Annotated in this window: 54 protein-coding genes (1 of these 54 cut by a window edge); 15 read left to right on the top strand and 39 right to left on the bottom strand. The window is 70.8% G+C overall.

The window, feature by feature from the left end; all coding sequences use genetic code 11:
• The 4 genes from E8A49_RS22490 to E8A49_RS22505 all read right to left on the bottom strand — a co-directional run.
• Positions 1–1156 (bottom strand): DPP IV N-terminal domain-containing protein (locus E8A49_RS22490; protein WP_293386543.1); only part of this gene is annotated, 1156 nt, incomplete at its 3' end.
• Between the two features lie 27 nt (positions 1157–1183).
• Positions 1184–2353 (bottom strand): acyl-CoA dehydrogenase family protein, encoded by a 1170-nt coding sequence (locus E8A49_RS22495; protein ID WP_293386544.1) that lies wholly within the window; start codon positions 2351–2353, stop codon positions 1184–1186.
• Positions 2350–3375, bottom strand: coding sequence for an FAD-dependent oxidoreductase (locus tag E8A49_RS22500; RefSeq protein ID WP_293386545.1), 1026 nt, complete (start codon positions 3373–3375; stop codon positions 2350–2352). Before E8A49_RS22500 ends, E8A49_RS22495 begins: the two co-directional genes overlap by 4 nt.
• 70 nt (positions 3376–3445) lie before the next feature.
• Complete coding sequence (locus E8A49_RS22505; protein ID WP_293386546.1) at positions 3446–4573, bottom strand: ferritin-like domain-containing protein; 1128 nt, start codon at positions 4571–4573, stop codon at positions 3446–3448.
• A gap of 58 nt (positions 4574–4631) precedes the next feature.
• Here E8A49_RS22505 and E8A49_RS22510 point away from each other — a divergent pair, with 58 nt between their 5' ends.
• Entirely contained in the window at positions 4632–5420 is a 789-nt protein-coding gene (locus E8A49_RS22510) for an enoyl-CoA hydratase-related protein (RefSeq protein WP_293386547.1), read from the top strand.
• On the opposite strand, the gene E8A49_RS22515 is transcribed toward E8A49_RS22510, so the two are convergent.
• Complete coding sequence (locus E8A49_RS22515) at positions 5417–6349, bottom strand: LysR family transcriptional regulator (RefSeq protein ID WP_293386548.1); 933 nt, start codon at positions 6347–6349, stop codon at positions 5417–5419. The genes E8A49_RS22510 and E8A49_RS22515 overlap by 4 nt on opposite strands.
• Before the next feature lie 112 nt (positions 6350–6461).
• Between E8A49_RS22515 and E8A49_RS22520 the strand changes: the two genes are divergently transcribed.
• Both E8A49_RS22520 and E8A49_RS22525 read left to right on the top strand, forming a co-directional pair.
• The gene (locus E8A49_RS22520) at positions 6462–7019 is read left to right on the top strand and encodes an NADPH-dependent FMN reductase (protein ID WP_293386549.1); all 558 of its coding nucleotides are present in this window, start codon (positions 6462–6464) and stop codon (positions 7017–7019) included.
• Positions 7020–7024: 5 nt separating this feature from the next.
• Positions 7025–7849, top strand: coding sequence for a class III extradiol ring-cleavage dioxygenase (locus tag E8A49_RS22525; RefSeq protein WP_293386550.1), 825 nt, complete (start codon positions 7025–7027; stop codon positions 7847–7849).
• On the opposite strand, the gene E8A49_RS22530 is transcribed toward E8A49_RS22525, so the two are convergent.
• The 3 genes from E8A49_RS22530 to E8A49_RS22540 form a co-directional block, all read right to left on the bottom strand.
• Positions 7837–8727: an SDR family oxidoreductase gene (locus E8A49_RS22530; RefSeq protein WP_293386551.1), complete on the bottom strand. Its 891-nt coding sequence runs from the start codon at positions 8725–8727 to the stop codon at positions 7837–7839. The genes E8A49_RS22525 and E8A49_RS22530 overlap by 13 nt on opposite strands.
• A gap of 103 nt (positions 8728–8830) precedes the next feature.
• A complete protein-coding gene (locus E8A49_RS22535) occupies positions 8831–11242 on the bottom strand; it encodes a PAS domain-containing hybrid sensor histidine kinase/response regulator (protein WP_293386552.1) in 2412 nt (803 codons plus the stop codon).
• Between the two features lie 71 nt (positions 11243–11313).
• Positions 11314–12132: an RNA methyltransferase gene (locus E8A49_RS22540; RefSeq protein ID WP_293386553.1), complete on the bottom strand. Its 819-nt coding sequence runs from the start codon at positions 12130–12132 to the stop codon at positions 11314–11316.
• 107 nt (positions 12133–12239) lie between these two features.
• On the opposite strand from E8A49_RS22540, the gene E8A49_RS22545 reads away from it, so the two are divergent.
• A complete protein-coding gene (locus E8A49_RS22545) occupies positions 12240–13508 on the top strand; it encodes a cytochrome P450 (RefSeq protein ID WP_293386554.1) in 1269 nt (422 codons plus the stop codon).
• Here the strand turns inward: E8A49_RS22545 and E8A49_RS22550 are convergent.
• Positions 13505–14509: a response regulator gene (locus tag E8A49_RS22550; RefSeq protein WP_293386555.1), complete on the bottom strand. Its 1005-nt coding sequence runs from the start codon at positions 14507–14509 to the stop codon at positions 13505–13507. The genes E8A49_RS22545 and E8A49_RS22550 overlap by 4 nt on opposite strands.
• Positions 14510–14633: 124 nt before the next feature.
• Complete coding sequence (locus E8A49_RS22555; RefSeq protein WP_293386556.1) at positions 14634–15452, bottom strand: acyl-CoA thioesterase II; 819 nt, start codon at positions 15450–15452, stop codon at positions 14634–14636.
• Positions 15453–15514: 62 nt separating this feature from the next.
• Here E8A49_RS22555 and E8A49_RS22560 point away from each other — a divergent pair, with 62 nt between their 5' ends.
• A complete protein-coding gene (locus E8A49_RS22560; protein ID WP_293386557.1) occupies positions 15515–16375 on the top strand; it encodes a pirin family protein in 861 nt (286 codons plus the stop codon).
• A 157-nt stretch (positions 16376–16532) separates the two neighbouring features.
• Here the strand turns inward: E8A49_RS22560 and E8A49_RS22565 are convergent, their stop codons facing one another.
• From E8A49_RS22565 to ppc, 8 genes are all read right to left on the bottom strand, one after another.
• On the bottom strand, positions 16533–18191 hold the full coding sequence (locus tag E8A49_RS22565; RefSeq protein ID WP_293386558.1) for an FAD-dependent oxidoreductase: 1659 nt from the start codon (positions 18189–18191) through the stop codon (positions 16533–16535).
• Between the two features lie 12 nt (positions 18192–18203).
• On the bottom strand, positions 18204–19304 hold the full coding sequence (locus tag E8A49_RS22570) for a pyridoxal phosphate-dependent aminotransferase (RefSeq protein WP_293386559.1): 1101 nt from the start codon (positions 19302–19304) through the stop codon (positions 18204–18206).
• Between the two features lie 11 nt (positions 19305–19315).
• Positions 19316–19891, bottom strand: a complete 576-nt coding sequence (locus E8A49_RS22575) for a hypothetical protein (protein ID WP_293386560.1) — start codon at positions 19889–19891, stop codon at positions 19316–19318.
• 10 nt (positions 19892–19901) lie between these two features.
• Positions 19902–20672 carry an SDR family oxidoreductase gene (locus E8A49_RS22580; RefSeq protein WP_293386561.1) on the bottom strand — a complete coding sequence of 257 codons (771 nt, stop codon included), beginning with the start codon at positions 20670–20672 and terminating at the stop codon, positions 19902–19904.
• 10 nt (positions 20673–20682) lie between these two features.
• On the bottom strand, positions 20683–22095 hold the full coding sequence (locus E8A49_RS22585; protein ID WP_293386562.1) for an AMP-binding protein: 1413 nt from the start codon (positions 22093–22095) through the stop codon (positions 20683–20685).
• Between the two features lie 56 nt (positions 22096–22151).
• Positions 22152–22358, bottom strand: a complete 207-nt coding sequence (locus E8A49_RS22590) for a hypothetical protein (RefSeq protein ID WP_293386563.1) — start codon at positions 22356–22358, stop codon at positions 22152–22154.
• Positions 22359–22507: 149 nt separating this feature from the next.
• On the bottom strand, positions 22508–23647 hold the full coding sequence (locus tag E8A49_RS22595) for an NAD-dependent epimerase/dehydratase family protein (protein WP_293386564.1): 1140 nt from the start codon (positions 23645–23647) through the stop codon (positions 22508–22510).
• Between the two features lie 39 nt (positions 23648–23686).
• Positions 23687–26395: a phosphoenolpyruvate carboxylase gene (ppc, locus tag E8A49_RS22600; protein WP_293386606.1), complete on the bottom strand. Its 2709-nt coding sequence runs from the start codon at positions 26393–26395 to the stop codon at positions 23687–23689.
• A 145-nt stretch (positions 26396–26540) separates the two neighbouring features.
• Here ppc and E8A49_RS22605 point away from each other — a divergent pair, with 145 nt between their 5' ends.
• A complete protein-coding gene (locus tag E8A49_RS22605) occupies positions 26541–27812 on the top strand; it encodes an amidase (RefSeq protein WP_293386565.1) in 1272 nt (423 codons plus the stop codon).
• Positions 27813–27832: 20 nt separating this feature from the next.
• Here E8A49_RS22605 and E8A49_RS22610 read toward each other — a convergent pair whose 3' ends face one another.
• The 4 genes from E8A49_RS22610 to E8A49_RS22625 all read right to left on the bottom strand — a co-directional run bounded on the left by E8A49_RS22610 (position 27833) and on the right by E8A49_RS22625 (position 32221).
• A complete protein-coding gene (locus tag E8A49_RS22610) occupies positions 27833–28486 on the bottom strand; it encodes an SCE4755 family polysaccharide monooxygenase-like protein (protein WP_293386566.1) in 654 nt (217 codons plus the stop codon).
• 100 nt (positions 28487–28586) lie between these two features.
• Positions 28587–28961, bottom strand: coding sequence for an MmcQ/YjbR family DNA-binding protein (locus E8A49_RS22615; RefSeq protein ID WP_293386567.1), 375 nt, complete (start codon positions 28959–28961; stop codon positions 28587–28589).
• Positions 28962–28964: 3 nt separating this feature from the next.
• Positions 28965–31481 (bottom strand): FtsX-like permease family protein, encoded by a 2517-nt coding sequence (locus E8A49_RS22620; protein WP_293386568.1) that lies wholly within the window; start codon positions 31479–31481, stop codon positions 28965–28967.
• On the bottom strand, positions 31478–32221 hold the full coding sequence (locus tag E8A49_RS22625; protein ID WP_293386569.1) for an ABC transporter ATP-binding protein: 744 nt from the start codon (positions 32219–32221) through the stop codon (positions 31478–31480). Before E8A49_RS22625 ends, E8A49_RS22620 begins: the two co-directional genes overlap by 4 nt.
• A gap of 54 nt (positions 32222–32275) precedes the next feature.
• Between E8A49_RS22625 and E8A49_RS22630 the strand changes: the two genes are divergently transcribed.
• Complete coding sequence (locus tag E8A49_RS22630) at positions 32276–32920, top strand: GDSL-type esterase/lipase family protein (RefSeq protein WP_293386570.1); 645 nt, start codon at positions 32276–32278, stop codon at positions 32918–32920.
• Here E8A49_RS22630 and E8A49_RS22635 read toward each other — a convergent pair.
• From E8A49_RS22635 to E8A49_RS22645, 3 genes are all read right to left on the bottom strand, one after another.
• Entirely contained in the window at positions 32917–33150 is a 234-nt protein-coding gene (locus E8A49_RS22635; RefSeq protein ID WP_293386571.1) for a hypothetical protein, read from the bottom strand. The genes E8A49_RS22630 and E8A49_RS22635 overlap by 4 nt on opposite strands.
• A 112-nt stretch (positions 33151–33262) precedes the next feature.
• A complete protein-coding gene (locus E8A49_RS22640) occupies positions 33263–34414 on the bottom strand; it encodes an L-lactate dehydrogenase (protein WP_293386572.1) in 1152 nt (383 codons plus the stop codon).
• Between the two features lie 66 nt (positions 34415–34480).
• On the bottom strand, positions 34481–35230 hold the full coding sequence (locus E8A49_RS22645) for a hypothetical protein (RefSeq protein ID WP_293386573.1): 750 nt from the start codon (positions 35228–35230) through the stop codon (positions 34481–34483).
• A 177-nt stretch (positions 35231–35407) separates the two neighbouring features.
• Here E8A49_RS22645 and E8A49_RS22650 point away from each other — a divergent pair, with 177 nt between their 5' ends.
• Positions 35408–35737: a hypothetical protein gene (locus E8A49_RS22650; RefSeq protein WP_293386574.1), complete on the top strand. Its 330-nt coding sequence runs from the start codon at positions 35408–35410 to the stop codon at positions 35735–35737.
• Positions 35738–35750: 13 nt separating this feature from the next.
• Here E8A49_RS22650 and E8A49_RS22655 read toward each other — a convergent pair whose 3' ends face one another.
• From E8A49_RS22655 to rlmJ, 6 genes are all read right to left on the bottom strand, one after another.
• The gene (locus tag E8A49_RS22655; RefSeq protein ID WP_293386575.1) at positions 35751–37712 is read right to left on the bottom strand and encodes a S9 family peptidase; all 1962 of its coding nucleotides are present in this window, start codon (positions 37710–37712) and stop codon (positions 35751–35753) included.
• Between the two features lie 10 nt (positions 37713–37722).
• Positions 37723–38232 (bottom strand): cytochrome c, encoded by a 510-nt coding sequence (locus E8A49_RS22660; protein WP_293386576.1) that lies wholly within the window; start codon positions 38230–38232, stop codon positions 37723–37725.
• A gap of 57 nt (positions 38233–38289) precedes the next feature.
• Positions 38290–40371, bottom strand: coding sequence for an AsmA family protein (locus E8A49_RS22665; protein WP_293386577.1), 2082 nt, complete (start codon positions 40369–40371; stop codon positions 38290–38292).
• A 76-nt stretch (positions 40372–40447) separates the two neighbouring features.
• Positions 40448–41008, bottom strand: coding sequence for a sugar transferase (locus tag E8A49_RS22670; RefSeq protein WP_293386578.1), 561 nt, complete (start codon positions 41006–41008; stop codon positions 40448–40450).
• A 90-nt stretch (positions 41009–41098) separates the two neighbouring features.
• A complete protein-coding gene (locus E8A49_RS22675; RefSeq protein WP_293386579.1) occupies positions 41099–41650 on the bottom strand; it encodes a hypothetical protein in 552 nt (183 codons plus the stop codon).
• A gap of 105 nt (positions 41651–41755) precedes the next feature.
• A complete protein-coding gene (rlmJ, locus tag E8A49_RS22680; protein WP_293386580.1) occupies positions 41756–42583 on the bottom strand; it encodes a 23S rRNA (adenine(2030)-N(6))-methyltransferase RlmJ in 828 nt (275 codons plus the stop codon).
• Positions 42584–42660: 77 nt separating this feature from the next.
• Between rlmJ and E8A49_RS22685 the strand changes: the two genes are divergently transcribed.
• Both E8A49_RS22685 and E8A49_RS22690 read left to right on the top strand, forming a co-directional pair.
• Positions 42661–43716: a DNA topoisomerase IB gene (locus tag E8A49_RS22685; protein ID WP_293386581.1), complete on the top strand. Its 1056-nt coding sequence runs from the start codon at positions 42661–42663 to the stop codon at positions 43714–43716.
• 57 nt (positions 43717–43773) lie between these two features.
• A complete protein-coding gene (locus E8A49_RS22690) occupies positions 43774–44997 on the top strand; it encodes an LLM class flavin-dependent oxidoreductase (RefSeq protein ID WP_293386582.1) in 1224 nt (407 codons plus the stop codon).
• Here E8A49_RS22690 and E8A49_RS22695 read toward each other — a convergent pair.
• Together E8A49_RS22695 and E8A49_RS22700 are read right to left on the bottom strand one after the other, a co-directional pair.
• Positions 44994–45404 (bottom strand): hypothetical protein, encoded by a 411-nt coding sequence (locus E8A49_RS22695; RefSeq protein WP_293386583.1) that lies wholly within the window; start codon positions 45402–45404, stop codon positions 44994–44996. The genes E8A49_RS22690 and E8A49_RS22695 overlap by 4 nt on opposite strands.
• 19 nt (positions 45405–45423) lie before the next feature.
• Positions 45424–47439: a TonB-dependent receptor gene (locus E8A49_RS22700; protein WP_293386584.1), complete on the bottom strand. Its 2016-nt coding sequence runs from the start codon at positions 47437–47439 to the stop codon at positions 45424–45426.
• Positions 47440–47505: 66 nt separating this feature from the next.
• Between E8A49_RS22700 and E8A49_RS22705 the strand changes: the two genes are divergently transcribed.
• Complete coding sequence (locus tag E8A49_RS22705; protein ID WP_293386585.1) at positions 47506–48267, top strand: SDR family oxidoreductase; 762 nt, start codon at positions 47506–47508, stop codon at positions 48265–48267.
• Between the two features lie 209 nt (positions 48268–48476).
• Positions 48477–48749: a hypothetical protein gene (locus tag E8A49_RS22710; RefSeq protein ID WP_293386586.1), complete on the top strand. Its 273-nt coding sequence runs from the start codon at positions 48477–48479 to the stop codon at positions 48747–48749.
• Positions 48750–48762: 13 nt separating this feature from the next.
• On the opposite strand, the gene E8A49_RS22715 is transcribed toward E8A49_RS22710, so the two are convergent.
• The 5 genes from E8A49_RS22715 to E8A49_RS22735 are packed head-to-tail and all read right to left on the bottom strand — an operon-like array spanning position 48763 to position 52930.
• Positions 48763–49590 (bottom strand): crotonase/enoyl-CoA hydratase family protein, encoded by an 828-nt coding sequence (locus tag E8A49_RS22715; protein ID WP_293386587.1) that lies wholly within the window; start codon positions 49588–49590, stop codon positions 48763–48765.
• 22 nt (positions 49591–49612) lie between these two features.
• The gene (locus tag E8A49_RS22720) at positions 49613–50521 is read right to left on the bottom strand and encodes a glutathione S-transferase family protein (protein ID WP_293386588.1); all 909 of its coding nucleotides are present in this window, start codon (positions 50519–50521) and stop codon (positions 49613–49615) included.
• A complete protein-coding gene (locus E8A49_RS22725) occupies positions 50518–51165 on the bottom strand; it encodes a glutathione S-transferase family protein (protein ID WP_293386589.1) in 648 nt (215 codons plus the stop codon). The genes E8A49_RS22720 and E8A49_RS22725 overlap by 4 nt, the downstream gene beginning before the upstream one ends.
• The gene (locus E8A49_RS22730) at positions 51165–51962 is read right to left on the bottom strand and encodes an enoyl-CoA hydratase/isomerase family protein (protein WP_293386590.1); all 798 of its coding nucleotides are present in this window, start codon (positions 51960–51962) and stop codon (positions 51165–51167) included. The genes E8A49_RS22725 and E8A49_RS22730 overlap by 1 nt, the downstream gene beginning before the upstream one ends.
• Positions 51962–52930 (bottom strand): alpha/beta hydrolase, encoded by a 969-nt coding sequence (locus tag E8A49_RS22735; RefSeq protein WP_293386591.1) that lies wholly within the window; start codon positions 52928–52930, stop codon positions 51962–51964. Before E8A49_RS22735 ends, E8A49_RS22730 begins: the two co-directional genes overlap by 1 nt.
• 108 nt (positions 52931–53038) lie before the next feature.
• Between E8A49_RS22735 and E8A49_RS22740 the strand changes: the two genes are divergently transcribed.
• Together E8A49_RS22740 and E8A49_RS22745 are read left to right on the top strand one after the other, a co-directional pair.
• Positions 53039–53770, top strand: coding sequence for an SDR family NAD(P)-dependent oxidoreductase (locus E8A49_RS22740; RefSeq protein WP_293386592.1), 732 nt, complete (start codon positions 53039–53041; stop codon positions 53768–53770).
• Positions 53767–54552, top strand: coding sequence for an SDR family NAD(P)-dependent oxidoreductase (locus tag E8A49_RS22745; protein ID WP_293386593.1), 786 nt, complete (start codon positions 53767–53769; stop codon positions 54550–54552). The genes E8A49_RS22740 and E8A49_RS22745 overlap by 4 nt, the downstream gene beginning before the upstream one ends.
• Positions 54553–54568: 16 nt before the next feature.
• Here E8A49_RS22745 and E8A49_RS22750 read toward each other — a convergent pair whose 3' ends face one another.
• Positions 54569–54775, bottom strand: coding sequence for a hypothetical protein (locus tag E8A49_RS22750; protein ID WP_293386594.1), 207 nt, complete (start codon positions 54773–54775; stop codon positions 54569–54571).
• Between the two features lie 148 nt (positions 54776–54923).
• Here E8A49_RS22750 and E8A49_RS22755 point away from each other — a divergent pair, with 148 nt between their 5' ends.
• Positions 54924–55516, top strand: the 5' portion of a protein-coding gene (locus E8A49_RS22755; protein ID WP_293386595.1) for a hypothetical protein. Its footprint extends 439 nt past the window's final position; the window shows 593 of its 1032 coding nt (coding positions 1–593); it begins with the start codon at positions 54924–54926; its stop codon lies off the right edge, out of view.

A 55516-nucleotide genomic window follows, 5' to 3' on the forward strand; every position in this document is an offset into this window, starting at 1 on the left:
CCGGCGCGCCACCGTCAACCGAGACCCGGAACAGGTGGCGGCGCTGGTTGTCGTCGGGGTCCTTGCCGGTGTTGGCGGAGTAGACGATGGCCTTGCCGTCTCGGCTTGCGGCGATGTGCTCGACCATGAAGGCGCCGGGTGTCAGCAGCCTGGCCTCGCCGCCCGCCGCCGGGACAGCATAGAGGTGCGGCCAGTTGTCGGCCTCTGAAAGGAAGGTCAGCGCGCCGTTTCCAGCCCAGGCCAGGTTCGCCTGCCCCGCCACGTCCGGATAGGAACCATGCAGGGTGTCCGGGCTCTTCCAGACCCGATGGCCCGCCGCGGTCGCCACCTCCGCCGTCCAGATCGCCCAGGGGCGCGGCTCGCGGGCGAGGATCGGCTGCGGCGCGCCGCCACGGCCGGGCTGGCGGGTGTAGGCGATGCGCGTCCCGTCCGGCGACCAGACCGGCTCGCGGTCGATCCCCGTGGAGGGCGCAAGCCATTCGATCGGCTGGGTCTCGCCGGAGAAGATGCCGACGAAGCCATGGTCGCCGTCGCGCAGGGAAGAGAAGGCGAGCTTCGAGCCGTCCGGCGACCAAGCGAGCTCGCTATCCTTGCCGCGGTCGAAGAACAGCTTCTTGGCGCCCGTTCCGTCCAGCTTGGCGGTCCAGACCGCGCCGTCCTTCACATAGGCCAGCTCGCCGCGCGCGGAGACCGCCGGCTCGTCGCCCTCGACGATCTTCGCCGCGGGCCGGGCTCCGGTCGGGTCGGCCAGCCAAAGCGTCACCTTGGGCTCGGCCGGCCCGCCCGCGGGATCGGGCGCCAAGTTGCCGGCCGCCGGCCAGTTGGCGTCATGGTCGCCGCCGCGCACGAAGACCAGGGTCTTGCCGTCCGGCGAGAAGGTGAGCCCCGTCAACTCCTGGCCGTCGTCCTCGGTGAACTGCGTCACCGGCTTCGGCGTGAAGTCCGGCCCCTCGGCGGCCCAGACGTTGCGAACGCCCTTGACGTCGCGCACCCAGGCGATGCGGTCGGCGTTTTGCGCGCTGACCAGGCCGAGGGTGAAGGGATAGGCGATGGCGTCCCGAACGCTGAAGCCATCCATCGCCGGCGCGGGTGCGGCGTGCGCGGCGGCCGCGCGCAGGACGCTCGCGGCGGCGGCCGCCATCAGAAACGCTTTCATCCAGAAATCCCCCTTACGTCTTGAACCTCAATAGCTCTTCGGCTGGCCCAGCACGCGCTCGGCGATGAAGTTGAACACCATCTCGCGGCTGATCGGCGCCAGGCGGGCGATCATCGACTCGCGGAAGTAGCGCTCCACGTCGAACTCCTTGGCGTAGCCCATGCCGCCCAGGGTGAAGATGGCGGTTTCGCAGGCATGGAAACCCGCCTCGCCGCCCAGGTATTTGGCGGCGTTGGCCTCGGCTCCGCAGTCCTGGCCGGCGTCGAACAGGGCCGCAGCCCTAAACGCCATCAGATTGGCCGCCTCCAGCTCGATCCAGGCGCGAGCCAGCGGGTGCGCCACGCCCTGGTTCTGGCCGATCGGCCGGTCGAAGACGATCCGCTCCTTGGCGTAGGCGCTGGCCCGCTTCAGCGCCGCGCGGCCCAGGCCCACGGCCTCGGCGCCGAACAGCACCCGCTCGGGGTTCAGCCCCTCCAGCAGGTAGTAGAAGCCGCGCCCTTCCTCGCCGACCAGGTCCTCGGCCGGGACCGGCAGGTTGTCGATGAACACCGAGTTGGACTCCACCGCCTTGCGGCCCATCTTGGGGATCGGCGTGGCCGTGATCCGGCTGCGGTCGAAGTCGGTGTAGAAGAGGCTGAGGCCCTCGGTGGCCTTCTTCACCTGATCTCGCGGCGTGGTGCGGGCGATGATCAGGATCTTGTTCGCCCGCTGGGCGCTGGTCGTCCACACCTTGCGGCCCGAGAGCACATAGCCGTCGTTGGTGCGGACGGCCTTGGTGGTCAGGCTGGTGGTGTTGAGGCCCGCGTCCGGCTCGGTGATGCCGATGCAGAGCTTGTCCTCGCCGGAGATCAGCCGCGGGATCGCCCGGCGCTTCATCGCCTCGGACCCGAACTTCGCCACCGGCATGGGGCCGAAGATGTTGAGGTGCAGGGCGCTGGCGCCGGAGAAACCCGCGCCGCTCTCGGTCACTGCCTGCATGGCGATGGCCGCCTCGGTCAGCCCCAGGCCCGAGCCGCCCAGGTCCACGGGCATGGCCGCGCCCAGCCAGCCCGCCTCGGCCATCGCCGCCACGAAGTCCTCCGGGAAGACGCCGGTCTCGTCGGTGCGCCGCCAGTAGTCGGCATCGAAGCGGGCGCAGAGGCGCAAGACGCCCTCGCGGATCGCCTGCTGTTCGTCGGTGAATCCATAGGCCGTCATGCCGTCTCCCCGGCGGCGAACCTCGCAGGATCGAGCCGCGCCGCATAGGGGCCGGGATCGCGTCCCGTGACGTGGGCCGTCACCACCTGGGCGACGAGCGGCGCGAGCAGCCAGCCGTTGCGCCGCGCCCCCGCCGCCACGATCACGCCCGGCTCCCGCGAAGGGCCGACCAGGGGCAAGCCGTCCGGGGTCGCGGCGCGTACGCCTGCGGATATCTCGAAAGCGGCCCCGGCGAGCCCGGGCAACAGGGCCTCGCCCGCGCGGACCAGGGGCGCGGCGCTCGTCCGGTCGACCGCAGTGTCGGCGCGGCCGGCCTCCATGGTGGCGCCGAGGGCCAAGCCGCCCTCACCCGGAACCGCGTACGCGCCCTCGCTGCGTAGGCTGACCGCCCCGCCGCGCACACCGGGGTAGCGCAGGATCTGGCCCTTGATCGGGGCCAGGCGGGAGAGCTCCGGCGCCAGGTCCCGTGCCGCGCCGGTCGCCGCCACCAGCCAGTCCGCCGCGCCGCGCTCGCGCACCGTCTCGGCCCGGAACTGGACGCCCGCCGCCTGCGCCGCAGCGCGCAGGGCCGCCAGCGCGGCGCGCGGCTCCAGCCGCCAGTCCTCGCGCACCAGTAGAGCCCGCAGGCCCGGCGCGACGCCTGGGGTCATCTCGTCCAGCATCGTCCGGGGCAGCTCCACGCCGCGCAGGCCGAAGCCGAGAAGCCGCGCCCGCACCTCGGCGAGCCAGGCCTCCGGCCCCACGGCGGCGGTCCCTGCCCTATCGAGGATCACGCCCGAGGACGCCGCCAACGCCGGCCAGAGATTGCGCGCCGACAGCAGCAGGGCGAGGTCGGCCTCGCCGCCACCGTCAAGCACCACCTCGAACACCGGCGCCAGCATGCCGGCCGCCACCGCCGAGGCCTGCGGCGCGTCCAGGGGATCGCACAGGGTCACCGAACAACCGGCGTCGGCCAGGGCCAGGGCGCAGCTCAGGCCCAGCGCGCCCGCCCCCGCCACGATCACGCTCGCGCCCCGGCTCATGCCCCTAACGAGCCGTCCGCCGTCGGAAAATCAAGCGGAACCCGCGCCGCGAAGATTGGGCCGTCCGCGCCTATTCGGCGGCGAGGCTGACCGTCCGGGCGCGGTCCTTGAAGTTGATCTCCTGGAGGTACTTGATGCCCGCCTCGGCGATGTCGTCGCCGACCATCTTGTCGCCCTCGGCCTTCAGCTCGTCCATGTCGACGTAGGTGGCGTAGAAGGCCCGCGTGCGGTCGGTGATCAGGCCGGCGTTGAACAGGGTCTTGATCAGCACACGGAAGATGTTGGTCTGACTCTTCAGCCGCTCGCGCCGCGCGTCGTCGTTCTGGATGATCTCGCGCACCCCGGCCAGCACCAGGTCCGGGTCCATGCCGAAGTCGCGGTAGACGCCCGCCTGCTGCACCGGATTGCCCATGTTGAACAGCAGGGACTGGAAGCAGTGGGCGGCCCAGTCCTCGACCGTCTCGCGCTCCTCCTGGGTCATCCTGGGGATGGTGCGGTCGGCCCAGATCTTCCCGAACTTGTGGTGGAAGGCCTCGTCGGTCATCACCAGCTGGAACAGCTGCCGGGCCAGCGGGTCGCGGTTGTACTGGAAGCCGGTGGCGAAGGCCCCCATGGCCAGGCCCTCCACCAGCATCTGCATGCCGATGATCTTTTTGTAGACCTCGGGCGCGGCAATGATGTCGACTAGCAGTTGCTGCAGCACCGCCCCGCACGGCCGCGGCCGGCCCCAGCGGGCCTTGATGTAGCGGGCGAAAGCGGTGACGTGGCGGGCTTCCTCGCGGGTCTGGTTGGCGGCGTATTCCTGCGCGCCCTGGTCCTTCAGCACATGGCAGAGGCTGGCCGAGAGGTTCAGCGCGCCCTGCTCGCCGTGCAGGATCGAGGAGAAGTTCCAAAGCGACATCTCGTTGATGAACCGGGCCTTCTGGCCGGTCTTCTCCAGATGGTTCAGCACATAGGGCACGCCAAGGCTCAGCACCTGGTCGTCGGGCAGCAGGGGATCGTTCTCCATGTCCCAGGGGGCGGAGAAGTCGATGTACTTGGCGTCCAGCGGATCCCAGAAATGGTCGTGGGTCGCCGAGATGATCTTGTCGAAGGCGGTGGAACGGGCGTTGTAGCGGTCAAGCTCCAGCATGGATTCGAAGTCGTTGGGCGCGACGGCGTCGTACAGGATATCCTTGGTGATATTGCCGTCGGCCATGGTGTTTCCTCCGTCCTTCTGGTTGGTGGCAGGAGAGCACCAAACGGCTAACTGAACAATGATCCCTCACGTCACGGTTCGTTACGAGCAGCACGCGCGCGGGCGCATCGCCTTCGTCTGCGTCGACAACCCGGCCAAGCTGAACAGCCTCACCTCAGCGGTGATGGGCCAGTTCACCGACCTGTTCCACGGCCTGGCCGCGGACCTGGCCCTGCGCGCAGTCGTGCTCACCGGCGCGGGCGACAAGGCCTTCATCGGCGGGGCCAATATCGACGAGATGGCGGGGCTCTCCGGGCCCAAGGCCGCGCGCGCCTTCATCGAAAAGGTGCACGGCTGCTGCCGGGCGATCCGCGACACGCCGGCGCCGGTGATCGCGGCGATCAACGGCTGGTGCCTGGGCGCGGGCCTGGAGGTCGCCGCGGCCTGCGACATGCGCCTGGCGGCGGAGGGCGCGCAGTTTGGCATGCCGGAGGTGAAGCTGGGCCTGCCCTCGGTGGTGGAGGCCGCGCTGCTGCCCTCGCTGATCGGCTGGGGCCGCACCCGGCGCATCCTGATGACCGGCGAGACCTTCGGCGCGGCCGAGGCCCTGGCCTGGGGCCTGGTGGAGGAGACCCATCCGCCGGCCCTGCTGTTCGCCGCCGTGGAAGACCTGCTGGACAAGCTGCTGGAGGCCGAGCCGCGCGCGGTGCAGATCCAGAAGGCGCTGATCCGCGCCTGGGAGGACCTGTCGCCGACCGAGGCCATCGCCGCCGGCGTCGACGCCTTCGAGGACGCCTGGACCGGCGATGAGCCCAAGACCGCCCTGACCCGCTTCCTGGCCGCACGGGCGGCGGCGAAGAAGGGCTAGGCGCCGGCGCCCGTCTTCGCCTCGCCCCAGCCCAGGTGCCAGTCGGGCTCACCGGCGTAGCGCTGCGCCAGGAAGTCCACGAAGGCCCGCACCTTGGCCGCCAGGTGGCGGGCGTGCGGATAGACCGCGTGCACATGGATCACCTGCGGCTCGTAGGCGCAGAGCAGCGGGATCAGCCGCCCGGCGCGCAGGTCGTCGGCCGCCGCGAAGGCCGGGGTCCGCGTGATCCCAAGCCCGCGCCGCGCCGCCGCCACGCAGGCGTCGGCGCCGCCGAACTTCAGCCGGCCCTGCACCCGCACCTCATAGTGATCGCCCTGGCCGTCGTAGCTCCAGATCGTGGGGTCGCGCATGTTGTTGTCGAGGATCGCCTCGTGCCTGGCCAAGTCGCCCGGCGTCGCCGGCGCGCCGGCCCCCTGCAGATAGTCGGGCGAGGCGCAGGTGATCATCCTGACCGCCGCCAGCTTGCGCGCGATCACCGAGGAATCGGCCAGCAGGCCGATCCGCACGCCGACGTCGAAGCCTTCCTCCACCAGATTGACCATCCGGTCGGTCGCGGAGACGTCCAGCGAGACCTCCGGATAGGCTGCCGCAAAGTCGAGCAGGGCCGGCGTCAGCTGGTTGACGCCGAAGGAGACCGGCGCGGAGACCTTCAGGAGGCCGCGCGGCCCGCTCTGGTCGCGCACCGAGCTCTCCAGGGTCTCGAAGTCGTCCAGCAGGGCCCGCGCGCGCTCCAGATAGGCGCGGCCGGTGTCGGTGAGCGAAACGTCGCGGGTGGTGCGGTTCAGTAACCGCGCGCCCAGCCGGTTCTCCAGCCGCGCCACCAGCTTGGAGACCTGGGCGCTGGAGACCCCCAGCCGCCGCGCGCCTTGCGTGAAGCTGCGCGCGTCGGCCACCGCGGCGAAGGCGCTGATCTCGTCAAACCGATCCAAGACAGCCTCAAATTCGTTCCTTATCGGAAACATACTTATGCGAACGGCCCGGATTATCAACGCTTCAGGGTTGGCGCATCTGTCCGTTCGCCAACCCCAAGGAGCGTGTCCCATGGCCCAAAACCGCACCGTCGCCGTCATCGTCGGCAGCCTCCGCAAAGAGTCCTTCAGCCGTAAGCTCGCCAAGGCGATCGCCGCCGTCGCGCCCGCCAACCTGACCTTCGACTTCGTCGAGATCGGCCAGCTGCCGTTCTTCAACCAGGATCTGGAACAGACCCCGCCGCAGGAGTGGGTCGACTTCCGCGACAAGGTGCGCGCCGCCGACGCGGTGCTGTTCGTTACGCCGGAGTACAACCGCTCGATCCCCGGCGTGCTGAAGAACGCGATCGATGTGGGCTCGCGCCCCTACGGCCACAGCGTCTGGAACGGCAAGCCGTCGGCGGTGGTCAGCAATTCGCCCGGCGCCATCGGCGGCTTCGGCGCCTATCACCATCTGCGCCAGTCGATGGTGTTCCTGAACATGCCGACGGTGAACCAGCCGGAGACCTATGTCGGCGGCGTCGCCTCCCTGTTCGATGAGAACGGCGAACTCGCCAATGAGGCCTCGCGCGAGTTCCTGACCGGCTTCGCCCAGACCTTCGCCGACGGCATCGACAGGCACCTGACCTAACGGCCATGACCCTGCCCACCGTCTTCATCCCGCATGGCGCGGGGCCCTGCTTCTTCATGGACTGGACCCGCGGACCGGCGGACACCTGGGACAAGACCGCCGCCTGGCTCAAAGGCCTGGTGGCGGACCTGCCCGAGCGGCCCAAGGCGATCCTGGTGGTCTCCGGACACTGGGAGGAGCCGGTTTTCACCGTCGGCGCTTCGCCGAAACCGCCGATGCTGTTCGACTACTACGGCTTTCCGGAGGAGACCTACCGCCTCCGCTTCGACGCGCCGGGGTCGCCGGCGCTGGCGGCGCGGGTGCGCGAGCTCCTCGGCGCGGCCGGCTTCCCGACGGCGCAGGACGACCGGCGCGGCTACGACCACGGGGTCTTCGTGCCGCTGCTGCTCTCGATTCCGGACGCCGATATCCCGGTGGTGCAGCTCTCCCTGCGCCACGATCTCGACCCACGGGCGCACCTGGCCGCCGGCCGGGCGCTCGCGCCCCTGCGCGACGAGGGCGTGCTGATCCTGGGTTCGGGGATGAGCTGGCACAACATGCGCGGCTTCTCCCCGGCCTTCACCGCCAAGTCGCAGGCCTTCGACGCTTGGCTGGAGCGCGCCGTGACAGATCCCGCCACCCGCGACGAGGCCTTGAGCCATTGGACCGACGGCCCCCACGCCCGCGAGGCCCATCCGCGCGAAGAACACCTGGTGCCCCTGTTCGTGGCCGCCGGCGCGGCCGAGGGCGAGCCCGGCCGCCTGGCCTTCCGCGACATCGCCATGGACGTGACGATCAGCGGCTACGCCTTCGGGGAACGCGGCCTGGCGCCCGACGCTCAGGGCAGGTAGTCGCCCGCCAGGCCCGCCAGCAGGCCGTGCTGCGTCGGCGCCCAGCCCAGGCTCTCCCGGGTCAGCGCGCTGGACGCCGGAAGGTCGTTGCCCGCGAAGAAAGCCTGGAACCCGAAGTGGGCGGCCGCTTCCTCGGTATCGAGGCCGCGGACCGGCAGGCCGAGCTTCCGGCCGATGCCCTCGGCGATGGACCGGACGGTGACGCCCTCCTCCGCGACCGCGTGCAGCCGCTGACCCGGCTCGCCGCGTTCGAGCCCGAGCCGGAACAGCCGCGCCGCATCGCGGCGATGCACCGCCGGCCAGCGGTTGGCGCCCTCGCCCACATAGGCCGACAGGCCGGTCTGCCGCGCCTGCTGGATCAGCAGCGACACCAGCCCTTGGCCGGGCGCGTCGTGCACCGATGGCGGCAGGCGCACGACAACCGAGCGCACGCCCTTCTTGCTGAAGGATAGCGCGAGCGCCTCCGGACGGCCGCGGACGGCGGTCATGCCTTCGACGTCGGCGGGGTCCGTCTCGGTGGACGGCCGCCCCGGCGTATGCGCCGTCAGGCCTGAGGTCACCACGAACGGCTTGCCGGAGCCCGCCAGGGCCTCGGCCATCGCGCCCACGGCGCGCAGATCGGCCTCGCCCGCCTCGAAGTATTTCGTGAAGTCGTGGCCGAAGGCGCAGTGGATGACGCCGTCGCTGGCGCGGGCGGCCTCCGCCAGGCCCTCCGGATCGGCGACGTCGCCGCGCCGCGCCTCGACGCCCCAGCCCGCCAGGGTCGCGGCGGCTGCGTCGCTGCGCGCCAGACCCACGACCTCGTGCCCGCCTGCCCTGAGCTCCTCGATGATCACCGAGCCCATGAACCCCGTGGCACCGGTCAGGAATACGCGCATGGCAAAGTCTCCGAGCCCTATCGGAGCCCAGACTCCACGCGCCGCCTATCCCCGTAAAGCCGTGAGGTCATCCTATTAAGACTGCTAACAGGATGGCCGAGGCCTAAGCGGCGGCCGTCTCGGCGCCCTGGCCGCGCTCAAGGGCGCTCTGGATGACCGCGTAGAGGCGCGCGGCTTCAATGGGCTTGGCGACGAAGGCGTCCATACCCGTGCGCAGGTATTCCGCAACCTGGTGGCTCATGGCGTTGGCGGTGAGCGCCACGATCGGCGTCCGCGGCCGGCCCTCGGCGCGTTCGCGGGCGCGGATCACGCCGGTGGCGGTGGGCCCGTCCATCTCCGGCATCTGCACGTCCATCAGGATCAGGTCCCAGGGCTCGCGCGACCAGGCCTCGACGGCCTCGCGGCCGTTGCCGACGATCACCGGCTCGACGCCCACCTGCTGCAGCAGGGTGCGCAGCACCAGCTGGTTCATGCCGTTGTCCTCGGCGGCCAGTAGTCGGATCGCGACGCCGGCCACAGGCTCGCGGACCTCGGCGGCCTGCGGGACCGGACGCGACGGCGCGGCGGCCACCCGCTTCAGCGGCAGCTCGACGGTGAAGGTCGCGCCCTCGCCCAGCGTGCTTTCGGCGCTGACCCCGCCGCCCATCAGCTCGGCCAGATCGCGGCAGATGGCCAAGCCGAGGCCCGTGCCGCCATAGCGCCGGGTCGTCGAGGCGTCGGCCTGCTCGAACTTCTGGAACAGGCTGGCGAGCTTGCTCGGCGCGACGCCGATACCCGTGTCGGCGACGGCGATGGACAGCGTCCCGCCCTTGCGGCCCACGGCCACCTTCACCCCGCCGGTCTCGGTGAACTTCAGCCCGTTGGAGACCAGATTATAGAGGATCTGGCGCACCCGGACGCTGTCGCCCACGTAGACGCCGCGCGCCGCGCGGTCGACCTTCAGCTCGAAGGACAAGCCCTTGGCCTGGGCGGTGGCGGCGAAGGTCGCGTGCGCGCCGCGCGCCAGCTCGCTGATGTCGAATTCGGCCTGTTCCAGCTCCAGCTTGCCGGCCTCGATCTTGGAAAGGTCGAGCACGTCGTTGAGGATGGCCAGCAGGCTCTCGCCCGACTGGCGGATGACGTCCAGCCGCTCGCGCTGCTGATCCGTGACTTCGCCCATGGCCATGGCCTGGGCCATGCCCAACACTCCGTTGAGCGGCGTGCGGATCTCGTGGCTCATGGTGGCCAGGAAGGCGCTCTTGGCGCGGGTGGCGGACTCCGCCTCCTCCTTGGCCTGCACCAGCGCCCGCTCGGAGGCCTTGCGGTCAGTGATGTTCTGGAGCGCGCCCACCATGCGCAGCGGCCGGCCGTCCTCGTCGGTCAAGTAGCGCACCGCGCCCTGCACCCAGACTTCCCTGTCGTCCGAACGGCGGATCCGATACTCGGGCCGGTAGGGTGCGCCGTCCTTGCAATGGCGGTCCCAGGCAGCCTTGACGTCGGGCAGGTCTCGCGGATCGGTTGTGGACCAGATGTCGCGGGTCAGCTCTTCGTAGGTCGAGGGCTCGGTGAAGAAATTGGCTTCCGCGCCCACCTTGATCAGTTCGCGGCGGCGGTAGTCGAGCTCCCACACATGGATGTCGGCGATCTCCATGGCCAGCCGCAGCCGTTCCTCGGAGCGCTCGGTGCGCTCCAGGGCCTCGACCATGTTGGTGACGTCGTGCGAGCTGATGATCAAGCCGCCAATCTCGCCCGCGCCATCGCGCCAGGGCGTCAGCTCCACCTGCAGCCAGATCACCGTCCCGTCGGGCAGGGTCAGCTCGACGCGGTCGGCATGCACCGACTCGCCGGCCAGGCAGCGGTCGTAGACCGGGCGCCACTTGGCGTGCGAGTTCGGGAAGAGATCGTAGAGCGAGCGGCCGACCACCGCCTGGCCGATCAGCTGGCGGCTTTCGATCCAGCGTGGACTGGCCGAGACCACCTGCATGGCCGTGTCGGTCATCAGGAGCGACAGCGGCGCGGTGTCGATGATCTGGGCCACCATGCGCTGGGCCACGTCGCTCTCGCGCACCGCGGTCTCGCGGGCGGCCTTCGACTGCACCCGACTCCACTCGTCGGCCACGAAGTCGGCCAGGTCCTGCAGGCGCGCGGCAAGGTCGGCGTCGTAGGCCAGCGCCCGGCTGCCGGCCACGGCGAAGACGCCCGGGACGGAGCCGTCCTCCAGCCGGATCGGCGCGGCCACGTAGAGGCGCAGATAGGGCGGGCCCTTGACGTTGGACCGTTCGGCGAAGCGCGGATCCTGGCTGGCGTCGCCGATCCAGATGAGTTCGTTGCGCTCGACGGCGATGGAGGCCACCGGCGCGTCCTTGGGCGCGACGCCGCCGCCATCGTTGCTGCGCCAGGCGTCGCCGCCGTCCACCAGCACCACGGCGGCGTCCACGCCGCTGAACAGGCTGCGCGCCAGGCGCTGCGCGCGCTCGAACACCGGCCTCGACTGGTCGAGGCTGCTCGGCGTGCTCATGCGACCGGCGCCGGCCATGTTCCCTCCCGCCCGTGGGGTTCGCCCCATCGTGGGAAAGACCCTGCCCTCCGGAAGTTAAGAAAAGGGCTCTAAATGCAGGCTAGCCGACGCTTATTTGCAACCATTCGGTGTAAGACGATGCCGCTGGTCGTGGCGACGTTGAGGGAGTCGAAGCCGCCCGCCATGGCGATGCGGACGGTCCGCGCCCGGGCCATCACCGAGGCCGGCAGGCCGGGTCCTTCGGCGCCGAACAGGACGGCCGTCCGCGGCGCGGCGTCGATCTCGTCCAGTTCCATCGCCCCGCGTGGCGACAAGGCCACGAGGTCGAAGCCCTCGGCCGCCAGCCGCGCCGCCATCGCCTCCGCCGAGCCGGCCCGGGCGAACGGCAGGGTGAGCGCCGCGCCCACCGAGACCCGGATCGCCTTGCGGTAGAGCGGGTCGCAGCAGGTCTCGTCGAGCAGCACCGCCTCGGCGCCGAAGGCCGCGGCGTTGCGGAACAGGCCACCCATGTTGTCGTGGTTGGCGATCCCGACCAGGCCCACCACCACGGCCTCAGCCGGCAGGCCGGCCAGCAGGGCGTCGAGGTCGGGCGCGCCGCGCACGCCCGCCGCCAGCACGCCGCGATGGATGTGGAAGCCCGCCACCGCGTCCATCACCGCCTGCCCCGCCGCATAGACGGCGACCTCGGGCGCGAGTTCGGCCAGCAGGGGCGCGAGCGCCTCGATCCGCTTGTCCGCCATCAGCACGGAGTCCAACCGGTGGCGGCCGCTACGCGCCAGCTTCTCCAGCACCACCACGCCCTCGGCGATGAAGCCGCCGGCGCGCCCGACCAGGTCGCGCTCGCGCACCTGGCGATAGGCGGCCAGGCGCGGATCGTTGGGGTCGTCGATCTGGATCGGCGGGCGCATGCCGTCGGTTCTGTCACGGCGCGCGCGGACGATCCAACCGGATCGCAAAGTTGACAGTGGCGTCACTCCGCAATCTATACGATGCTTAAATTGCGGAGGACACTCAGATGGCGGACGGCAATCAGGCGAATCTGGCTGAGGCCCGCGCGAAGGCCCGCGCGGAAATCTATGCGACCCCGCTGGCGGACTTGAACCCCGCCCAGCCGGAGCTGTTCCAGGCCGACGCCATGTGGCCGATCTTCGAGCGCCTGCGCGCCGAGGCCCCGGTCCACTACACCCGCGAACACGAGTTCGGCCCCTATTGGTCGATCAGCAAGTACAACGACATCATGGCGGTGGACACCAATCACCAGGTGTTCTCGTCCGAGGGCGGCATCACCATCGCCGAGCCGCCTGGCGGCGAAGGGCCGCTGCCGATGTTCATCGCCATGGACCCGCCGAGGCACGATGTTCAACGGAAAACCGTGAGCCCCGCGGTATCGCCCACCAGCCTGCAGGTCATGGAGCCGCTGATCCGCGAACGCGCGGCGATGATCCTCGACAGCCTGCCGATCGGCGAGGAGTTCGACTGGGTCGACAAGGTCTCCAAGGAACTGACCGGGATGACCCTGGCCACCCTATTCGGCATGCCGCAGGAGGACCGCCGCAAACTGATCTACTGGTCCGACGTGGTCACCGCCGCCCCCGGCCAGGGGCTGATCGACAGCTTCGAACAGAAGATGCAGATTTTCATCGAGTACCACGCCTACTTCACGGCGCTGTGGAACGAGCGGGTGAACGCCGACCCCACCGGCGATCTGGTCTCCATGCTGGCGCACGGCGAGGCGACACGGAACATGGAGCCGCGCGAGTTCTTCGGGAACATCGTGCTGCTCACGGTGGGCGGCAACGACACCACCCGCAACACCATATCCGGCTCGATCCTGGCGCTGAACCAGAACCCCGATCAGTATGCGAAGCTGCGCGAGAACCCGGGCCTGATCCCGTCCATGGTCTCCGAGACCATCCGCTGGCAGACCCCGCTGGCCCACATGCGCCGCCGCGCCCTGCAGGACATCGAGTTCGGCGGCAAGACCATCAAGAAGGGCGACAAGGTCATCATGTGGTACGTCTCGGGCAACCGCGACGACGAGGTCATCGAGCGGCCCAACGACTACATCATCGACCGCGAGCGGCCACGGAACCACATCTCCTTCGGCTTCGGCATCCACCGTTGCGTGGGCAACCGCCTGGCCGAGCTGCAGCTCAAGGTGATCTGGGAAGAGATCCTCAAGCGCTTCCCGGTGATCGAGGTCACCGGCGAGCCCAAGCGGGTCTATTCCGCCTTCGTGAAGGGCTACGAGACCCTGCCGGTGGTGATCCCCAAGCGGGCCTAGGCCACGTTGGCGAAGGCCGGGACGAAGGCCGGCGCGAACGGTGCGGGCGTCTCCGTCATGGCGGGCGGCGCGGCCACGATCGCCTCGATGGCCTCGATGAGCTCGGCGCCCATCAGGGGCTTGCTCACCCAGCGGCCGACGCCCGCGGCCTCATAGTCGGCGATATCCTTGGCCGTGGGCTTGGAGGCCAGGCCCATGATCGGCGTGTCCGTCCAGCCGGCCTGCATCTCCGCCAGGCGGATGGCGCGCGCCACGGCGAGGCCGCCCACCTGGGGCGCCTGCAGGTCCATCAGGATCAAGTCCCAAGGCTCGCGCCGCCAGGCCTCGATCACCTCGGCGCCCTCGGCCACGATCTCCGGCTCGACGCCGATCTGGGCGAGCAGGGTCCGCAGCACCAGCTGGTGCACGCCATTGGCCTCGGCGGCCAGCACGCGCAGCGGCCGCACCGGCTGGAAGGCCGGCGCCTCGTTCGCGGCTTCGGGTTCAGCCGGCACGGGGGCCGGCGCCGGAGCCGGGATGGCTTGCGGTGCGCTGGCCGCCACTTCGGACGCCGGTTCCTCGGCGAGCGGCGCCCCGGCGAGGTCCTGCAGCACCGCCTGCACGCCTTCGCCCGACCTGCGCAGGGTCTTGAGACGGCCGCGCACCGACGGCGACAGCCGGCGGTCGGAGGCCATGGCGTCGATCTTCGACAGCGTCGTCTCCAAGGCGGGCAGCGCCTCCTGCGTCACGCAGCCCAGGACGGCGCGGATGGTGCGGCCGGCGCCATCGATGGCGTCGCGGGCCTGGGCGGCGGCGATCTCGACCTGACGCTGGCGCCGCGCGGCCCGCCGGGCTCCGATCAGGCTGACCGCCGTGTTCGCGGCCACGATGAGAATGGCGGCCGCGGCCAGCCAGCGCCCGGCCCCGTGGGCGTTCGGCGCGACCCCGAGCGCCAGAGTCCCCACCGCGGCCGCCGGCAAGACCAGCGCCACCGCCAGCCGCTGTGAAACCGCGGCGCGCACGCCACCGGCCCCGGCGGCCCGCGACCGCGCGTAAATTCCATCCGCCAACATCACCCACCTCGATTTTTCGCGAGAGGATGACCGAGGTTCGCCAAAGTCCGGTTAATGCCGTGGGCTGGCCGGCTCAGCGGTCTTCAAGGCTCTCCCGCACGCGGACGATCAGCGACTGGCTGGCGGTGGCCATCAGCTCGCCGTCCTGGGCGAACAGGTACATGGCGCCGTGGCCGAAGCCGCCGTGGACGCCCAGGATGCGGATGTCGCACAGCACCCATTCGGTGGGCACGATCCGGCGGATGCGAAGCGTGTTGTCCAGGCTGTTGCCGCCGGCGTTCTGGCCCAGGGCGTTGCCGATGCCCGAGGGCACGTGGTCGGCGATGATCGCCAGCATGGGCGCGTCGATCTCGAACCGTTCGCGCGGACGCACCCAGATCAGGAGCCGACCGTCCGCCTCAGGCGCGCCGGCCCGGTCAAAGCCGTAGCGGCCCTTGGCCACCCGGATGTCCATGCGGCTGTGCAGGCCGTAGCCGGCCTGGCGCCAGTGCTCCGCGGGCTCGCAGTCCTCCGGCGGCGGAACGTCCGGCATGGCCAACCACTGCTGCGACAGCTCCGACGGCCGCGCGCCCAGGGCGGCGTTGACCGTCAGGATCTCCTTGTCGCCCACATGGCTGACCACCCGCGCCTGGCTGTTGTACTTGCCGCTCACCGGAACCCAGACGTCGAGGTCCACCACGCTGGGCGGCTTGGCGTAGGACAGGTACTGCGCCGTGGCCCAGATCAGCGGCCGGCCGGTGGTGCGCTCCATGGCCGCGATGGCCGAGGCCAGGCCCACGCCGCCGAACATGAACATCTCGTCCGGCCGTCCGACACAGACGTCCGGCGTCAGCGGCATGAACCAGCGGTGCGTGTTGTGTGTGGCGCGCAGGTCGAAGAAGGAGCGGTCCATGAGGTTTCATGACCCCGGAAGACGCCGCTTCGCAAGTCCGGCGAAGGCCCTATATGGAGCCCATGACCGGCAAGACCCTCATCGCCCTGCACGGGGCGCAACGCGACGACATCGCCGACCTGGTGACGCGCCGGCCGGTGCCGGGGCCGGGCCTCGAGCAGGTCGATCCCTTCCTGTTCCTGAACCATCACGGGCCGCAGACCTATCCGCCCGGTAACCGCGGCCTGCCGTTCGGGCCGCACCCGCACCGCGGCTTCGAGACCGTCACCTTCATCGTGGAGGGCGAGCTGGCGCACCGCGACTCGGCCGGCCACGAGAGCATCATCCGCGCCGGCGGCGTGCAGTGGATGACCGCCGGCTCCGGCCTGATCCACGCAGAGGTCTCGCCGGAGGACTTCCAGCGCACCGGCGGGCCGATGGAGATCCTGCAGCTCTGGGTGAACCTGCCCGGCCGCCTGAAGATGACTCCGCCGCGCTATGTGGGCGTGCAGGCGAACGAGATCCCGGCCATCCCCATGGATCACGGCCGGGCCGTCGTGCACCTGATCTCCGGCGCCTGGGGCGGTCATCACGGGCCGATCCCGTCGCTGACCGGGGTCTTCATGACCACGCTGGACCTCAAGGCCGGCGGTAAGGCGGGCTTCGGCTCCCTCGCCGGTCGCAACATCTTCCTCTACGTCGTGCGCGGCGCGGTGAAGGCGGGCGGCGGAAACATCCCAGCCTGGAACCTCGCCGAGTTCGACCTGGACGGCGAGGTGCTGGAGATCGAGGCGACGCAGGACGCCGTCGTCCTGTTCGGCCACGCCGAGCCGATCGGCGAGCCGGTCTTCACCCACGGCCCCTTCGTGATGAACACCCGTGAAGAGATCGTCGACGCCATCCGCGACTACAACGCCGGCCTGTTCGACAACGTCAGCGCCTAGCCTCGCTCCGCCGCCCATCCCGGCGAAGGCCGGGACCCAGATCCCAAGGCTGAATGGCGGGGTGGATGGGCTCCGCGGGCATGGAGTTCGCGTGTGCGTCATCCCATCTGGATCCCGGCCTTCGCCGGGATGAGCGGGATAGGGTGAACCCCCAGCTCTAGGCCGTGGTGGTCAGCCCGCCCAGGAAGGCGTGAATCTGGGCCACCACCGCGGCGCCCTCGCCTACTGCGGCGGCCACCCGCTTGGTGGACCCCGCGCGCACGTCGCCAATGGCGAACACGCCGGGCAAGGCGGTCTCCAGAGGAAGGCCAGCCTGGGCGCCGGTGACCACGAAGCCCTTGTCGTCGGTCTCCACGCAGCCCTGCAACCAGCCGGCGTTGGGATCGGCGCCGATGAACAGGAAGAGGTGGCGCAGCGTCCGCCTCACCTCCTCGCCGGTCTGGCGGTGGCGGCAGATGGCGGCGCTCAGGCCCGTGCTGCGGGCGCCCTCCAGCCCCACGATCTCAGTGTGCGGATGCAGCTCCACATTGGGCAGGGCCGCGATCCGGTCGATCAGATAGCGCGACATGCTGGCGCGCAGGTCCGGCCCGCGGACGATGAGGTGGAGGCGCTCGACCTTGGGCGCCAGGAACACCACCGCCTGGCCCGCGGAGTTGCCGCCGCCCACCAGGGCCACCTCCTCGCCCTCGCAGAGCTTCGCCTCCACGGCCGAGGCCCAGTAGGAGACGCCGGCGCCCTCGAATTCCTCGATATTGGGGATGGCCGGGCGGCGGTAGCGGGCGCCGGAGGCGATCACCACCGTCTTCGCCAAGGCCGCGCCGCCGTCGCCCAGCTCCAGGCGCAGAGGCTGGCCCGGCGCCCGGGACGCGTCGCAGTCGAGGCGGGTGACCTCCAGGGGCACGGCGATCTCAGCCCCGAACTTCTGCGCCTGGTTCCAGGCCCGTCCGGCCAGCGCCTGGCCCGAGATGCCCGTTGGGAAGCCCAGATAGTTCTCGATCCGCGCCGAGGCGCCGGCCTGGCCGCCGGTCGCCCGCTGGTCCAGCGCCAGCACCGACAGGCCCTCGGACGCCGCGTAGACCGCCGTGGCCAGCCCCGCCGGCCCCGCGCCCACCACCGCCACGTCATAGACCTTGCCGGGGACCAGCGGGATCAGGATGCCCAGGCAGCTTGCCGCCTCGGCGTTGGAGGGCCGGCGCAGGATTGTCCCGTTGGGGCAGATCATGAGCGGCAGCTCGTCCGGCGCGACTCCCATGCGCTCCACCAGGGCGTGGCCCTCGCCGTCGCCCAGGACATCCAGCAGCGTGTGCGGATAGGAGTTACGCGACAGGAAGACCTCCAGGCGCACCACGTCCGGATGGTCCGGCGGCCCCACCAGGATCGCGCCGGTGACGCCGGCTTCCAGAAGGCTCATCCGCCGCAGGATCAGGGCGCGCATGATGGTCTCGCCCAGCTCCGCCGTGCCGATCAGCAAGGCGCGCAGGTGCGCCGCATCGAACGGCAGGGCGGTCGCGCCGTCCGGCCCGGCGCGGGCGGCCGCCAGGGTGCCGCGCCCGGCCAGCTGGCTGACCTCGCCGGTGAACTGGCCGGGACGCTCCACGACCATCGCCTCCGTGCGGCCCAGGCCGTCATGGCGGGTGATCGCGATATTGCCTTCCAGCAGGAGCCAGGACGGCACATTGCGTTCGCCGACCTCATAGAGCAGCTCGCCGGGCTGGAAGACCCGCGGCGGCCCGCTGGCGAACCGCCGCGCGGTCTCGACCTGGACCGGGTCGAGGACCGGGAACATCTGCGCCTGGCGGGTCTCGAGCAGGCTCATCGGTAAAGCGTCCTATCCGCGAAGAGCCGCGGAGATGGCCGCCAGGCCGGCGTCCAGCTCGTCGGCCGTCGGCCAACCGTAGCCGATCCGGAAATAACTGTCCGGCCGCTCGAACCAATGGCCCGGCCCGACATAGGCGCCGTGATCCTCCAGCAGGCGGCGGTAGAAGCCCTCGGTCCCGCCCGCCGGCTCGCCGACCATGCGCGGGAAGCAGACCACCCCGCCGCTCGGCCACACCCACTCCAGGCGGTCCTCGCCGGCCATCCAGGCGGCGACCGTCTCCAGCCGGCGGCGCATCTCGGCCAGGCGCGGCGTCAGGATCGCCTGGCGCTTCTCCAGGATCTGCTCGGCCACCCACTCGTCCATGACGCTGCCGCAGATGCTGATCTGCTCGCTGGCGGCCAGGAAGATCTCCTGCAACGCCGGATCGCGGCTGACCAGCCAGCCGATGCGGATGCCCGGCACGCCATAGGCCTTGGAGAGCGAGGCGACGCTGATCACATGGCCGCCCAGCGACGCCGCCGGCGGCAGCGGCCCCGCGAACGACAGGTCGCGATAGGTCTCGTCCACCAAGAGGCGGCAGCCGTGGCGGGCGGTGATCTCCGCCAGGGCGCACAGTTCGGCCTCGCTCAGCATGACGCCGGTCGGGTTGTGCGGGCAGGTGACGCTGACCAGTCTGGTCTTGGGCGTCAGCGCCGCGGCGATCCTCTCCGGGTCCAGGCGGAAGCCGTCCTCGAAGGCCAGGTCCACATGGGTCACCGCGCAGCCGATGGCCCGCGGCGTCTCCAGGTTGGTGGCGTAGTTGGGCCGGACCACCACCAGATGGTCGTCGGCGCTCAAGAGCGACGTCGCCACGATGAACAGCGCCCCGGCCGCGCCCGTCGTCACCAGCACGTCGTCCGCCTTCAGGCCCGCGCCTTCGGCGGCGATCAGCTCGCGCAGCCGCGCCCGGCCCCGGTGCTCACCATAGAGCAGCGGCATGTCGGGGATCGCCAGACCCAGGTCCGACAGCTTCTGATCGGCCACCGAGCTTTCCGACAGGTTCCAGCGGATGCGGGCGTAGCCGTACTCCTCCGGGCTCTCCACCTCGATCGGCATACGGGCGTAGCGCATCGGAACTCCGGTCAGGCCATCAGGACGCAGGCGCGCGCCAGCGACACACGGGTGAGCTCGCGGCGCCGCGCGAAGACCTTCATGGCGTCGGTGGTGGGATCGCGGCTCTTCTGCCATTCCCCGAGGTCGCGGTAGCGGGTCATCAGCAAGAGGCGCCGCTGGCCATGGTGCACATCGTCGCCAGTGGCCTCGGCAGCGAACAGGCCGAAGATCTTGGCCTCGAAGCGCGCCTCGAAATCCGGCCAGGCCTCGCCGGAGAGTTTCACGAACTCGTCGAAGCCGGTGGCGTCCACCGTGAACCAGTTGTGGACATAGATCCCGCCCCCCTGCGGCCGGTCGCCGTCCTTGGGCCGGATCGTTGGCGTCAGCCTGCGCCGCTCCGCCAGCACCACCCCGGGCGCCTTGGCCATTGCGTCCGGAGCGGCGGTGGCGTCGGTCAGCACCAGCACCTCGTCGGAGGCGAAGCCCAGCAGAGGCGCGAACACTCCGACCGCCTTGGCGCCCAAGGCAGCCTGCACATGGTCGAACAGCGCCTTCTGGGCGGTCCGCTCACGGCTAAGCCTCAGATCGTAGTAAATGTATTCCATGGGCTTGGACTTAGAAGTTCGCGCGCTGGGTGATGGCGCCGTCCACCATCATGTTGATGCCGGTCGTGAACGCCGAGCGCGGGCTGGCCAGGAACACCGTCGCCGCGGCGATCTCTTCCGGCGTTCCCATGCGGCCGGTAGGGTTGCGCTTGATCATCTGGTCGAAGAAGCCCGGCATGTTCGCCTTCACGTTCCCCCAGACGCCGTCGTCGAAATAGACCGTGCCGGGCGAGACCACGTTGCAGCGCACCTTGTTCGCCGCGTTCTGCCGCGCCACGCCCTTGGCGAAGTGGATCAGCGCCGCCTTCATCGCCCCGTAGGACGACGGGTTGTCCGCGTTCACCGACGACACCGAGGAGATGATAAGGAAGGCCGCATCGCCCTTGGCCGCAGCGGAGGCTTCGAGCAGCGGCTTGGCCGCCTCCCAGGTGCGCACCGCGCCCAGCATGTCGACCTCGAACATCGCCTGCCAGTCTGCTTCTGAGTTGCCCTGCACCAGGGCGCTGGCGTTGGAGACCAGCACGTCGAGCCCGCCCAGGGCCTCGGCGGCGGCGCGCACGAAACCCTGCAGCGCCGGGCCGTCGGCGATGTCCACGACCTGGCCGAAGGCCTTCACGCCCTTGGCTTGCAGCGCCTTCACCGCCTCTTCGACCTGGTCGGCCTTGCGGGCGCAGATGGCGACGTTGGCGCCCTCGTCGGCGAAGCCTTCGGCGATGGCCCGGCCGATGCCGCGCGTGCCGCCGGTGACGACGGCGCTCTTGCCCTTCAGCTGCAGGTCCATGGCGCTCCCCTCAGGTCTCGAAGATGTCCTTGTAGCGGTCGCGTAGCAGGTTCTTCCGTACCTTGCCCATGGCGTTCCTGGGCAGCTCGTCCACGAAGACGATGCGCTTGGGCGATTTGTAAGGCGCGAGCTGGCGGCGGCACTCGGCGATCATCGCCGCCTCATCGCCCGCCTGCCCGGATTGGCCGATCACCACCGCCAGCACGCCCTCGCCGAAGTCGCGGTGCGGGACGCCGACGACGGCGCTCTCGCTGACGCCGGGCAACTCGTCCAGCACCAGCTCGATCTCCTTGGGGTAGACGTTGTAGCCGCCCGAGATGATCAGGTCCTTGGCCCGGCCGCTGATCCAGACGCGCCCGTCAGGGTCCTGACGGCCCACGTCGCCGGTCATGAAGTAGCCGTCGGCGGTGAACTCCTGGGCGGTCTTCTCCGGCATCTCCCAGTAGCCCGAGAAGACACTGGGCCCCTTGATCTCGATGACGCCCGTCTCCTCGCCGCCGCCGATACGTAGGTCCACACCGGGCAGCGGATAGCCGACGCTGCCGGGAATGCGCGCGCCCTCCAGCGGGTTCGAGGTGATGATCACCGCCTCGCTCATCCCGTAGCGTTCCAGGATGCGCATGCCGGTGCGCGCCTCGAACTCGGCGAAGGTGCTCTCCAGCAGGGGCGCGGAGCCGCAGATGAACAGGCGCATGTGGCCCGCCCGCTCGAGGGTAAATTCCGAATTGGCCAGGAGGCGCGTGTAGAAGGTCGGAACCCCCATCATCACCGTCGAGCGCTCAAGCCCGGCCAGCACCTGGGCGTCGTCGAACTTCGCCAGCCAGACCATGGGCGCGCCGGAGAGGAAGGCGCAGTGCAGCGCCACGAACAGGCCGTGGACGTGGAAGATCGGCAGGGCGTGCAGCAGGACGTCGTCCGGAGTGAAGCCCCAGGCGCGATGCAGGGCCAGCGCATTCTCCGCCAGATTGCCGTGACTCAGCATCGCCCCCTTCGACCGCCCCGTGGTGCCGGAGGTGTAGATCAGCGAAGCGAGGTCGGTCGCCTTGCGCGCGACGGTCTCGGCCAGCGGATCGGCGGCGTCGGCCTCGGCGCGGAACGCCTGGGCGTCGGTGATGAACACCCGTGGGGCCGCGTCATGGACGAAGTAGTCCACCTCGGCCTTGGTGTAGGCGGCGTTGAGCGGCAGGAAGACCGCGCCGGCCTTCAGGACGCCCAGATAGATCATCACCGCCTCGACCGACTTCTCGGCCTGCAGGCCCACGCGGTCGCCGGGGACGACGCCGCTCGCCACGAGGTGGCCGGCGACCTGGGCCGCGCCGGCCTCCAGCTCGGCATAGCTGACGGCGCGTCCGTCGCTCAGCAGGAAGGCGGGCTTGGCGCGGTCGCCCGGGAAGCCGCCGGCCAGGAGATCGTAGAGGTTCATGGCCGAACCCTTAGGATCGCGCGCGCCGCCGCGCCAGCCCGTCCCGGCGGGCGGCGTCAGGTCTCCGGAAAACGGAACACCAGGCCGCCAGCGCCGTCGAAGATCAGGTAGCGCGACGGCAGGCCGTGGTCGAAGGGCTCGCAGGCATACATCAAGGCCGCCTGCAGCTTGGCGTCCTCGTGATTTCCAGCGGCAAGGGGTTCGGTGCGGGCCGGGATTTTCGTGATGGCCGGCCATTCGAAAACGAGAATGTAAGCACTCATGCGCCGACCAAAGCCCCGGCGCGGGGAAACAGATACATGTGAACTCTTTCGCTGTGTCGCGATCAGACGCTGTCGACACGCGAAGCCCCTACCCAGATTCGGGAAAATCTTTTGTATTTCAAATACAAGCTTGGCCTTAAGGCCTGAGCTCAGGTCTTTGCGGCCGCCCACTCGGCCAGCAGGGCCGCCTCCCGCTCGGGCTTGAGGCCGCTCCGCAGCTTGGCCTGACGGTCGGCGGGCAGGGTCTGGAACCAGGCCCAGGTGTCCGCGGCGGTGACGGTCAGCGGGCGGAAGGTCAGGCCGGCCTTCAGCGCACGCACGATGCTGCGGTGGTGGAAGCCCGCCGTCTCGCCCTGCCCCGGAATCCAGACCGGCAGGTCGCTCCAGGCCTCGACCTTGCGGTCCTCCAGCCACTTGGTGGGGACCCAGACATATTTCGGGTCGGCGCGGACGCCGGTGGCGACGCCCTTCAGGAAGTCACGCATCAGGATCTGCCGGGCGGGACCGGTCCCATTGTAGGTCCCCGCCGGCCCGCCCTCGGCCATACGCACGATCCATTCGGCCAGGTCGCGGGCGTCGATGAACTGCACGGGGTCCGAGCCGTCGCCGGGCGCCAGCACATCTGGGCCCCAGCGGCCGCCGGGATTGGCTAAGCGCACCGGCCAGTAGCTGAAGCGGTCGGTCTCGTCGCCGGGGCCGACGATCAGGCCGGGCCGGATGACCACGGTGGCGGCCTCGCCGAACTGGCGGCGCGCCTCGGCCTCGCTCACCGCTTTCAGCTCACCGTAGAGCGCGGGGTCCTTGGCCACCGTCTGCGCTGTCTCGGCCATGGGGTCGGCGCCCTTGTAGGCCATCATCGCCGCGGTCTCGTCCGCCGGCGTGTCGTTCGCCGCGTAGACCGAGATGGTGGAGATGAAGACGTAGCGCTTGACCTTGCCCTTCAGCACCCTGCCGGCATCGCGCACCCAGAACGGCAGGGTCGTCGGATTGTCGATACAGACGTCCCACTCGCGGCCCTCCAGGGCCTTCAGGTCGCCGGTGTTGCGGTCGCCCAGCAGCTCCTCGACCGGCCCCGGCCAGTCCTCCTTCTGGCGGCCGCGGTTGAAGATCGTGACCTGGTGGCCGCGGGCCAGCGCATAGCGCACCTCATGCGGCCCGATGAAGCCGGTGCCCCCGAGGATCAGGATGCGCAGCGGCCTTTTCGCCTTCTCCACCGCCCGCGCGTTCGAGGCGGCCAGGGCCAGCCCCGCCGCCGCCGACAGCGCCAGATAGTCCCTGCGCGTCGTCATGCGCCTCCTCCCCTTTTTGCCCCCAGCGTCGGCCCTTCTTCAGCCGGTGTTCCGCAAGCCCGCCGCCACGCCGTTGATGGTCAGGTGGATGCCTTCCTTCACCGCCTCGTCCTCGTCGCCGCGCCGCCGGCGTCGGATCAGCTCGATCTGCAGGTGGTTCAGGGGATCGATGTAGGGCAGGCGCGAGCGGATGGCGGCGGCGAGGTCCGGGTTGTTGTCCAGCAAAGCCGATTGCCGGGTGATGGCAAGCAGGGCCTCGCAGGTGCGCTCCCACTCGGCGCGGATCCGGCCGAAAACGCTTTCGGCAAGCGCGCGGTCCTCGACCAGCCCGGCATAGCGCCCGGCGATGGCGAGGTCGGACTTGACCAGCACCATCTCCATATTGGCGAGCGCCGAGGAGAAGAACGGCCAGGTCGCGTGCAGCTCGGCCAGCTCCTCGACCGGGATGCCCGCCGCCTGCACCGCCGAGCCGAAGCCGTACCAGCCCGGCAGCATGGCGCGGCTCTGCGCCCAGGAGAACACCCAAGGGATGGCCCTTAAGCCCCCCAGAGTACGGTTCGCCTGCCGCGAGGTGGGGCGCGAGCCGATGTTCAGGTCGGCGATCTCGCTGATCGGGGTCGCGCCATAGAAGTAGTCGACGAAGCCCGGCGTGTCGTGGACCAGGGCCCGATAGGCGGCGAAGGAGCCCTGGCTCAGCGCCGCCATGGCCTTGGCGTGCGGCTCGGCCACCTCGCCCTCCGCCTCGCCGCGGAACGAGGCCAGGACGGCGGCGGCGGTCAGCGTCTCCAGGCTTTGGGCGGCCAGCTCCGGATCGGCGTACTTGTTGGCCACCACCTCGCCCTGTTCGGTGATGCGGATGCGGCCGTTCACCGTGCCGCCGGGCTGGGCCAGGATCGCCTCGAAGCTTGAGCCGCCGCCGCGGCCCACCGCCCCTCCCCGGCCGTGGAACAGCTGCAGCCGCAGGCCCTCGTCGCGCGCCACCCGGCCGAGCTCGCGGGAGGTCTGGTAGAGTTCCCAGGTCGAGGTCAGGTAGCTGCCGTCCTTGTTCGAGTCGGAATAGCCGATCATCACCTCCTGCAGGCCGATCGGCTCGACCAGCTGGCGGATCAGCGGCAGGGCCAGAAAGGCCTTGAAGGTCTCCGGCGCGGCGCGCAGGTCGCCGATGGTCTCGAACAGCGGCTCGGCGAAGATCTGGGTGCTCGGCCGCGTCTTGGGAGGATCCCCGGGCGAGTAGAGGCCCACCTCCTTCAGCAGCAGATAGACCTCCAGGAGGTCGGACACCGACTGGGTATTGGAGACGATGTAGGCGCGGATCGCATCCCTGCCGTAGAGCCGCTTAACCTCGGCCGCCGCGGTCAGGACGCCGTACTCACGGGTCGTCTCCTCGCTGTACTCAGCGAAGGGCGAGTGCAGCAGGCGGCCGTGGCTGAGCTCGGCGATCAGCAGGGCGCGGCGGGCGTCCTCGTCCAGCGCCTCATAGTCCAGGCAGACGCCGGCGACTTTCAGGAGTTCCGCGCAAGTCCTGGCGTGGACAGCGGAATTCTGCCGCAGGTCCAGCCGCGCCAGGTGGAAGCCGAAGGTGTCCACCGCGCGGATCAGGTCCGGCAGCGGACCGCGCGAGAACACCTCTCCGTGCTTGACGACCAGGCTCTCCAGCACCGTTTCCAGATCGGCCTTCAGGTCGTCGGGGCTGTCGTAGGGCTCCGCCTTCGCCGCCGGCGGCCGCGCCAGGGGCTCGTCGGTCAACAGGCCGTAGGTCGCGGCCAGCCGGGCGTAGACGCCGGTCAGGGCCTGGCGGTAGGGCTCATCGGCGCGGTGCGGCGAAGCGTCGTGCGCCGCGTCGGCCAGGGCCTGCAGGCCCGGGGTCACCTGTGCGAGCCGCCCGGAGAGCGACAGCTCAGCGCCCAGGCTGTTGACCGTCTCCAGGTACATCCTGAGCGCCGCCTGGGACTGGCGGCCGATCGCCTGGCGCAGCACGTCGGCGGTGACGAAGGGATTGCCGTCGCGGTCGCCGCCGACCCAGGAGCCGACCCGCAGGAAGCTGTTCAGCCCCTTGGGGTTCTCCAGCACCTCGACCCAGTGGGCGTAGAGCTTCGGCAGCTCGGGCAGGAAACTGCGTTCGAAGTAGGAGACGGCGTTCTCGATCTCGTCGCCCACGCCCAGCTTCACCGAGCGCAGCAGCCGCGTACGCCAGAAGATCGCCACCTGGCGCATCAGCTCGCGCTCGATCGTCGCCCGCCCGGCCTCGCCGTGCGCATGGTCGTAGGCGTCGAGCAGGTCGGCGATGGCGCCCACCCGGTCCAGCACGCTCTTGCGGCGCACCTCGCTGGGATGGGCGGTGATCACCGGCGAGACCAGGGCGTGTTGCAGCAGGTCGACCACCTGGTCCAGGCTGACACCCTCGCCGGTCAGCGTGCGGACCGCGCCGGCCAGGGTGTCGGGCCGGCTGTCGCCGCCCCGGCCGCGATGGCGCTGGATCTGGTCCTCGGCGATGTTGGTGATCTGCAGGAAGCAGGCGAAGGAGTGGGCGAAGCGCACCGTCTCCGGCAGGCTGAGCGCCTCCAGGCGGCTGGCCATGGCCTCGGCGGCATGGTGCGTCCCCTCGCGGTGGAAGGTGACCGAGGCCTGCCGCGTCTCCTCGATCTGGTTGAACACCGCCTCGCCGTCCTCGGCGCGGATCACGTCGCCCAGCACCCGGCCGAGGAACCGGACCTTTTCGCGCAGCTGGTCGGGCACGGGCGAGGTCATGTTCACCACGAAAAGCCACAGCGGACGGCGTGCGTCATCTGGTTTCCTGCCGAAGGAGCAGCGATAGTCGCCGCCCGACCTGTACAGGAACCGCCAGGCCGCCCGATGGCTCCCGCAAAGAGACTTGCTCCATGACGCGCCCCCTATGACGCCGAGCGCGGCGCTCGACCGTATCGGCCGCTACGATCCGCGCCTGGCCGCCCTGGTGAGGGTGTTCGACCCGCCGCTGGGCCATGGCTCCGGGCCGGTGTTCGCGGTGAAGGACCTGTTCGACGTGGCGGGCGTCCCCACCGGCGGCGGCGCGCGCGTGCCGCTGGCCGAGGATCCGGCCGCCCACGCGGTGGTCGTGCAGAAGCTGCTGGACGCCGGTTGGCGCGCGGTCGGCAAGACCCAGACCGTGGAACTGGCCTATGGCGGCTGGGGCACCAACCGGGCGGTGGGCGCGCCCTGGAACCCCTGGGACGCCAAGGTCCACCGCGCGCCGGGCGGCTCGTCCTCCGGCTCGGCGGCGGCGGTGGCTGCGGGCTTCTGCGACGCGGCCCTGGGCAGCGACACCGGCGGCTCGGTGCGCATCCCGGCGGCGACCTGCGGCGTCGTGGGGCTGAAGCCCGGGCGCGGCCTGGTCAGCCTGCTGGGCGTCCATCCGCTGGCGCCTTCGCTGGACACCGTGGGCGCGCTCGCCAGGGACGTGGCGACGGCGGCGCGGATGCTGGACGTGATCTCCGGCCCCGACGGCGCGGACGCCACGCGCGGACCGTTCGACGCCGAGGCCGCCCTGGCCGGGGAAGTCGAGGACCGCAGGCTGGCCGCCATCCCTCTGGACCACCTGGGCGAGGTCGACGCCGACGTCGGCCGGCTCTACCTCGCCGCCCTCGACAAGCTGCGCCGGGCCGGGATCGTCGTGCAGATGGTGCGCCCGCCCAAGGCCCTGGACGAGAGCTTCGCCCCCAACGGCCTGCTGATGGCCGGCGAAGGCTGGCGCATCTGGCGCCAGCGGATCGAGACACATGGGGCGGTCATGGACCCCTGGATCGTGCGCCGCTTCGAGGTCGGCCGCGACATCTCCGACGACCGGCTGGCCGAGGCCCACGCCCAGCGCGAGGCCGACCAGCGCGAGTTCCACGCCTGGCTGTCCACCTACGATGGCCTGGTCACGCCCACCTGCCCGATCCCCGCCCCGCCGATGGACGCGGTGGACGAGACGGTCTCGCCGCTCAGCCGCCTGACGCGCGCCGCCAACTACCTCGACCTGCCGGGGATCAGCGTGCCTTGCGGCCTGACCGCCGAGGGCCTGCCGGCGGGCCTGCAGATCCTCGGCCGGCCCCGCGACGAGGCCGGCGTCGTGGCCCTCGGCGCGGCGTTCGAGAAGGTCTCCGGCTGGAACGGCCGCGCGCCGGACATGGCGGGCTTCGCCTAGCGGCTAGCCCGCCCGCCGGATCAGCTCTTCTTCTTGCCCTTGGCTTTGGCCTTCGCCTGGCCGGGCCACATGGCGTCGATCGGCAGCTTCGGGTTGGCGGTGATCTTCAGGTCGGCGCAGTGGTGGTAGGTGAAGCGGCCATCCGGGTTGATCGGATGTTTCTCCATGAACTGGATCACCTGCAGCGAGCAGTGGTCGCAGTTGATGTTGGGAAGCTTCACGTCGGTCTCGAACACCTGATTGGGCATCCGCTCGTGGTGGTCGAAGACGCCGTCGACCAGCACCGGCGGCTTGGGGTTCGGGTCGACCTTGCCGGACACCGACCACGGCTTGCCGTTCGGCCCGTCCGCGGTCACGTCCTCCGGGTCCATCGGCAGTTCGGAACGGTCGAGAACCGCCAGCGCCACCCGGAAGTGGCCCGGATGGTAGATGGTCTCCTGGACCTTGATGTGCAGCATCTCGCCGCCGGTCACCGGGGTGACGATGCCGGTCGGCATGCCGGCGTCGGCGCTGGTGCCGCCGCAGGGACCGAGCTTCTGCGGGTCGCCCAGCTTGTTCTCCTGGATCCAGGACGGCGGCTGCATGAGGATGAAATGGGCGGAAACCACCGCCGGAATGGCCGAGGCGGCGGCGAAAGCGCCGAGCGCCGCGGCGATGCGAAGCTTCAGGTTCATGGGTCCCTCCCGTCGATGACGTCGACGCCGGTATCGCGCATCTTGACGCACGCGTCACCTAACGTCGGGTCATGGCCTGAAGATTTCTCGATAGAGACGCTCAGTCGTCCGCCAACCGGCCCAGCAGGGCCCTGGGCGCGGAAAGCCGCCAGGCCGCTCTCAACAACGCCGCCAGCTCCACCTCGTCGACCTGCGGGAGGCGCACCAGCACCGCCGGGAAGCCCCGGTAGTGGTCGTCGTCGAAGAAGCGGTCGGGCGCGGCGGCGACCAGCATCTCCTTGCGCTCCAGAGCGCAGCGCACGGCCAGGACGTCGGGCTGCGGGACGCGGGGCTTCTTGGGCGCGGCGCGGACCAGATAGGTCCAGGCGATCCCTTTGCCGCCACGCACCTCGAAGGCGACCCGGTCCCCCTCCGAACGGTCCTCGACCTCTGGCAGGGCCAGGGCCAGGCGCCGCACGGCCGCATCGTCGACCACCGCCTACTCCGCCCGCAAGGCCGGGGCCGGCCGCTTCGACAGCGCCTGGAAGGCCGCCAGCAGGCCGCCGAGCGCCGCGACCAGGGCCGCCCCGCCCAACAGGGCCGCGACCCCGCTCCAGTCCAGGCTCCATTTGGCATGGAACACCCTGACCACCACCGGCCAGGCGGCGGCATAGCCCAGGGCCACGCCCGCCGTCCCGGCGATCACGCCCACCGCGCCATACTCCAGGACATAGGCCGCCAGGATCTGCGCCCTCGAGGCGCCCAGCACCTTCAGCGTCGCGGCCTCGCGGGTCCGCGCCCGGGCCCGCGCAGCGATGGCCCCGGCCAGCACCAGCAGGCCCGCCAGCGCCGCCACCGCCGCCGCGCCACGCACCGCCAGCGCCAGGCGGTCGAAGAGGTCGGTGGCCGCCTCCAGCTGCTCGCGCACCGAGACCACGTTCACGGTCGGGAAGCTCTGGCCGAGCGCGCGGATGACCGCGGCCTCCTGGGCGCGGGTCGCCTTGGCGATGGCCACCTGGCGCAGGTTGGCGCCGGCCACCGCGTCCGGCGTCACCACCAGCGGGAAGCTCGCCCCGAAGCCGCCGAAGTCGACCTTGCGCAACACGGCCACGCGGGCGTCGATGTCGCGGCCCAGCACCGAGACCGTCACCTCATCGCCGACCTTGATTCGCTCGCCGCGCGCCACATCGACATCCATGGCCAACAGCGGCGGCCCGGCATAGCCGGCCGGCCACCAGCGGCCGTCCTCGATCCCCGCACCCTCCGGCTCCGGGCCGATGGCGGACATGGATATGTCGCTGTCGTAGGGCCAGCGCTCGGAACGGTCGAGCTTGGAGACGTCCACCGGGGCGTCCCGCACCTTGGTGATCCGCCCGGTGACGAAGGGCTCGCGCAGGTAGATCTTCCCCGTCAGCGGCTGGCCGAAGGCGCGCTGGACAGCGGCGTCGAACTCGCCCACCCGGTCGCCGGGGATGTCGGTGAACACCAGGGCCGGCGCGGTGCGCGGGGCGACCTCGGCCACCTGGTTCAATAGCGCCGATTGGATCAGCACCACCGCCGCCAGCAACGCCACGCCCAGGCCGATGGCCGGCGAGGCCGTGCGCGCGGCGGAATGCGGCCCGGCCAGGTTGGCGAGGCCGATGCGCAGGGGCCCGCGCGCGCCGGCCCGCGCCTTGCCGGCCAAGATCGCCGAGCCCCAGCCCAGCGCCCACAGAAGGCCGAAGGAGACGGCGACGCCCGCGATCATGATCACGGCCGCGAGCTTGGTGGGCGCGGTGACCACCGCCATGGCGGCCAAGCCCACCGCGGCCAGGACGGCGCCCACGATCTCCGGCCCGATCTTCACGGCGCCCTCGAGATCGCTGCGGAATAGGCTGGCCGGCGGTGTGGAGCGCGCCCGGCCCAGCGGCGCCAAGGAAAAGGCGGCGGCGGACAGGAAGCCGAAGGCCGCGGCCTTGGCCAGCGGCCAGGGATAGACGGCGAACAGCGCCGGAATCGGCAGCTTGTCCTTCACCACCTCGCCCATCACCAGCGGCGCGATCCCGCCGATCACCAGGCCGATGGCCACCCCGAACGCCGCCAGGAGCGCGATCTGGATCAGGTAGATGTCGCGCACCAGCTGGCCCTCGGCGCCCAGGGCCTTCAGCGTCGCGATCACCGGCTTGCGCGCCTCCAAATAGGCGCTGACCGCCCCGAACACGCCGAGGCCACCGGCCACCAGCGAGGCCAGGCCGATGAAGCCCAGGAAGTACTCCAGCTGATCGATCAGCCGGTGGATGCCCGGCGCGGCGTCCTCGCGGTCGCGCACGCGGATCAGGCCGCCGAGCTCATGCTGCAGCCGCGCCTTGTCCGCCTGCAGCGGCGCGCCGGGCGGCAGGGCGACCCGCGCCGTCTCGCCGAACGGCAGGCCAGGCGCCATGAAGCCACCCCGCTGGATCGCCGCCAGGTTGGTGATCACCCGGGGACCGAGCGCGAAGCCCCGCGACAGCCGGTCCGGCTCTTCCAGCAGGACGCCCCGCACCACCAGCGGCAGGTTGCCGGCCAGGAAGCGGTCGCCGACCTTCATGTGCAGCCGGTCGAGCAGCGGCTGTTCCACCACCGCCCCGTCGACGCCGCCCACCGAGGCGATGGCCGCCTGCAGGGACGAAGCCCCACGCAGCGTCACCTTGCCGGCCAGTGGGTAGGTGTCGTTCACCCCCCGCAGCTCGACCAGCCGCCGATTGCCCGAGGGCGCCTCGGCCATGGCTATGGAGGCCACCGAATAGGAGACCCGGCCGGCGCGGCTCAGGGTCGCCTGCTCGGCGGGGCTGAACCCGCGCTGGCGGACGGTGAAGGCTAGGTCGCCGCCCAGGATCTCGCCGGCCTGGCTGGCGAGGCCTCTGCGGAAAGCCTCCGCCGTCGAACCGGCTGCGGCGATGGCCGCCACGCCCAGCGCCAGGCAGGCCAGGAAGATGCGGAAGCCGCGCACGCCGCCGCGCAACTCGCGCGCCGCGAACCGGACGGAAAGCGGCGTCATGCCGACGTCGCGGGGGCCGGGATCGCGGTCACGGCGGGATCGGCCACCCGCCCGTCCCTCAGCCGCACGATCCGGTCGGCGCGGGCCGCCAGGGTCTCGTCGTGGGTCACCAGCACCAGGGCTGCGCCCAGGTCCGCCACCAGTTCGAACATCATGTCGGCGACCTTGTGCGCATTGACTGCGTCCAGGTTGCCGGTGGGCTCGTCGGCGAACAGCAGGGCCGGCCGCGAGGCCAGCGCGCGCGCCAGGGCCACCCGCTGCTGCTCGCCGCCCGAGAGCTGGTGCGGATAGTGCCGGCCGCGCGCCGACAAGCCAACCCGCTCGAGCCAGGCCTTGGCGGTGGCCGTGGCGTCGAGCGCCCGCGCGATCTCCAACGGGGCGGCGACATTCTCCTCGGCCGTCATGTTGGGCAGCAGATGGAAGCTCTGGAACACCAGAGAGACGCGCCCGCGCCGCAGCCGCGCGCGGCCGTCCTCGTCGAGGCCCGCCAGGTCCTGGCCGAACAGCAGCACCTTTCCGCCGGTCGGCCGCTCCAGGCCTGCGGCGACCGCGATCAGGGACGACTTGCCGGAACCCGACGGTCCGATCAGCGCCACCCGCTCGCCATGGCCCACGGAGACGTCGAGGCCCCGCAGGATCTCCACCGGCCCCGCCGCCGACGGCAGGGTCAGCGAGACGTGCTGCAACACCAAGGGGTCGGCGGTCTCTTTCGAGGGGTCCTCGGTCGGTGCGCGGGTCAATGCGGGCCTTCAGGCGTTTCGGGGGCGGACTGGATCCCCTAGATAGGACAGCGCATGGCCGATACACGACCCCTTTCGATTTCCCGCCGAACCTTGATCGCCGCCGGCCTGGCCGCGGCGCCCCTGCGCACGCTCGCCGCCCAGGCCAAGGTGGTCACCATCCTGGGGGATTCCATAACCGCGGGCCTGGGCCTGCCGGCCGCCGCCGCCCTGCCCAACCAGCTGCACCTGGCGCTGACAAAGCTGGGCGCGGCCAATGTGGTGCGCGGGGCCGGCGTCAGCGGCGACACCTCCGGCGACGGGGCGGCGCGGGTCGACTTCAGCGTCCAGGCCGACACCTCCGTGGTGGTGGTGGCGCTCGGTGGCAACGACCTGCTGCAAGGCGTCGATCCGAAGATCACCCGGGCCAATCTGGAGCGCATCCTGGTGCGCCTGAAGCAGCGGCGGATGGGCGTGGTGCTCTGCGGCCTGCACGCGCCGCCGGAGCTGGGCGCCGGCTACGCCCGCGATTTCGACGCAGTGTTCACCAGCCTCGCCAAGGCCCATGGCGTGACCCTGTACCCGGACCTGCTGGCCGGGGTGGCGCGCAACCCGGCCCTGAACCAGGGCGACGCCATCCATCCCAACGCCAAGGGGGTGCAGATCATCGCCGGCAAGCTCGCCCCCGTGGTCGCGAAAGCGCTGGCGGCGCGGCCCTAGGCGGCCGGACCCAGGCCGAGATGGTTGACCGCCAACTTGACCTTCGGCTGCGCCGGGCGGCGGGAGGAGGCCAGCGGCGAGCGGAGGGTCGAGTCCACCGCCGCCTGGGCGTCGTCGCGGTTGATGTTCGAGCCGTCCGCGACCGTCACGCCGTCCTCGTCGTAGACGCTCCAGCGCCAGCCTTCTTCCACCTGGCTCAGCGAATAGGCGAAGGACCGATTTTCGAACATCCACAAGATCCCGTCACGCAAAGGAGAAATCTGAATACGCCAGGACCGAAACGGTTTCGCCGCGTTGCAGCATTTGGCGCCCGTTCCCGTAGATGTGACTGAACGTGATCGCTCAAACGTCCTCGTCGAGCAGCTCGCGCCCCGCGTCCGCCGCCTTGGCGCAGCCGGTCAGGATCATCGCCACCGACAGCTCTGAGCGCAGGGTGCCCAGCATCTTGGCCACCCTCGCCTCGCCGCCCGCCCCCAGCGCATAGGCCCAGGCGCGGCCGATGAAGCAGGCCTTGGCCCCCAGCGCCAACGCCTTCAGCACGTCGAGGCCCGAGCGGACGCCGCCGTCCATATAGACCTCGAGGTCCGACCCCACCGCCTGGGCGATCCGCGGCAGGGCGGAGATCGAGGAGCGCACCCCGTCGAGCTGCCGGCCGCCGTGGTTGGAGACCACCAGGCCCTGCGCGCCGGCCTTCACCGCATCCTTCGCATCCGCGGGATCGAGCACGCCCTTGATGACGATCGGCCCGTCCCAGGTCTCGCGCACCCAGTCCATGTCGGCCCAGGTCACCGTGCGGTCGAAGCTGCGCGCCACCCAGCCCAGGAAGTCGGTGACGCTGCGCCCGCCGCCCTGCAGGGCGCTGGCCACCGAGCCCAGGCTGTGCGGCCGTCCGTTCAGCCAGACGTCCCACAGCCAGGCCGGATGGGTCGCCCCGTCCCAGGCGGTGTTCAGCGCCCCGGACACCCCGCTAGAGCCGGTGAAACCGGACCGCACGTCGCGGTAGCGCGCGCCGGGGGTCGGCAGGTCGACGGTGAACACCAGAACCGGACAGCCCAGGGCCTTCACCCGCGCCAGGAGCTCGCGCATGTAGCCGCGGTCCTTCAGCATGTAGAGCTGGAACCAGGGCGGCGTCCCGGCCGCGGCGGCCACCTCCTCCGCTGCACAGACCCCCATGGCCGAGAGGCAGAACGGCAGGCCAGCGGCCGCGGCGGCCTTCGCCGCCTGGGTCTCGCCGCGCCGGGCGTACATGCCGGCCATGCCCACCGGCGCGAGGCCCACCGGCATGGCCAGCGTCTGGCCCAGCGTCGTCACCGCCATGTCCAGCTTCGACATGTCCTTCATGACCCGTTGGCGCAGCGCGATCGCCTCCAGGTCGGCGACGTTTCGCCGAAGCGTCGCCTCCGCGTAGGAGCCGCCGTCGATGTATTCGAAGAAGATCTTCGGCAGCCTGCGCCGCGCGAGCTCCCGATAGTCCGAGACCGAAGCCGCCCGCACCCGTCGCCTCCCCTTTTCCGTTGACGGAAGTTGGAGCCCGATGCGCCGTGCGGCGCAAGGGTGAGGCTAGGCCGCCGCCGTCTCCGCCTTGGCCGGGAACGCCGGGGCCGTGGTGATCCAGATCTGATGCGCGCGGGCCATCAGCTCGCCATCGGCGGAGAACAGGGCCACGCCCGCGGTCTCCTTGCGGCCCTCGCGGACCAGCGGCCAGGCGAGGACGATAGTGGGTTCGCCCGCCCTCGGACGCCGGAGAACCTCGCCGGTCATGGTGCCGAGCAGCGCCCCGTGGCGGCCCTCCTTCACCACCCAGGCGAAGTAGCCCGGACAGTCCAGGGCCGCCCAGACCACCTCGGTCGGCATCAGGCCCTCGGGGTCGGCGAAGGCGGCGTCGGGCGTCCAGACGCAGGCCACCTGGCCCTCCGGCGCGCCCTCGACCTGGCCCGGGAAGACTCGCAGGCCGTCGCCCTCCGCCCGCTCCGGCCCGCAGGTGAAGCAGATCGGGTGCATCCGGTCCTTGTGCCCCGGGTAGCGTTCGCCGGCGGCCTGCGCCGCCGCCAGGCCGAGCGGCGCGGGCGGGACCGGCAGCGTGGCCGCATCGCCTGGGCCGCCCCTGCCGATCAGGCCGCCATCCGCGTCGGTGATCATCACCGCGCCCTCGGCGTGGTCGAGGTTGAGGTCGACATCCAGCGGCACCCGGGCGCGCAGCACCGAGGTCGCGGGGCCGTCCAGGTCCTTCGCCAGGACACCGCAGACATAGCCGCCGTTGCCGGAGTTCGGAGGCCCACAGAACTGCTGGGCGATGACGATCTTGCGCAAGGAAATCGCTCGTGGAGGCTTATGGATCAAATCAATGGCCAAGGCTTTTCCACGGAAGGCGCCGCAAGCGGAAGCCCAAATCGCCGCTGCGCGGCGTTGGACCGCGCGGAGCGCTGCGCTAGGTTGCGCCCGCACGCGCCTGGCGCGGATTCGACCAAGACGGATGAGGAGAGATCGGTGAGCGAGCGGATGGAACGGCCCTGGGCCCTGATGCGCCACCACGCCGGCTGGGCGGATGTCTTCCACATCGAGAGCGAGACGCCGGATTCCATCACCGGCTTCTATCCGGACCGCGAGAGCGTGGGCCCGCCGGTGAACTACTCCGTCCGCGCGGTCCTGGCTCGCTTCGCCACCCTGGAGGCCGCCCGAGCCGCCCGCGAGGGCGCGGTGGCCGAATGGCGCAAGCACGACGCCGGCGTCCGCGACGCCGAGGCCGCCCTGCGCGACGCCGAGAAGCAGCGCGAGGACGCCTGGCTGAAGTGCCTGCGCGACGCCTCGGAGCGCTAGACCCGCCCCTCGCCTACTTCAGATACTTATCGAACCAGTCGATGGTGCGCTCCAGGCTGTCGATCTGGTTCTCGCGCTTGGCGAAGCCGTGCCCCTCTTCGGGGTAGTAGTGGACGTCCACCGTCGCCCCCACCGACTTCAGGGTCGCGACCACCTCGGCGGCCTGGCCGCGCGGCACCCGGATGTCGTTCTCGCCCTGCAGGATCAGGAGCGGCGCCTTGGTCTGCTTGATGTAGGTCATCGGCGAGTCGGCGTCATAGACCGCCTTGTCGGCCACCGGGTCGCCGATCAGCGAGCGCTGGTAGGCCTGCAGGCTCGCGTCCTCGTGCTTCATCATCTCATACCAGTTGATGATGCCGTAGAGCGACACGCCCGCGGCCCAGACATCGGGCGTCTTGCCCACCGCCATCAGGGTCATGAAGCCGCCATAGGACCCGCCCGTGATACCGATCTTTTTGGGATTCACATAGCCGGTGGCGGCCAGGAACTTGGCCGCATAGACCTCGTCGGTCAGGTCGCCGCCGCCCAGGTCCTTGTGGTTGGCGTCCTGGAAGGCCTGGCCGTAGCCGGTGGACCCGCGCGGGTTGGGCTCGATCACCACATAGCCCCGCGAGACGAAGGCCACGGCCTGACGGCTGAAGCGGTCGGTGGTTTGGCCGGTCGGGCCTCCGTGCGGCGAGACGATCGCCGGCGCGGTCCCGTCGCGCTTCAGGTTGAAGGGGACCATCAGGATGGCGCTGATCACCGTGCCGTCGGCGCTCTTGTAGTGCACGATGCGCGAGGTCGGTAGCTGGGCCGGGTCGAGGCCGGCGGCGGCGAAGTTCGTGATCTTCTTCGCCTGGCCGGCGCGGTCGAGCGCCCAGTAGTCGAAGGGCGTGTTGGAGGCGTCGTGGCCGACCAGCAGGCGGCCGTTCCTGGTGAAGGGACTGTCCGAGCCGCCAGCCTCGTAGTTGAAGCCCTCCGGCAGCTTGGTCCTGGCGAGTTTGCCGGTCTTCAGGTCGTAGGCCGAGAGGTCCTGGCGGCCGTCGGCGTCGGTGGCGACGATCACCGAGCCGCCGTCCGGTGAGAAACTGCCGCCGCGCTGTTCCCACGGGCTGGGCGCCAGCCACTTTGCCTGGCCAGTGGCCACGTCCAGCAGCCCCGCCTGGTCGAGACCGCCCTTGGCGTTCGAGGTGATCGACAGCCGCTTGCCATCCGGCGAGACGTCGGAGGCGCTGATCCGCACCTTGCCCTGGGCGCGGGTCAGTTGCTTAGGCGGCGCGGCGCCCGCGGCATCCAGCCGCCAGATGCTACCGGTCGTCGAGCCGATGTCCTCGCGATTGGCGATCAGCGCCTTGCCGCCGGCGGTGAAGGCCACCGGCCGCCAGCCGTTGTCGAGGGTCTTCTCGTGGGTCAGCAGGGTGACCTTGCGGCTGGCGAAATCCATCACCGCCACGTCGGTGATCGGCGAAGTCTTGGGTTTGGCGGCGAAGGCCAGCCGCTTGCCGTCCGGCGAGAACCGCGCACCGGTCTCTGACACCGTGCCGGAGTTGGTCAGGTTCACCGGCTCGCCACCGGCCAGCGGCACGGCGTAGAGGTCGTACATCTCATCGCCGCCGTGGTCCTGCTGGTAGACCACCCACTTGCCGTCCGGCGACAGGGTCAGGCCGCTCTGCCGGTCGTCGGACTTGGTGAGCTGGACGGGCGCCCCGCCCGCCGCAGGATACTTCCAGAGGTTGAAGCGGCCGCTGAGGTTGGCTGAGACCACCACCCACTGGCCGTCCGGCGTCCAGGCCGCGTCCAGGGACGAGCGGTTCTCGAACAGCGCGGCGATCGGCGCCGGCGGCGCGGCCGGCTTCTGCTCGGAGACCACGCTCTTGGGATCGGTGACCGCCCGAACTGGCCCCGGCACGGGCGCGGGGGCCGCCCAGCCGACTCCCACCATTAGAGCCAAGCCCAAGGCGCTCGCGGCGCCGATCCCCAAACCCCATCGCATGGTCGTTCCCCTAATGTTTGTCCGGCTCGCGGTATTTGGCGTGGCAGCCCGCGCAGGCGGCGCCGGTGGCGCGGACCCCAGCCCTGATGGCGTCGAGGTCGCCGGCCATGGCGACCTGCTGCAATTTGGCGGTCTCGTCCTGCAGACGCTGGGCGGCGTCGGCGAAGCCGGCCGCGTCGGTCCAGACCTCGGCCTTGGCGGCGGTCTTCACGCCGGCTTCCGGCCCGCTGCCCCGCGGGAACCAGGACGGCAGGTCCTGGGCGGTGGCGTTGATCTTGTCGGCGCCCGCCTGGATCGCCGCCTTGTCAGGGGTTTCCTTCTTCAGCTCGTCACCGATCGCCTTGAAGCCGGCGGCCTGATCCTCGAAGTGCGCCTGGCGGGCGACCGCGGCCTTCCCGCCCGCGCTCACCGGCGCGGCCGGAGTGGGGTCAGCGGCCGTCGCCGCGCCCGCCCCCACACCGGCGCCCGCGCCGGCCACCGCCGCGATGAGCGCCACGGTCGCGCCCCACATCCGCGCCATGGGCGTCCCTCCCGAAAGGCCGGTCGGCCCGAGAGTGACGGGATCGCGGGCCAGCCGTCAACGGACGGGCTTGGCGGCCTTCTGGGCCTGAGCCACCTGCTGCTGGGCGATGGCCTGCGACTTCACCGGCGCGCCTTCCGACTTGCCCTCGCTGAGCAGGCTCGCGCAGTTGGCGTCCTTGGCCAGGCCCGCGTCCACGAAGGGCAGCAGGATGGCGGCGGGCGACAGCAGCGCGCCCAACGCGATCGCCGCTCCGCCCTGGGCCAGGGCGCCGCTCTTGTGCACGGTGACCTTAGGCCCCAGGAGCGGGCCTGAGATGGTCACCGGCACGTTCAGGCGCACCAGCTGGAACTTCTTCGGATGGCCCTTCACGGTCAGGTCGAGTTGCTCGGAGCCGAGGTTGATCGTGCCCGAGCCGTTGACCAGCACCGGCCCGGTGTCGACCACCAGGGCGTCGGAGGTCAGGACGCCGTCCTTGGCATTGAAGTGAGCGAATCCGCAGCGCAGCGGCGTGCTGTCCTGGTTCTTGGCCCACAGCAGGCCCAGGCCCTTGACGAGGTCGACGCCAGCCAGCTCAGCGAAGGCGCGGCGCACCTCGCCGCTCGGCGCCACGATCTCCATCTCGCCGTTCGATGCGGCCAGGGCCCGGTGGATCGAGGCGCCCGCCCCGTGCAGCTTCACCCGTCCGACCACCGAGCCTGAGATCGGATCGCCGCCCTGAGCATGGGCCGGGATGAAGGTCTGCAGCCGCGCGTTGGCCAGCCGCAGGTCGAGGTCGGTGACCGGGACGGCCTTGCGTGCGTCCAGATTGACGAAGCCGCTCACCGTGCCCTGCGGCAGGTCGAACTCCAGCGGATTGGCGCGCAGGACGCCGTCTTCCAGCTTCACCTGCACCGAGCCGGAGCGCAGGTTGATGGGCGCGTCGCGGATGCTGTCGGCCTTGTAGCTGACGTCGGCGTCGAGGGCGCGGATCTTGTCCACGGCGAGGGTGGCGTCGGGGAAGATCCGCTGCTGGGCGCGCAGGGTCTGGGCCGCGGCCTTCTGCTGCGGCGAAGCCACCGCCCCCGGTCGCCGCGTGCCGCCGAAGAGGGCGCCGAGGTCGGGGAAATCCAGGCTCTTGGAGCGCAGGTCGGCCTGCACGAACGGCCGCTTCTCGCCGGTGCGCACCGAGATCACGCCGGCCAGATCGCTGCTGCCGACCTTGCCGCCGATGTCCTGCAGCTTCCACAGGTGGACGTCGCGCGAGAGGCGGGCGTGCAGGTTGTAAGGCGGCGTGTTCGGCAGCGGCACGCCGGTCAGGCCGTAAAGGTCGGCCAGGTCCGGCCCGCGCCCCGTCACGTCCATGTAGAAGCTCGCCATGTCGAAGGGCTTGGGCACTGCGCCCTTGGCGGTGACGTAAGTCTGGCCGGCGCGGATGTCAGCGTCGAAGGGATAGGGCTTGTCGCGGTCGATATTCAGCAGCGGCCCGCCGGTGACCAGCAGGTGGAAGGGCTGGGCGTTCAGCGCGCCCTCGCCGGTCATCTGGAAGCCGCGGTTGGCCGCGCCCAGGTTCTCCTTGGCGTCGATCTGGCCCTTGAAGGTCAGCTTGCGCCGCTCGTCGCGGTAGTTCACCTGGCCGCCATCGATGACGAACTTGCGGATCGGCGGCATGCGCAGCGGCTTGTCGGGCTCCGCGCCGTCGGAGAAGTCCCAGGTCGCCCGGCCCTGGCCATCGCGGTAGAGCGCCACGCGCGGCCGGTCGAACTCCAGCAGCCGCAGGTCGAGATGGCCGCCGAACAGCGGCAGCAGGCGGATCTGCACGGCGATGCGGTCGATCTCGGCCAGGTTGGGGCCGGCGACCTTCCCGGACTGCGCCCCCGACTGGACCCAAGCGGGGTTGGCCACGTGCACGCCGTCCACCGTGGCGCTGGGCTGCCAGGACCACAGATGAACCCGCAGGTCGCCGGCGATGGTCACTTGCCGGTGCATCCGCCCGGACGCGAAGCTGGCGACCGGGCCTCGGAACCAGTTCCAGTCCCAGATCGCCGCCAGGATCGCCGCGGCCGCCGCCAGCGTCACGAAGACACCGATGGTCCAGGCCAGGCGGCGCTGCCGCCGAACCGGCTTCTCGTCGGTGGGGGTGGCTATGTTCGTGGTCAAACGATCCCGCTCCCGCAAGGCGCTCCCCCGAGGCCTAGGCGTCCCTAACGCGCGAGCGGCCACATCGGCGCCCTCGCTAGTGGCTGACGTCCCGCCCGGAGATCGCCGACAAGGCAGTGACGGCGAGGATCCGCAGGTCGAAAGCCGTCGACATCCGCTCCAGATATTCCCGGTCCAGACGCGCCTTCTCCGGGATCGGCAGCTCGTCGCGGCCGTTGATCTGCGCCCAGCCGGTGAGCCCGGGCCGCAGCGCGTCGACCCCGGCCGCGGTGCGCAGGGCCACCAGGTCGTCCTGGTTGAAAAGCGCGGGCCTCGGCCCCACCAAGCTCATGTCGCCCTTCAGCACGCTCCAGAGCTGCGGCAGCTCGTCGAGGCTGGTGCGGCGGAGGAACCGGCCGAGCGGGGTCACCCAGGCCTGCGGATCGGCCAGGAGGTGGGTCGCCACGTCCGGCGCGCCCAGGCGCATGGTGCGGAACTTCGGCATGCGGAAGATGCGGTTGCGCCGCCCCACCCGCTTCGACCAGTGCAACGCCGCGCCGGGGCTTTCCAGGCGCACGGCGATCGCCAGGCCCAGCAGGAACGGCGAGAGCAACACCAGGCCGGCCACGCCGCCCGCGATGTCCAAGGCCCGTTTCAAAACCGCTCCCCGCAAGCCGCGACGGCCTCAGGCCGCCGTCCGGTCTGCGGTTTTAGGCGCAGCCGTCCCGCGGCGCCAAGCAATCCGGCGTCAGTCGCCCTTGGAGGCCGTGGCCTTCTTCCGGGGCTTGGGCGCGGGTTCCGGCGCGGCCTCGGCAACAGCCTCGACGGTGGCCTGCGGGACCTCGGCGGCCGCTTCGACCGCCTCAGCGGCGTCCGCCACCACTGGCGAGATCGGCGCGGCCATGACATCCGCCGGGTCCGCCAGGGTTTCCACGGCGGTTTCCACAGCCGCTTCCGCCTCGTTGACCTGTTCAGCCGCCGCCTCGACGACCTCCAACTCCGCCGCCAGGACCTCGGTTTCGGCGGTCTCGACCGTATCGACCGCGTCCAGGATCGGATCCGCCAGGACGCGCGGCGTCTGGGCCAGTTCGGCCTGGGCCTTCGCCGACGCGCCGAACAGGGCTTCCAGATTCTCGGTCCGCGTCCAGCGGGTCATCCACCACCAGGCCGAACCGCCCATCGCCGCCGTCGCGAAGAAGCCCCAGAGCGGCGACGCGAACCCCATCGGCACGCGCAGCAGCGCTTCCGGTTTGGCCAGCGGCGAGGCCGCGTCATGGTCAGTTTCGGGCAGGAAGGTCATGGCGGACTCCGGCTAAGCTTTGTGCGTTGCAGCATATCACGCCAGCCGATCTCGCAATTGCGAAATCTGTGTGACGTCACACAATGTGATTGGCGGCGTCCGGGTTCACTTTCGGAGATCGAACAGCCGCGCCGCGCCGCCCTCGCCCAAGGTCTCGGCGGTCCAGCGGCTGACGGATTCCAGCACCGCGCCCAGGCCTTCCGGCGCGCCCATCGCCACCAGGGCGCAGCCGTTCATCTTCAGGGGATCGGTCAAGGGCCGCATCCGCGTCTCGCCGGCCAGCAGCGGCGCGTCGACCTCGTCCTCCAGGTCGCGCAGGAAGCTGTCGAAGGTCTCCAGGTCCTTGAGCGGCAGCCAGACCAGCGCCGCCGCGCGGCGGTTGCGCCGCCGGACCGCCGCCAGGGTTTCGACGATGCGGACGTAGTCGTCGGCGCGCTCGAAGGGCGGGTCGATCAGCACCAGGGCGACGCCTTGGGTGGGCGTCTGCGCTACAGCGGCCTTATAGCCGTCGGCGCACAGGGTTCGCACGCCGCGCCGGCCCCTCAACGCCTCGCGCAGCGCCGCGTGCTCCTCGGGCCGCAGCTCGCAGCCGAGGTAGCTGTCGGCGGGGCGCAAAGCCTCGGAGACCAGCCAGGGCGAGCCCGGGTAGCGCCGCACCGACCCCCCGCCGTTCAGCCGCCGCACCGCCGCCGTCAGCGGCGCGAAGGCCGCCGGCATATCCGCAGCCGTCATCAGCCGCTGGATCCCGGCTTCCGCCTCGCCGGACTTGCGCGCCTCGACGCCCGCCAGGTCGTAGAGCCCGCGCCCGGCATGGGTGTCGACCACCGTCAACGCCGGCCCTTCCGCCTGCAGCCGCGCCAGGAGGTCGAGCAGCACCGCGTGCTTCACCAGGTCGGCGAAGTTTCCGGCGTGGAAGGCGTGACGGTAATTCAAGCGCTTGTCCCGGACAGCTCCGAAGCGGAACCGGCCCCGCGATACCACGTTGGCGCAGCTTGGGTGGAGGCGCCGAATTGGCCCGCGACACGACCGAACTGACCGTTCCGCCGCCACCCGTCCCCAAGGACGAGTTGAAGGCCGCCCACCTCACCTACGTCAGCGACCTCGACCCGGGCTTGAGCCGCCGCAAGGCCGGCCACGGCTTCAACTACCGCGACGCAGATGGCAAGCCGGTGACCGACGAGGCGACGCTGGACCGGATCCGCAAGCTCGCCATCCCGCCGGCCTGGACCGAGGTCTGGATCGCCCCCTCCGAGCGCGGCCACATCCAGGCGACCGGCCGCGACGCCAAGGGCCGCAAGCAGTACCGCTATCACGAGCGCTGGCGGCAGGCCCGCGACGGCCACAAGTACGGCCGCCTGCTCGCCTTCGGCCACGCCCTGCCCCGCCTGCGCGCCCGGATCGAGCATGACCTCGCCCGCCGCGGCCTGCCGCGCGACAAGGTGCTGGCCGCCGTCGTCCGGGTCATGGAGATCACCCTGATCCGGGTCGGCAACGAGGAATACGCCAAGGCGAACAATAGCTTCGGCCTCACCACCCTGCGCCACCGCCACGCCAAGATCGGTTCGCAGAAGGCGGTCTTCGAGTTCCGCGGCAAGAGCGGCAAGGTCCACGCCACCGGCTTTAGCGACCGGCGCCTGGCGCGCATCCTGAAAGCCTGCCAGGACCTACCGGGCCAGCGGCTGTTCCAGTATCTCGACGAGGACGGTCACCGGCATTCGATCGAGTCCGCCGACGTCAACGCCTACATCCGCGACGCGCTCGGCGAGGACTTCTCGGCCAAGGACTTCCGCACCTGGGCCGGGACGCTGGCCGCCGCCCGCGCGCTCAGCACCCTGCGCGCCTGCCAGGGCGACGACCACGCCAAGAGGACCATCGCCACCTGCGTCAAGGCGGTGGCCGGCGTGCTCGGCAACACCCCTGCCGTCTGCCGCGCCGCCTATATCCACCCCGCGATCCTTGAGGCCTACGAGGCCGGCGCCCTCGATCTGAAAGCCTCGTCGAACAGCCGCGCGTTCGAACTGGCCGTCCTTCGGTTCCTGGAGCGCGCCCGCGGCCATAGCGCCTAGCCTTCCCTCGCGTCCCCTGCCTAAGCTCGCCGCAAAACGTCGGGAGGGATATCTGTCATGCTGCCCCAGCGCCTGCGCTTCGGCGCCTTCATCGCCCCGTTCCATCCGCTCGACGAGAACCCGACGCTGGCCATCCAGCGCGACCTGGAGCTGGTCCAGTGGCTGGACCAGCTGGGCTTCGACGAGGCCTGGATCGGTGAGCACCATTCCGCCGCCTATGAGCTGATCGCCAGCCCGGAGGTGTTCATCGCCGCCGCCGCCGAGCGGACCAAGCACATCCGCCTGGGCACCGGCGTCTCTTCCCTGCCCTATCACCACCCCCTGATGCTGGCTGACCGGATCAACCAGCTCGACCACATGACCCGGGGCCGGGTGATGTTCGGCGCGGGTCCCGGCGCGCTGGTCTCCGACGCCTTCATGATGGGCATCCCGGTCGCCAAGCAGCGCGACCGCATGGACGAGGCCCTGGGCTGCATCGTGCGCCTGCTACGCGGCGAGGAAGTCACCCACAAGTCCGACTGGTTCGAGCTCGACCGGGCGCGCCTGCAGATGACGCCCTATTCGCGGCCCAGCGTGGAGATCGCCGTCGCCAGCCAGGTCTCGCCCACCGGGGCGCGAGCGGCGGGCCAGCATGGCCTGGGCCTGCTCTCGCTCGGCGCGACCTCGACCGCGGGGTTCAATGCGCTGGCCTCCAACTGGGCCATCGCCACCGAGCAGGCCGCCGAGCACGGCCAGGCCATGGACCGCAACGCCTGGCGCCTGGTCGGGCCGATGCACATCGCCGAGACCCGCGAGCAGGCCATGGAAGACATCCGCTTCGGCCTGGAAAAGTGGATCTACTACTTCCGCGAGATCGCCAATCTGCCGATCGTCCCGGAGGGCGACGATCCGATCAAGGCCATGGTCGAGACTGGAATGGCCGTGGTCGGCACGCCGGACGACGCCATCGCGCGCCTGGATCAGCTGGTGGAGCAATCGGGCGGCTTCGGCGCCTTCCTGCTGATGGCGCACAACTGGGCTGACTGGGACGCGACGCGGAAGTCCTATGAGCTGATGGCCCGCTACGTCTTCCCGAAGTTCCAGAACCTCAACGACAACCGGGAAGCCTCGATGGCCTGGGTGAAGGAGAACAAGGAGGAGTTCACCACCCAGGTGCGCGGGGCGGTCGGCGCGCGGATCGTCCAGCACATGATGGAGAAGGGAACCGAGAACATCCGCCCGGAGATCGTGGCGCTGATCACCGGCGCCGCGGCCGCCGAGCCGCCGAAGTCGGAGGGCTAGGCGTTCCGCCGCGCGGCCAGGGCGCCGCCGGCCAACGCGCCCGCGAGCGCCAGCGCCATGGAGAGCGCGTACATCGGGTTGAGGATCGCGCCGGTCCCAGCGCTCGCCGTCCCGCTGACCGCGTCCAGCGCCACATAGGCCAGGCCGAGCGCGATGGCGAAGGCGATCGCCTTGCGCGGCGGCCGCCGCCGGCCGAGGACGTAGGCCGCCAGCAGCAACACCAGGAACCCGCCCGGCGGCGCCGACCACATGGCGATCCTGGGCGCCATGGCCTGGTAGAAGGCTCCGGGATGGCCGGGCGCGATGACCCAGGCGTAGACGCTGATCGCCAGGGTGGTCAGCGCCAGGTTCGCCGCCAGCGCCAGGAGGGCGGCGGCCACCGCCTTCAGGGAGTCGATCGGCCGCATCGCCTCGCCGCCTCCGCTGCTAACGCCGGTAGGAGAAGCCCACCCGGAAGGTGAAGGGCTCCGACAGGCTGGTGACGAAGTTGGCGGTCTTGCCGGTGGAGATGTTGGCGTTGGCGACGTTGTCGATGGCCACATAGATCTCCTTGGCTGGCCCCAGGCTCCAGGCCCCGCGCAGATCGAGCTCGGCGCCCGGCGGCAGGCGCCGCGTGTTCTGGTCGTCGTCGAACGACGTCGAGACATAGCGCATGAAGCTGGAGAGGGTCAGCTTGTCGGTCGTCCGCCAGTCGAGGCCCGCGGTCGCGGTCCAGGCCGGCGTCTGGGCGGGTTTCAGGCCGGTGAGCTGCGGCGCGACCTCCTCGCCATCGACGCGCGCGTGGGTATAGGCGAAGGCCGCCCGCCAGGAGAGCGAACTGATGATGTCGCCGTTGGCGTCGCCTTCCACGCCATAGGCGTTGATCTGGCCGGCGTTCTCCCGCTGGAACAGCGTGCCCCCGGCCGAGATGAAGCCAGCGATCGGCAGGGCGGCGATGACGCCGGGCCCTTTGCCGATGGTGACGTTGGTCACCGGGTCCTTGAGCTGGTTGTAGAACAGGGTGAGCTGCCAGTTGGCGAAGCGGTCGCCGCCCAGGCCGGCCTCGACGCCATAGAGCTTCTCCGGCCGCAGCAGCGGGTTGGCCTCGGTCACGTCGTTGCCCACCCGGAACGGACGGTCCAGCTCGTTCAGGGTTGGGGCGCGGAAGCCGGCGTAGGCGGCGGTGCGGACCCACAGGTCCGGATCGATGGCGTAGCGGGCGCCGATGCGGCCGGTGGGCACCGTCCCGTCCGCTTCGGGCGTGGGGTTGTTCAGGGTGACCGCGCCGGTGGCCAGCACATATTCCCGGCGCTGGGAGTCGGTGGACTGCCAGTAGTCCTCGCGCACGCCGGCGGTGACCAGCCACGGGCCTTGGGCGTAGGCGCTCTCGATATACGCGCCGCCGACAAAGGTCTGGCCGCCGGCGATGCGCCCCATGGTGTACTGGTTGCTGACCGCCTTGAAGAGCTCGTGGTCGGTGCCCAGCGCCCAGCGCGCGTCGGCGCCGAACTGCCACGAGACCGGGCCCCAGTGCTCCTGCAGCTCGGCGTTCAGGCCATAGCCCTCGGCGGGCGTCGAATATTCGTTGTTGGCGGGCGTGGTGCTCGACCGGTCCGGCGCCACGGACACCGAGGTGTTGGCCAGGTCGCTGGAGCGCGCCCAAGCCTGCAGCCGCCAGCCGCCGATGATCCCGCTGTCCGGATCGGCCAGGGTGAAGGTCTCGGAGGTCCCCTTGGCGTCCGAACGCGCGCCCTCCAGGCCCGCGCCACGGCGCTCCTCGAAGGTCTCCAGCCGCACCGCCGCCTGCACGCCGTTGAAGTCGTGCTGCACGCGGATCGAGGCGTTGGCGTCCTCCAGGTCCAGCGGCCGGTCGGCGGGGCCGGGATTGGTCCGCACCGGGATATAGCCGTCGGTGGTCTCCGCCGAGGCGGTGATCAGCACGCTGGGCGTACCGCCGGACACCGCCGCGCGGTAGCTGTTGCGCTCGCCCACCGAGAGGTCGAGCGCGCCCAGGCCGTCGCGCGCGCCGCGCTCGGTCAGGGCCACGACACCGGTCAGGGCGCCCGCGCCATAGGGCCCCGCGCCCGCTCCACGGACGATGGTCGCGCCCTCGATGCCTTCCGAGGGCAGAGCGGTCCAGATCACCCAACCGCCGAACGGGTCGTTCACCGGCGCCCCGTCCAGGGTCACCAGCGCGCGGCTGGCGCCCGATCCTGCGATGCTGCGCAGCGAGACGCCCTGGGTCGTCGGGTTGGCGGACAGCGAGCTGGTGCGGCGGAACAGCGAGAAGCCCGGGGAGGTCTCGAGCGCCTGGTCGATGCGCGGTTCTTCCTTCAGGGTCTCCGGCGTGATCTGCACGGCGCTGAACACCGCCTCGCCGCCGAGCGGCGGCAGCCGCGGCGGATAGACCACCACCACCTCGACGGAAGGTGCGGGCGGTGGCGGTGGCGCGACATCGGCCATAATCGAAAATTCCCCCCGTCGCGCCCCATACTGGGCTTTCGACGAGGTTAGGGCTAATCAGCGACGATGCCGAGCGCAACAGCCAAGGTCGCCATCGTCACCGGCGCGGGAAGCGGGATTGGCCGGGCTGTGTCCCTGGCGCTACTGGCCGCCGGCTGGTCGGTGGCGCTCGCCGGCCGCCGGGCCGAGCGCCTGCAGGAGACCGTCGACCAGGCCGGTGAGGCCGCGGGACGCGCCCTGTCGCACGTCGCCGACGTCGCCGATCCGGCCGCGGTCGCGGGCCTGTTCGACGCCACGAAGGCCCGCTTCGACCGGCTGGACCTGCTGTTCAACAACGCCGGGACCGGCGCGCCGCCGGTTCCTCTGGAGGACCTCACCTTCGACCAGTGGAAGCGGGTGGTGGACGCCAACCTCACCGGCGCCTTCCTCTGCACCCAGGCGGCGTTCCGGCTGATGAAGGACCAGGACCCGCAGGGCGGGCGGATCATCAACAACGGCTCGACCTCGGCGCATGCGCCCCGGCCGCGCTCGGTCGCCTACACCGCCACCAAGCACGCCGTCACCGGCCTGACCCGCTCCACCGCGCTGGACGGGCGCGCCTACAACATCGCCTGCGGCCAGATCGACATCGGCAATGCCGCCACCGAGATGACCCAGCGGATGAGCCAGGGCGTCATGCAGGCCAACGGCGCGATCGCCGTCGAGCCCACCATGGACGTCGCCGCCGTGGCCGATGCGGTGCTCTACATGGCCGGCCTGCCGCTGGAGGCCAACGTCCAGTTCATGACGGTGATGGCGACCAAGATGCCGTTCATCGGCCGGGGCTGACCGCGCCGCGCCGCTCTCCGGGCAGGCCGAGCCCGCATCTTGTGCATTGCAGTATTTCTGATGCCGCGCCGCACAATTTTCGATGGAACGGTACGGAATCGTCGCTATACGTCTCAATCAGGCGATCAGGCCGACGTCAGTATCCGGCCGCCGCCGAAGAGGAACGCCGTGAAAGGGGTTGTCAGCAACCTCAATCCGGAAACCGAAACATGACCCGTATTATGATCCTCGCGGCCTCGGCCGCCCTGCTCGCCGGTTCGGCGAGCGCCCAAGTCGCCGGCCAGACCATTCGCGTCTCCACCGAAGGCAAGACGCCGGTGCAGATCCGTGCGGAGGTCTTCCAGGCCGCCCGCAAGCTCTGCCAGGTGGAAGTGCCAGGCTACGCCTTCCGCGTCGACGAGGCCCGCGCCTGCATCGACCGCACGGCGCGCGTGACCCTCGAGCAGTCGCACGACCCGGCGGTGCGCGTCGCCTCGCGCTAGCCGCCTCTGATCTCTAGTCGGCGAACTGCGGGCTTCGTTTCTGCAGGTTCGCCATCACGGCCTCGACCTGGTTGGGCGAGCCGATCAGCGCGCCCTGCTCGCGGCTTTCCTCGCGCAGCACGGTGTGCTGGTCGGCCTCGGCCGCCAGGTTGAGCAGCCGCTTGCCGGCGCGGATCGCCTGCGGGTTCTTGCCGGCGATCTCGGCCGCCAGCGCCAGGGCCTCGGCGTGGGGATCGGCGCAGACCCGTGTCGCCAGCCCAATGGCCACCGCCTCCTCGCCGCCGAAGATGCGGCCGGTCCAAGTGAGCTCCCGGGCCACGTCGTCGCGCACCAGGCCGCGCATCAGCACCATGCCGGCCATGTCGGGCACCAGGCCCCACTTGATCTCCAGCACCGCCAGCTTCACGTCCGGCGTCACGAACCGCAGGTCGCAGCCCAACGCCAGCTGGAAGCCGCCGCCGAACGCCACTCCGTGCACCGCCCCGATCACCGGGACCGGGATCTCGCGCCAGACCATGCAGGCGTGTTGGGCGCGGTTCGACCCGCCCTCGGTGCGCTTGGCGGTCAGCAGGCCCTCGCCGCCACCGCCCTGGCCCCGCGCGCCGGACGCCATCTGCTGGAAGCTGCCCATGTCCAGCCCGGCGCAGAAGGCGCGGCCCTCGCCGGACAGCACCACCGCACGCACGCCCGCCTCGGTCTTCAGCCGTTCGCCGGTGTCGATCAAGGCGCTGAACATGGCGTCGTCCAGGGCGTTCATCTTGTCGGCGCGGACCAGGCGGACGTCGGCGACGCCATCCCTGATCTCCACTGTCACCCGCTCGTCGCTCACCCGCTGGTCCATGGAAGCCTCCTCGAGAGTCCGGTCAGGCCGCGGCCAGGCCGTAGCCGGCGCGGGGGAAATGCACGTGCACCAGGTCGAGCTCGCCGGCGTCGCGGGCGATGACGATCCGTTCGGCGTTGACCGCCACCAGCCGCCCGGCGACCGGATCGCGGCCATAGTCGTCGGCGCGCACCACCACCTCGGCGCCGCAGGCCAGCCGCGAGGGATCGTGCGCGTCGTTGGGCGGCGGGTTCGCGGGGCTGGCGGCCTGGGCCGCGCGCAGGGCCTCGGCGCCGGTCATCTCTTCGCGCCGGCCATGGCCGAGGGCCTTCATCCGCTCCCGCCAGCCAAGCGTCTTGGTCAGGCCGTCCAGCAGGACGCGGGCGGCTTCCGGCGCGGCGCGGCCCAGCCACCAGACGTTCATGTAGGCGGCGATGTCGGCCAGGGACGGCGTCGATCCGCCGAGGAAATCGTTGCTGGCCAGGCCGCGCTCGATCCAGGCCGCATGCGCCCGCCACTGGGCCCGCATCGGCCCGGCCACCGCCTTCATGGCCGCCAGGTCGAAGGGCCGGCCCGACAGCTTCTCGCGGTCGGCGATGAAGGCGGCCGGCACATCGTCAGCCGTCTCGCCGAACACCACCGCCACGGTGATCTGGAAGAACAGCCGGTCGGCCCACAGGTTGACCGCCCAGTCGGCGCCGCGCACCACCGGCGGCCGCGGATAGCGCGCCTCCAGCTCGGCCAGGATCACCTGGGTGTCGCAATAGACGTCGGCGCCGATCTGCATCACCGGGATGCGCCGGTAGCCGCCGGTCAGCGGGATCAGCTCCGGCTTGGGCATGATCACCGGCTGGATCACCGAGCGCCAGGGCAGCGCCTTGACGCCCAGCATGACCCGCACCTTCTCCGAGAAGGGCGAGGTGTCATAGTGGTGCAGGATGATATCGCTCATGTGGCCATGGTCTCCGAGCCGGCCGGCGCGTGGCGGACCTGGGCGGCCTTGGCGGCCTGGAACGCCGGACGCGTCTGCAGCCGCGCCCAATAGGCCGCTGTCTGTGGCTTGAATTCGGCAGAGAGGCTGAGTTGCTCAGCCAGCAGCAGGGCGTAGCCGACCGAGATGTCCGCCGCCGTGAACCGCCCGGCGCAGAGGAATTCCTCGGTCTCCATCGCCCGGTCCACGGCGCGCAAGCGCGCCAGGAACCACTTGGCGTAGTCGTCGGCCGCCGCCTCCGCCCGCCCGGGCTCGAAGGTCCGGTAGCGCAACACCAGGGTCTGCGGGAAGGTCAGCGTCGCCTCGCCGAAATGCAGCCAGTTCAGCCAGGCTCCGTACGCCGCCTCGCCCGGCTCGACGCCGAGCGAATTGGGGCCGTCGCGGGTCGCCAGGTACTGCACGATGGCGGCGGACTCGGTCATGAAGGTCTGGCCGTCCTCCAGCGCCGGGACGGTGCCCAGCGGGTTGATCGCCATGAATTCCTTGGCACGGTAGCGCGGCGGGAACGGCATCACCACCAGCTCATAGTCCAGTCCCAGCTCCTCCAGAGCCCAAAGCGGGCGGAACGAGCGGGCATCGACGCAGTGATAGAGACGGATGGTCATCAGCCCTTGCGCTTCGCATAGTTCGGCGGCCGCTTCTCCAGGAAAGCGCGCACGCCCTCCTGGAAGTCGCCGTCCTGGCTGGCCAGGATCTGGTTGCGGTCCTCCATGGCGATGGCGGCCTCCAGGCCCTGGGCGTCAATGGCGTGGTTCAGGGCTTCCTTGGTCAGGCGCAGGCCTAGCGGCGTGGCGCGCAGCATGTCGTCGACGAAGCCCTGCGCCTCCGCGGCGAGCCGGTCCTTCTCGACGATCCGGCTGACCAGGCCAAGCTGGTAGGCCCGCTCGGCGTCGATGAAGCGGCCGGTCAGCATGTGCTCGGCGGCCACCGACGAGCCCACCATGCGCGGCAGGAAGTAGCTCACCCCGATGTCGCAGGCCGACAGGCCGATGCGGATGAAGGCCGCGTTCATCCGGGCGCTCGGCGTGGCGATCCGCACGTCGCTGGCCAACGCGAGCGCGAAGCCGCCGCCGGCCGCCGCCCCGTTCACGCACGCCACGATCGGCTGCGGACAGCGGCGCATGGCGATGACGATCTCGCTGATCTCCCGCTGGCGCGTGAGCCCGGCCCCCACCGAGCCTGAGGCCTGCGGATCGCCCCGCTCCTTCAGGTCCAGCCCGGCGCAGAAGGCTTCGCCCGCTCCGCCCAGCACCACCACGCGCACGTCGCGCCGCCAGTAGAGGCCGACAAAGAACTCGCGCAGCTCGGTCACCAGGCTGCGCGACAGCGCGTTCAGCCGCCCGGGCCGGTTCATCGTCGCCCAGACGACCTCGCCCTCCTGCCGAAGCTCCAGGTCGGCCATCAGGCGACGTCCTTGAGCCAGGGGACCAGGAGGCCGGTCACCTCGGCGGGCCGCTCCTGCTGGGTCCAGTGGCCGCAGCCTTCCAGCACGTGGACGCCGCGCAGGTCGGTGACGTGCTTCTTCATCGTCGCGCCCGGATCGTCGATGCGGCCGAAGCCGTTGAACGCCGGGTCCTTGTCGCCGCCGATCAGCAGGGTCGGCATGTCCAGGGTGCGGCCCTTGAACTGCTGCAGCCAGGCGAAGTCCCGCTCATGATTGCGGTAGCGGCTGATCGGCCCGAAGAACCCGGAGCCCTCGAATTCGCCGACGTAGTAGTCGAGATCCTGCGGCGTCATCCAGGCCGGGAAGACCTCGGGGTCGATCAGGCCCGCAAGCAGCGACTCGCCATGCTTCTTGTGCGCGCTCATCCCGGCCGGGGATTCAGCGCTGGCCCAATAGTAGAACTTGCGCAAGAAGCCGCGCACATCCGCCTGAGCCTCCGCTTCGGGCGGTCCCACGTCCTGGAACCAGGCCTGATAGAAGAAGCGGGCCTTGTCGGTGAAGGCCTCTTTGAAAATCTCGGTGAACGGCCGGTTCGGTATGCCGGAATAGGCCACCGACAGCCCCGCCACGGCGCGGAACGCCTCGGGGCGCGAGAGGGCCGAATTCCAGACGATGGGCGCGCCCCAGTCGTGGCCGATCAGGATGGCTGGGGCGTCCGGCTGCAGGGCGCGGGCCACGCCCGCCACGTCGGCGGTCAGGCTCTCCATGTCGTAGGCGGCCACGTCGCCGGGCTTGTCGGAGCTGCCGTACCCGCGCACGTCGATCGCCGCCGCCGTGAAGCCCGCCTCGGCGATGGGGCCGAGCTGGTGGCGCCAGGAATACCAGCTCTCCGGGAAGCCGTGGACCAGGACCACCAAGGGCCCCTCGCCCTCGACGGCCACGCGAAGTTTCGCCTGTCCGGCGTCGATGGTGCTGAATTGCGGCATTCGCCTGCTCCCTATGGCGGCCATGCAAAGCCGCTGGGCGCGGTCCTGGCAAGGGTGACGGCGCGGCGCCCGCGTGCCAGCATCGGCGCAAACCGGAGGCGCTTCAGCGTGGACGAGCTCGATTTCAGGGCCAAGGGCGTGCTCGTCGTGGGCGGCTCCAGCGGCATCGGCAACGGCATAGCCCACGCCTTCGCCGAGCGCGGCGCGGCGGTCCATGTCTGGGGCACGCGGCCAACGACGGCGGACTATGCCGGCGTCGAGGGCTCCGACTTGGACGGCCTGGCCTACGCCTGCGTCGACGTTGGCGACCGCGCCCAGATCGCCGCCGCCGCCGGGCCGCCGGCGCTCGACATCCTGGTCCTCTGCCAGGGGACCGTCGTCTACAAGCGCGGGGAGTTCCAGCCGGATGGCTGGGACCGGGTGATGGCGGTCAACCTCGACAGCCTGATGGCCTGCGCCATGAAGTTCCACGATGCGCTGGCGGCGCGCCGGGGCGTGATCATCATCGTGAGCTCGGTCTCCGGCTTCACCGCCAACCGCGGCAACCCGGCCTACGCGGCTTCCAAGGCCGGCGCGGTCAGCCTGACCCGGACCCTCGGCCAGGCCTGGGCGCCCGACGGGATCCGGGTGGTGGGGCTGGCGCCCGGCCTGGTCGACACCAAGCTGACCAAGGTCACCACCGAGCATCCCGGACGGCTGGAGGTCGCCCTGCGCTCCATCCCGCTCGGCCGGATGGGCACGCCCAGGGACATGGCCGGCGCGGCCTTGTTCCTCGCCTCGCCGCTGGCGGCCTATGTGGTCGGCCAGACCCTGGTGGTGGACGGAGGGCTGTCGCTGTGAGCGCCTCCGCCAGGGGAGCGCCGGGGCGGTCCGTCGAGGGCCTGACCGCCTTCATCACCGGCGCGGCCAGCGGCATGGGCCGCGCCACCGCCGAGGTGTTCGCCGCCGAGGGCGCGCACGTGGCGCTGTCGGACATCGCCGGCGAGGCTGTGGGCGAAGTGGCGGACGACCTGGTCCACCGGGGCTTGAGCGCCGAGGCCTGGATGCTCGACGTGGCGGACGGACCGGCCATCGCGACGGTCGTGGCCGCGGCGGCGGCGCGCTTCGGCGGCCTCGACATCGTCGTCAACAACGCCGGCGTCAGCGGATTTTCCGCTATCGATTCAGATGACTACGAACATGTCTGGGCGCGCGCGCTCGGCGTTCTCTTGACCGCGCATCAGCGGATCGTCCGCGCCGCCCTGCCGCACCTGCGCCGTTCGTCCAGCCCACGCATCGTCAACATCGCCTCCACCGAGGCCCTGGGCGCCACCGCCCGCGACAGCGCCTACGCCGCGGCCAAGGCGGGCGTCACCGGCCTGACCCGCGCGCTGGCGGTCGAGCTCGGCCGCGAGGGGATCACCGTCAACTGCATCTGTCCGGGGCCGATCCTCACCGGCATGACTGAGGCCATCCCCGAGGCTGACCGCGCGACCTTCGCCAAGCGGCGCACGGCGCTCGGTCGCTATGGCCGGCCCGACGAGGTGGCGCACATGACCCTGAGCCTATGTTTGCCGGCAGCGTCCTACATTACCGGCGCGGTGATCCCGGTGGACGGCGGCCTGATGGCCCGGAACGCCTAATCGCAGGACCCGAACGTCACTCGGCCGCGATAATTGTCTCTTCGTGATGTTCACCGCCGAGGCCAATCTCCGGATGCCGCTGGACAAGCTCGGACCGCTCGGCGGCGAGGCGCTCCCAGGTATTCGCCATTTCCAGAAGCTGGTCCCGCTGCGGACCCGCCACGCCGGCGGCGAGCTGGCGACATTCAACAGCGTGTTGACGGTACTCGGACGCTTTCTTCAACCCGGAACTCCAGACGCTGCAAGGCTCCCGATCCACGGGAGCCATCCCGTGCAACGCCTCACCGCCGGATAGGATGCATCCGACGCGCCGCTTGCCAGACGGCGCATCCGGGCGAACACTCCCGCGCAAAAGCCATGGGGAGCAAAAGATGCGTATGACCAAGGGGCTGGCCCTCGCGGCAGTCTTCGCCGCCGCCATCTCGGTGACAGCCGTCCAGGCCGCGCCCTACCAGGCGCCCCGGAACGGCTTCGGCCAGCCGGACCTGCAGGGGGTCTGGACCAACGCCTCGCTCACCAGCTTGCAGCGGCCGGCGATGTTCAAATCCCTGACCCTCACCGACGCGGAAGCCGCCGCGCTCGAGAAGCGCCGCGCCGCCGCCCGCGCCCAGCAGGACAAGCCCACCGATCCCAACTCCGGCGCGCCGCCCGCCGCCGCCGACCCGGGCGGCTACAACGCCTCCTGGACCGATCCGGGCGTCAGCCTGGGCCGCATCGACGGCCAGGTGCGCACCTCCTGGATCGTCGATCCGGTAGACGGCCGCCTGCCCTACACCACCGCCGGACACGCCGCCTACATCGCCGCCCTCAGCAAGGCGCGGAACAGCTGGGACGGGCCGGAGAACCGCCCCCTGGGCGAGCGCTGCATCCTGGGCTTCGGCTCCACGGCCGGCCCGCCGATGCTGAACGTGCTCTACAACAACAACTACCAGATCGTGCAGTCGAAGGACGCGGTGGTCATCCT

The sequence above is a fragment of the Phenylobacterium sp. genome (genome assembly GCF_004799515.1).
GTDB lineage: Bacteria > Pseudomonadota > Alphaproteobacteria > Caulobacterales > Caulobacteraceae > Phenylobacterium.

Excerpts from the sequence above, each read along its gene's own strand:
- E8A49_RS22705 (WP_293386585.1), top strand. The coding sequence starts at position 47,506 with ATGCCGAGCGCAACAGCCAAGGTCGCCATCGTCACCGGCGCGGGAAGC.
- E8A49_RS22525 (WP_293386550.1), top strand. The coding sequence starts at position 7,025 with ATGACCCTGCCCACCGTCTTCATCCCGCATGGCGCGGGGCCCTGCTTC.
- E8A49_RS22660 (WP_293386576.1), bottom strand. The coding sequence starts at position 38,232 with ATGGCGCGGATGTGGGGCGCGACCGTGGCGCTCATCGCGGCGGTGGCC.
- E8A49_RS22605 (WP_293386565.1), top strand. The coding sequence starts at position 26,541 with ATGACGCCGAGCGCGGCGCTCGACCGTATCGGCCGCTACGATCCGCGC.
- E8A49_RS22570 (WP_293386559.1), bottom strand. The coding sequence starts at position 19,304 with ATGCGCTACGCCCGTATGCCGATCGAGGTGGAGAGCCCGGAGGAGTAC.
- E8A49_RS22710 (WP_293386586.1), top strand. The coding sequence starts at position 48,477 with ATGACCCGTATTATGATCCTCGCGGCCTCGGCCGCCCTGCTCGCCGGT.
- E8A49_RS22720 (WP_293386588.1), bottom strand. The coding sequence starts at position 50,521 with ATGAGCGATATCATCCTGCACCACTATGACACCTCGCCCTTCTCGGAG.
- E8A49_RS22560 (WP_293386557.1), top strand. The coding sequence starts at position 15,515 with ATGACCGGCAAGACCCTCATCGCCCTGCACGGGGCGCAACGCGACGAC.
- E8A49_RS22575 (WP_293386560.1), bottom strand. The coding sequence starts at position 19,891 with ATGGAATACATTTACTACGATCTGAGGCTTAGCCGTGAGCGGACCGCC.
- E8A49_RS22530 (WP_293386551.1), bottom strand. The coding sequence starts at position 8,727 with ATGCGCGTATTCCTGACCGGTGCCACGGGGTTCATGGGCTCGGTGATC.
- E8A49_RS22715 (WP_293386587.1), bottom strand. The coding sequence starts at position 49,590 with ATGGACCAGCGGGTGAGCGACGAGCGGGTGACAGTGGAGATCAGGGAT.
- E8A49_RS22555 (WP_293386556.1), bottom strand. The coding sequence starts at position 15,452 with ATGGACCGCTCCTTCTTCGACCTGCGCGCCACACACAACACGCACCGC.
- E8A49_RS22675 (WP_293386579.1), bottom strand. The coding sequence starts at position 41,650 with ATGACCTTCCTGCCCGAAACTGACCATGACGCGGCCTCGCCGCTGGCC.
- E8A49_RS22585 (WP_293386562.1), bottom strand. The coding sequence starts at position 22,095 with ATGAACCTCTACGATCTCCTGGCCGGCGGCTTCCCGGGCGACCGCGCC.
- E8A49_RS22730 (WP_293386590.1), bottom strand. The coding sequence starts at position 51,962 with ATGGCCGACCTGGAGCTTCGGCAGGAGGGCGAGGTCGTCTGGGCGACG.
- E8A49_RS22505 (WP_293386546.1), bottom strand. The coding sequence starts at position 4,573 with ATGGCCGACGGCAATATCACCAAGGATATCCTGTACGACGCCGTCGCG.
- E8A49_RS22655 (WP_293386575.1), bottom strand. The coding sequence starts at position 37,712 with ATGCGATGGGGTTTGGGGATCGGCGCCGCGAGCGCCTTGGGCTTGGCT.
- E8A49_RS22620 (WP_293386568.1), bottom strand. The coding sequence starts at position 31,481 with ATGACGCCGCTTTCCGTCCGGTTCGCGGCGCGCGAGTTGCGCGGCGGC.
- E8A49_RS22595 (WP_293386564.1), bottom strand. The coding sequence starts at position 23,647 with ATGACGACGCGCAGGGACTATCTGGCGCTGTCGGCGGCGGCGGGGCTG.
- E8A49_RS22735 (WP_293386591.1), bottom strand. The coding sequence starts at position 52,930 with ATGCCGCAATTCAGCACCATCGACGCCGGACAGGCGAAACTTCGCGTG.
- E8A49_RS22580 (WP_293386561.1), bottom strand. The coding sequence starts at position 20,672 with ATGGACCTGCAGCTGAAGGGCAAGAGCGCCGTCGTCACCGGCGGCACG.
- E8A49_RS22630 (WP_293386570.1), top strand. The coding sequence starts at position 32,276 with ATGGCCGATACACGACCCCTTTCGATTTCCCGCCGAACCTTGATCGCC.
- E8A49_RS22635 (WP_293386571.1), bottom strand. The coding sequence starts at position 33,150 with ATGTTCGAAAATCGGTCCTTCGCCTATTCGCTGAGCCAGGTGGAAGAA.
- E8A49_RS22545 (WP_293386554.1), top strand. The coding sequence starts at position 12,240 with ATGGCGGACGGCAATCAGGCGAATCTGGCTGAGGCCCGCGCGAAGGCC.
- ppc (WP_293386606.1), bottom strand. The coding sequence starts at position 26,395 with ATGACCTCGCCCGTGCCCGACCAGCTGCGCGAAAAGGTCCGGTTCCTC.
- E8A49_RS22510 (WP_293386547.1), top strand. The coding sequence starts at position 4,632 with ATGATCCCTCACGTCACGGTTCGTTACGAGCAGCACGCGCGCGGGCGC.
- E8A49_RS22540 (WP_293386553.1), bottom strand. The coding sequence starts at position 12,132 with ATGCGCCCGCCGATCCAGATCGACGACCCCAACGATCCGCGCCTGGCC.
- E8A49_RS22695 (WP_293386583.1), bottom strand. The coding sequence starts at position 45,404 with ATGCGGCCGATCGACTCCCTGAAGGCGGTGGCCGCCGCCCTCCTGGCG.
- E8A49_RS22535 (WP_293386552.1), bottom strand. The coding sequence starts at position 11,242 with ATGGCCGGCGCCGGTCGCATGAGCACGCCGAGCAGCCTCGACCAGTCG.
- E8A49_RS22700 (WP_293386584.1), bottom strand. The coding sequence starts at position 47,439 with ATGGCCGATGTCGCGCCACCGCCACCGCCCGCACCTTCCGTCGAGGTG.
- E8A49_RS22520 (WP_293386549.1), top strand. The coding sequence starts at position 6,462 with ATGGCCCAAAACCGCACCGTCGCCGTCATCGTCGGCAGCCTCCGCAAA.
- E8A49_RS22495 (WP_293386544.1), bottom strand. The coding sequence starts at position 2,353 with ATGACGGCCTATGGATTCACCGACGAACAGCAGGCGATCCGCGAGGGC.
- E8A49_RS22500 (WP_293386545.1), bottom strand. The coding sequence starts at position 3,375 with ATGAGCCGGGGCGCGAGCGTGATCGTGGCGGGGGCGGGCGCGCTGGGC.
- E8A49_RS22610 (WP_293386566.1), bottom strand. The coding sequence starts at position 28,486 with ATGAACCTGAAGCTTCGCATCGCCGCGGCGCTCGGCGCTTTCGCCGCC.
- E8A49_RS22565 (WP_293386558.1), bottom strand. The coding sequence starts at position 18,191 with ATGAGCCTGCTCGAGACCCGCCAGGCGCAGATGTTCCCGGTCCTCGAC.
- E8A49_RS22590 (WP_293386563.1), bottom strand. The coding sequence starts at position 22,358 with ATGAGTGCTTACATTCTCGTTTTCGAATGGCCGGCCATCACGAAAATC.
- E8A49_RS22725 (WP_293386589.1), bottom strand. The coding sequence starts at position 51,165 with ATGACCATCCGTCTCTATCACTGCGTCGATGCCCGCTCGTTCCGCCCG.
- E8A49_RS22690 (WP_293386582.1), top strand. The coding sequence starts at position 43,774 with ATGCTGCCCCAGCGCCTGCGCTTCGGCGCCTTCATCGCCCCGTTCCAT.